Origin of the sequence: Delftia acidovorans NBRC 14950 (assembly GCF_001598795.1) — a bacterium.
Lineage (GTDB): Bacteria > Pseudomonadota > Gammaproteobacteria > Burkholderiales > Burkholderiaceae_C > Comamonas > Comamonas acidovorans.
The window spans coordinates 226,679-282,759 of sequence record NZ_BCZP01000004.1 but is presented as its reverse complement, the minus strand read 5'-3'; the positions used below and the strand labels follow the sequence as shown (position 1 = coordinate 282,759).

Genomic DNA, 56,081 nt, shown 5'->3' with positions numbered 1-56,081 from the left:
CGCATGGCGTTCTCGCCCAGGTAACTGGTGATCCAGGCACCTACGGCACCGGCCAGCGCATGGTTGACCAGCGTGGCTACGAAAATGCCCGCAACGATGGGCCAGGGTTTGCGAAAACGCGCGGCGAGCACCAGCGACAGCAGCTGGGTCTTGTCCCCCATCTCGGCAAGTGCGACGACGGAGGTTGAAATCAGGAAGGCTTCCATGGTGTGGGGATTTATCCGGCCGGATAGAGCACGCATTGACCACGCCCCGACTCCGGCCTTTGGATCGGTGCGCGGTCAATGGTCTCGATCGGTCACACGCAGCATTGCACTGCGCGCCGCATACGCCATAGGCCAGCGAAGGCCCAAGTTTGTTGACGCATGCATCCGGCTACTGAGCCGAACGATCTACTCCCCAAAGACTGAGGCGGCGATCATAGCAGCCCCCCGATCCGCATGCCGACCACCACTGCCGCCACGGCACTTGCTTATGCGCTGCCGCAATTTCAGGGTTACTCCCAGGGGCATTCTGTGGCGGGCACGACGAATTTTTGCGAAACAGTAATAACGTGCGAAAACTTCTGCCACATAATGGGCAGGCTTTCGTTCGGGCTTCGGCTCAATGAGGGCGAGTGCGTTTGCGTCTCTAACGTTGTCATCCCGTGTTGACTCCCTAGGGCTCCATCGCGTTTTCCAGTTTTTTCAGGAGTCCTCCATGGGCAACAAGCTTTACGTCGGCAACCTGCCGTACACCTTCCGTGACAGCGATCTGGAGCAAGCCTTCAGCGAATTCGGCGCCGTCAACAGCGCCAAAGTGATGATGGAGCGCGACACCGGCCGTTCCAAGGGTTTCGGCTTCGTCGAAATGGGCAGCGATGCCGAAGCACAAGCTGCTATCCAAGGCCTGCACGGCCAAAACCGCGGCGGCCGTGACCTGGTGGTCAACGAAGCCCGTCCGATGGAGCCCCGCGCTCCCCGTAGCGGCGGCTTCGGCGGCGGCTTTGGTGGTGGCGGCGGCGGTGGCGGCGGCTTCGGCGGCGGCAACCGTGACGGCGGCTACGGCGGTGGCGGCGGCCGTCGCAACAGCTACTAAGCACTCGCTTAGAGCTTGCGTTAGCAAAAAAATGGGGCCTTCGGGCCCCTTTTTTGTTGCCAAACGTTATCAGCTTGTGTTTTCGAGCATTTATCTTTTTGATTTTTGTGCTTCATAATTTGGTTTCGGGCAGACCCGTTCGAACGCTATGTGTTTAGGAAGGTTGGACAGGCTCTTGTATACAAAGAACCTGATGTCTGTGCGTCCTGAAGCCGAGCGCAAACCAGTGAGCATTGAGGAGTTGAGGAGTTTTTGATGGGCAATAAGCTTTACGTCGGCAACCTTCCCTATGGTGTGCGTGACAACGACTTGGAGCAGGCATTCAGCCAGTTCGGCGCTGTCACCAGCGCCCGGGTCATGATGGAACGCGACACAGGCCGCTCCAAGGGATTCGGGTTTGTCGAAATGGGCAGCGATGCCGAGGCACAGGCAGCCGTTCAAGGCATGAATGGCCAGCCATTGGGCGGGCGCAGCCTCGTGGTGAACGAAGCGCGCCCCATGGAGCCTCGTCCCCCGCGCTCGGGCGGCTTTGGTGGCGGCGGCGGTGGTGGCGGCTATGGCCGTGGTGATGGCGGCGGCGGTGGCTACGGTGGCGGTGGCCGCGGTGATGGCGGAGGCTACGGGCGCAGCGATGGCGGCGGCGGTGGCTATGGCCGTGGTGACGGCGGTGGAGGCGGCGGCTACGGCGGCCGTGGCGATGGTGGTTTCCGCAGCCCCTATGGCTCCGGCCCCCGCAATGGCGGCCGTGGCGGCGGATGGGGAAACAACAATAACAACGGAGAATGAGACCCCGGTCTCCATGTTCTCCCAAACAAGAAAAGGCTCCTTCAGGGAGCCTTTTTTGCGGTTGCAAGTTTATGCATGAACATATTCCCTGAGCACGACGAACTTCAGGGATTTTTCGAATGACGATGTTTGCGCTTTCGTCCTACAAGCAGCCGATCAAACAAGGGGTTTGGCAGAATTTTCATCAAACGGCCAACCCACGCCATTTGCCAGGGGATGATGGCCAGGCTGCGCCCGGCATCAATGGAACGCCAGGCCCTTGCAGCAAACTCATGGGGCTGCAATAGGAATGGCATGCCATAGCGGTTACCGCGTGTGAGGGGTGTATCTACATAACCAGGAAGCAATGTAGTGACTTTTACGCCACTACTGCGCAATTCACCGCGAAGGCTTTCGCAATAGGCAATGACTGCAGCCTTGCTGGCGCAATAAGCACCATGTCCCGGCAGGCCGCGCAGCCCGGCCACACTGGCGATACCGACCAACTGCCCGCTGCCACGCCGCACCATGGGCGCGATAAAGGGATGGAAACTGGCCGCCACGCCCATGGTGTTGACGGCCAGCACCTGCTGCATGGTGTCGATATCCTCGCGCATCGAGGTGTCCACACCCCAGCTGACGCCGGCATTGGCTATCACGACATCGGGCAGGCCCTGCTGCTGCTCACAGCGCCGGGCGGCAGCGATGATGCTGTCGGGCACGGCCACATCGGCCTCGTAGATGGCGAAGCGCGACGCCTCCAGGCCCTGCTGCGCAGCCCATTGCGCCATCACGTCGCCACGCCGTGCAACCAGTGCCAGCGACCAGCCTTGCTGGTAGGCATGCCAGGCCAGGGCTTGGCCTATGCCGCTGGATGCGCCGGTGATGAAGGCCAGGGGTGCCGGGCTGCGCGAGGATGTCGTCATGGCTTGTTCTCCATCGGCAGGCCTGCGCTTGCGCTGGCGCCTTACTTGGTCCTGGACGGCTGCAGGGTGCCGCGCACGCGGCCCTGCAGCTTCATCACCAGATCCAGGTTGCTGTACTGCATGCTGTCGGCCGTGAAACGGTCCTTGTCACGGATCAGCACCACGGGCTGGTTGGAACTCACTCTTTCCTCGTTGGGCCAGGCGTGCAGGAATTCGCCCTGGAATTGCAACTGCGGCTGCGGTTGTTTACCTGCTGTCACAAATGGCTCGCGCGTGACGACGGCATTGCCGAACATCTGCACCTCGGAACCATCCGCATTGCTCAGCGCCCGGTTCGCACTGCCGCGCGTGATGCGGCCTTCGGGCGAGACCGCGAACATGCGCACGTTGTCGATTTCGAGGGTGTCGGTATCCGGATAGTGGCGGCCCACGCTGCCCTCGATCTGGCTCTTGAGCCGCCCCGTGGCGTCGAAGCTCTTGATCGAGAAATCCTTCATGAAGTAGTCGGGCTCATGCGCCACGGCCTTTTCGGTGCCGCTGGCCACGGGCTGCGGTGCATTGCGCACCAGCCACCAGGTGCCCAGCGCCAGCAGGCCCATCAGCAGCACGGGCAGGTACAGGGAAAGCCGGTCACCGACGCGGCGCCAAGCCTGGATCATGATGCGTATTCCGCCAGCAGCCCGGCATAGGCGCCACGCGCGGCCAGCAGCAGATCGCACAGCTGGCGCACCGCCCCTTCGCCACCGCTGCGCGGCGTGATCCAGTCAGCCACGGCCAGCACCTCGTCATGGGCGTTGGCCGGCGCGCAGGCAAAGGCGGAGCGCCGCATCACGGGCAGGTCGGGCCAGTCGTCGCCCATGGCTGCCGCCTGGTGCCACTGCAGGCCCAGCTCGCCCAGAATGGCCTCGGCGGCAGGCACCTTGTCTTCCGTGCCAAAGCGCGCATGCGTGACGCCCAGGTTGCTCAGCCGCAGGCGCAGGGCCGGCGAATCGCGGCCCGTCACCACGGCGGGCGTGATGCCGGCCTTTTGCAGCAGCTTCAGGCCATGGCCGTCCAGCGTGTTGAAGCGCTTGAGCACCTCGCCTTCGCCAGAGAACAGCAGGCCGCCATCGGTGAGCACGCCATCGACATCGAAGAAGGCCACCCGTACATCCTGTGCCAGCAGCAGCAGTTGTGCGTCCCAGTTCTGCACGGGCGTCAAAGGAGCGCGTGCCATCAGATCACCTTGGCGCGCATCAGGTCGCGGATATGGACCACGCCGCGCAGCTGGCGCTGCGCATCGGCCACCAGCACCGCGGTGATGCCGTGCTCCTCCATCATGCTGGCGGCGTCCACGGCCAGCGCGTCTTCGGCGATGGTGCGGGGCCCCTTGTGCATGACATCGCCGGCCTGCAGCGCGCGCAGGTCGGTGCCGGCCTCCACGCGGCGGCGCAGGTCTCCGTCGGTGAAGATGCCCTGCAGCACGCCTGCCGCATCGACGATGGCCGAGCAGCCCAGGCCCTTGGCGCTCATCTCGCGCATCAGCTCGACAAAGCTGGCATCGGCCCCGACCTTCGGCAGCTCATCGCCGCTGCGCATGACATCACGCACATGGGTCAGCAGCTTGCGGCCCAGCGCACCGCCCGGATGGGAGCGCGCAAAGTCCTCGGCGCCAAAGCCGCGCGCATCGAGCAGGGCCACGGCCAGGGCGTCGCCCATGGCCATCTGCGCCGTGGTGCTGGCCGTGGGCGCCAGGTTCAGGGGGCAGGCCTCGCGCTCGACACGGGTGTCCAGCACCCAGTCGGCATGGCGGGCCAGCGTGGATTGCGCGCCGCCTGTCATGGCCACCAGAGCAATGCCCTGGCGCTTGATGGCCGGCAGCAGCGCAGCGAGCTCATCGGCCTCGCCGCTGTTGGACAGCGCCAGCACCAGGTCGATGCCGGTCACCATGCCCAGATCGCCATGGCTGGCCTCGGCCGGATGCACGAAGAACGCAGGCGTGCCCGTGGAAGCCAGGGTGGCGGCCACCTTGCGCCCGACATGGCCGCTCTTGCCCATGCCCATCACGACGACGCGGCCGGACAGCCGCAGGATGCGCTGCACCACTTCGCCGAACACGCCATCAAGGCGCTGCGACATGGCTTGAAGGGCATCGGCCTCGATGCCCAGGGTGTCGCGGGCCAGGCGCAGGGCACGGGGCGTGTCCAGCGCATCCAGGGTGGCAGCATCAGAATTCATCTGGATGATTTTAGGCGGTCTGGCCATCCGGCGGCGGCGGTCGCCATCGGGCGCCTGGGTACACTGGCCCGTCTTCTCCAGCCCCCGATCCAGCGCCATGCATACCACCCCCAGCGTCAACGACTACCTGCGCACGCACATACGCACCGTTCCCGACTGGCCGGCGCCCGGCGTGCAGTTCCGCGACATCACGCCGCTGCTGCAGGACCCGCAGGTCTTTCGCGTGATGACCGACGCCTTCGTGCACCGCTACATGCAGCACTGCATGCGCCCCGATGTGGTGGCCGGGCTCGATGCGCGCGGCTTCATCCTGGGCGCCGTGGTGGCCCACGAATTGGGCGTGGGATTTGTACCCATCCGCAAAAAGGGCAAGCTGCCCTTCACCACGGTGGAGGAAACCTATGAACTCGAATACGGCAGTGCCACCGTGGAGCTGCACACCGACGCCGTCAAGGCGGGCGACCGCGTGCTGCTGATCGACGACCTGATCGCCACCGGCGGCACCATGATGGCCGGCAAGCGGCTGCTGGAAAAACTCGGCGCCACCGTGATCGAGGGCGCGGCCATCGTGGACCTGCCCGAGCTGGGCGGCTCCACCTTGCTGCGCGATAGTGGACTGCCGCTGTTCACGCTGGTGGATTTCGCCGGCCACTGAGCCAGGCCGCAGCCCGGTCAGCGCAGTTCGCCGTACTGGGTGACGCCCAGGTCCAGGTGGTCCAGCGTGCTGTGGGGAAAGTCCGCACCGCGATCGCCTGCGCCCGGCCCGAGCAAGGGGCCCGAGCGGCGCACACCAGCGGGAGCCGCTGCAGCAGAGCCTGCAGAACCCGCTCCCCGCCCGGCTGCGGGCATGGCCGCCACGGCGAGCTTGAAGGCCGCCATTTCCTGATCGTCTATGGGTTCGAAGGGCGCCATGTCCTGCCTGCGGCGCTGGGGCGCTGCCGCCTCCATCGAGGCCGCCACCGGCACGGCCATGGGCGGGGCGGGACGCGGGGCGCGCGTCGCCGCGGAATGCACCTGGGCTTGGGCCTGGGCTGCAGCGTTCTGGTCGCTGACCCGCCAGTACACGGCCGTCACGACCGCGCCCATGCGGGCCTTGGCCGCCTGGGCCAGCATGGCCTCGATCTCGCTGAGCCGCGCGGTTTCGCTGGCATAGGCCCGCGCCAGGTCCATCATCACCACGAAGCGCTGGCCCACGTTGTCCAGCGAGAGCACCTTGAACTTGTAGCTGGCGGACAACACACCGGCACGCACCATGACATCGCGCACCACACCGTAGAGCTGCTCACGGCGCTCGGAACGCTCGCTGCGGCGCCCGCCGGGCCCTGCATCACGACGCGCCACGGCACTGGCCTGGCCATCGTCTCCGGGCGAACCACGGCCCTGCTCCGGCACAGGCTTGCGGGAAAACCAGTTGAACACAGACATGGGGGCTCTCATTGTCACGAATAGTCACAAACTCGCGGCATTGTGCCTGCAACTTTGCGACATTTCGAGCACGGGCGCAGCAAAACCGCTGTATCAATTTGTCGCAGCGCAAAGGCCGGCCTGTCACCGCCCCGCGCCCGCAGAACGCCCCGCCCCAGGTGCTGCCCGGGAGCCTTTCAGGTACTGGCCACCCGGCGGCGGCTGTCCACCGCACGGCGGGCAAGCACCTGGCCGGCCGCCATGACCAGGGCCAGCGCCACACCGGGCTGGCGATTGCTGAGTTCGGCGAAGCGCATGGCCGTCAGGCACCAAAGCCGTCCCGGCGCAGCCGCCTGCACGGTGGCATGGCGCGCACGGTGGGCGAAGAAGGCGCCCTCGCCCAGGATGGAGCCCGGGCCGACGATGGCCAGGCGGATGCGCTCCTTCGCATCCTGGTAGTGCACGCTGAGGCTGCCGGACTCCACGAAGTACAGATTGCGGTCCAGCGAACCTTCGGCAAACAGCAGCTCGCCCGCCGCCAGCGTGACCGGCACCAGGTAGGGCGCCAGCAAATCCCATTGCTCCAAGGTCAGCGCGTTCTGCACACCATCGACAGCCACGGCCGACGACATGGCCTGGGCCAGTGGCCGCAAATCATTGTGGGAGGAAGAAGACATGGCGGATCCGGTTCGAATTGGGCCGCGCACCAGCGCCAGGGCTGCGCCCGGCGGCAGGCAGCGACGAGGGCCGCTGCGGCACGCCGCATGCTAAGCGACGGCAGCGGGCACGCCAATGCCGACAAGCGGGTTTTCGTCGGCAAATTTTGTAGCAAAAGATAAGTATTGCAGCAACTCTACCGGCTGTGCGAATGGGTCGGGGCCATCCGGCAGCCCGGTCACTTGCCGATGCAGAAGCTGGAAAAGATCACGCCCAGCAGATCGTCGGAGCTGAATTCCCCGGTGATGGAGTTCAGCGAGACCTGGGCCAAGCGCAGTTCCTCGGCCAGCAAGTCCAGGTGGGCGGCCTGGGCCGCCAGCTGCAGCTCGGCCTCCTGCAGGTGGGCGGCCACGGCCTGCAGTGCCTCCACATGGCGCGCGCGCGCCAGGTACAGGCCTTCTGGGGCCGACTGCCAGCCGGCCACGTCCAGCAGGCGCCGGCGCAGGGCATCCAGGCCGTCGCCCGTGCGTGCCGACAGTGCCACGCTGTCTTCACGGCCGCCATGCGCCTGCATCTGGGCGGGTTCCGCGCGATCGGTCTTGTTCCAGACATCGATGACGGGCACCTGGCGCGGCAGCTTCTGGGCAAGGATTTCGGCAATGGCGGCGTCGGCCGCCAGGTAGTCGTGCTCGCCCATGCGTGTGAGGTCGTGCAGGAAGAGCACGGCATCGGCCGCGGCGATCTCGTCCCAGGCGCGCGCGATGCCGATGCGCTCGACCTCGTCGCTGCTCTCGCGCAGGCCTGCCGTGTCGATCACATGCAGGGGCACGCCCTCGATCTGGATGGTCTGCTGCACCTTGTCGCGCGTAGTACCGGCAATCGGGGTGACGATGGCCAGTTCCGCACCGGCCAGCGCGTTGAGCAGCGAGCTCTTGCCCGCGTTGGGCTGGCCCGCGATCACGACCTTGATGCCTTCGCGCAACAGCGCACCCTGGTGGGCGCGCGACAGCACCTGGTCCAGCTTGCCACGCAGCCGCGCGAGCTGGCCGCTGGCATCGGCCTTTTGCAGGAAGTCGATCTCTTCCTCGGGAAAGTCCAGCGTGGCCTCGACCAGCATGCGCAGGTGCACCAGCGCGTCGCGCAGGCCATGGATTTCCTCGGAAAAAGCGCCCGACAGCGAACGGCTCGCACTGCGCGCGGCGGCCTCGGTGCTGGCGTCGATCAGGTCGGCAATGGCCTCGGCCTGTGCCAGGTCGATCTTGTCGTTGAGAAAGGCACGCTCGGTGAATTCACCGGGCTGGGCCAGGCGCAGGCCCGGCAGCACGCTGCGATGGCCTTCGCCAGAGGCTTGCGCAGCCTCCAGGCAGCGCGCCAGCAGCAGTTGCAGAACGACGGGGCCGCCGTGGGCCTGAAGCTCCAGCACATCCTCGCCGGTATAGCTGTGCGGCGCCGGGAAGAACAGGGCCAGGCCGTGGTCGATGGGGCCGCCCTGGGCATCGCGAAACGGCAGATAGGTGGCCTCGCGCGGCTTGAGGTCGCGCCCGCACAGCGCCCGCACCAGCGGCGCCACGCCCTTGCCGGACACACGCACGATGCCCACGGCACCCCGCCCCGGGGCGGTGGCGATGGCGGCGATGGGGTCGTTGTGGCGGGGCAGCATGGATGGAGCTTTCTTGGGAGGGATTTCAGGCCGCCGATGATAGGCCGCCCATGAAAAAGCCCGCCGAAGCGGGCTTTGGAGCCAGGGCCTTCGCAGGCTTACTTGGCAGGCGTGGACTTGCCGAATTTGGGCAGGTTGAACTGCGGCGGCACGCCCATGCGGGTGTTGATGATCCACTGCTGGGCGATGGACAGGATGTTGTTCGTCAGCCAGTAAAGCACCAGGCCGGCCGGGAAGAAGAAGAACATCACGCTGAAGACCAGGGGCATGATCCACATCATCTTGGCCTGCATCGGATCCGGCGGAGCGGGGTTCAGCGCGGTCTGCAGCAGCGAGGACAGGGTCATCAGCACGGGCAGGATGAACAGAGGATCCTTGGCCGACAGGTCGGTGATCCAGCCGATCCAGGGCGCGTTGCGGATTTCCACGCTGGACAGCAGCACCCAGTACAGCGCGATGAATACCGGGATCTGGATGATGATGGGCAGGCAGCCGCCCATGGGGTTGACCTTTTCCTCGCGGTAGATGCGCATCATCTCCTGCTGCATCTGCTGGGGCTTGTCCTTGAGGCGCTCACGCATTTCCATGATGCGCGGGTTGATGGCCTTCATCTTGGCCATCGAGGAGTAGGCCTTGGCATTGAGCCAGTAGAAGGCGATCTTCAGCAGCAGCACCAGGGCCACGATGGACCAGCCCCAGTTGCCCAGAAAGCCGTGCAGCTTGTCCAGCAGCCAGTACAGCGGCTTGGCCAGGATGGTCAGCCAGCCATAGTCCTTGACCAGCTCCAGCCCGGGCGCCAGCGATTCCAGGCGCTTTTCGATCTGGGGACCGGCGAACAGGCGCGCTTCCACGCTCTTGCTCTGGCCAGGCTCGATGGTGCCCACCGGCGTGATCATGCCGACGGCGTAGAGGTTGTTGTCCACCTTGCGCAGGAAGTTGTCGCGCTGGATGCCTTCGGCCAGCAGCCAGGCGCTGGCGAAGTAATGCTGGACCATGGCCACGTAGCCGCCCGAGGACGACTTCTCGACGCTGGCCTTGCCGCTCTCGATGTCCTTGAACTCGACCTTCTGGTACTTCTTCTCGTCGGTGTAGACGGCCGGGCCCGTGAAGGTGGAGTACATGGTGGACTGTTCGCCTTCGGGCTTGTTGCCGTCGCGCACCAGTTGCAGGTACAGCTGCGGGCTCACGGCCGCCGTGCCGGTGTTCACCACTTCATGGCGCACGCCGATGTCGTAGGCGCCGCGCTTGAGCGTCCAGATCTTGACCAGCTTCACGCCACCCATGTCGGGCGACTCGAAGCGCAGTTCCATCTGGTCCTCGCCGTCCTTGAGCTCGCGCGCGCCGGGCAGCGCGGTCATGGTCGTCTTGTGCGTGGGGAAACCGCCGCCGATCAGGCCCGACTGGCCCAGGTACACGCGGTGCACGCTCTCGTCGAACAGCACCACTGGCTTGTCCTTGTGCACGGAATCCGCGTACTTGAGCAGCTCGGCATGGCGCAGCGTGCCGCCCTGGCTGTCGAAGGTCAGGCGCAGCACGTCGGTGCTGATGGTGACGTTCTGGCGCGGGGCTGCCTCGGGCGCGGCGGCAGCGCCGCCAGGCACTTCGCCGGCACCGGCCGTTGCCGCAGCAGCCGCCGAGGGCACGCTGGCATCGCCGGGCGCCTTGCCCGTTTCAGGTGCCGGGGCCGTGGCGACGGCAGGCGCGGGGAAAAAAGTGGCCTTCTTGCCGCTGTGCACTTGCCATTTGTCCCATAGCAAGACCAGCGAAAAGCCAAATATCACCCACAGGATGGTGCGGCGAATATCGTTCATGAAGACTTCTTAGGTGAGGAAGGTTGGGTGTTTTCGGGCGCAGCCGTCAGGCTGGTGAACAGCCTGGGCTTTTGCTCTGGCACAGGGTCATGCCCCCCGTCACACCACGGATGACAGCGCGCCAGGCGGCGCAGCGTCAGGTAGGAGCCTACCGCAGCGCCGTGTTGCTCCAACGCTTCAAGGGAATAGGCAGAGCAGGTGGGCGTGAAGCGGCAGGCCGAGCCCAGCCAGGGACTGAGCATCAGCCGATAGCCGCGCACCAGCGCCATCAGCAGCCGCTGCATCATGGCGCAACCCCGATGCTCTCGCCAGCGGCTGCGGCGCGCTCCTGTGCGGGCTGCGGGAGCTCGGGCGCAGGCTGCGACAGGCGTTTCGCCGCATAGGCGAACAACTGCTGCAGCTCGGCGCGCACGGCCTGCCGGAGCACATCAGAAGTGGCGCTCACGAACTGGCGCCGGTCAAAGCCCGAGCGCAGCCGCACCACATGGGCGCCTTGGAGCATCAGGGTCTCATGCTCGCTGCCCACGGCATAGATCTGCCGCTTGATGGTGTGTCGCGTCACCGAGCGGCGCGCCCAGCGCTTGGGCACCATGGCGCCCAGCCAAGCATCCTGGCGCACGGCGCCAACGCCGAACAGGGCCTGCGGGTCTTGCGACCCGGGCCCTGTCGGTGGCGCCATGGCGCCGCCCTGCTCCGTCAGAACGAGACGGTGCAGGGCGAAATGCGCGGTACGCGATACCGTACCGGCAGCCATGGCGGCCTGAAACTGCGGACGTGTTTTCAGCCGTTGCATGCCAGCACCCCGTTCAGGGGTTCAGTGCAGCGAGCAAACCGCCCAGCAATGGCTGGCCTTAGACGGCCAGACGCTTGCGGCCCTTGGCGCGGCGAGCGTTGATCACGGCGCGGCCGCCCTTGGTCTTCATGCGGACCAGAAAGCCGTGGGTGCGGGCGCGACGGGTCTTGGAGGGTTGGTAAGTACGTTTCATGTTGGTTCCTAGAGAAGGTTCAGTTTTGCACCGGTCCCGTATCCGGCACGCTACACGCAGTGCAGCCAGCAGCCGCCACAAAGGCAAACCGCCAGGCCACCTGCCAAAAATCTGCACGATGCACTTGCCATGTGCAGCCCAAGGAGCAACCCCGAGAGGTTTCGCCCAAGGCCGCCAGCGGCAGCATGCAGACCCGATGCAGACGGGCGGGACATATCACCCTGAACACATTCAGGGAAACCCGCGATTATCACAGCGTTGTCCACTTGATGCAATGCCCTTCGAACCCGAAGGATGCCTGCCCATTTTGCGACAAGGCGGAGGACAAGCTCCTGATATTTTGTGGATAACTTCCGCAAAAGCTACAATGGCAGCCTCGCAACAGTTCCTCCTATCCACAACTAGACTTCGACAATGACAGAGGAACCTACGAACGATGCAGGCCAGGGCCTGTGGCAAGTCTGCGTTGAGCAACTGGGGCAGGAAATGCCCGAACAGCAGTTCAACACCTGGATCAAGCCCCTGACCGCGCACGTCGCCGAAGACTTCTCCAAAGTCACCGTCTACGTGGCCAACCGCTTCAAGCTCGACTGGATCCGCGCCCAATATGCAGGCCGCATCTCGGCCATGCTGGAGTCGCTCTATGGCCAGCCGGTGACGCTTGAGTTGGCACTTGCTCAGCGGGAAAGCGTTGTGCGGACTTACGTCCGCCCCTCCTCCAGCGAGCGCTCGGCCCCGCCGGAAACCATCGTCACCTCGGTGCCCACGGTCACCAGCGAAGACGCGGCAGCGCCCGTCTTTCGCACGCGCCTGAACGCCGCGCTGACCTTCGAGACCCTGGTGGAAGGTACGGCCAACCGCATGGCACGCTCGGCCGCCATGCATGTGGCGGGCTCGCCCGGACACCTGTACAACCCGCTGTTCATCTACGGCGGCGTGGGCCTGGGCAAGACCCACCTGGTGCATGCCGTGGGCAACAAGCTGCTGGCCGACAAGCCCGACGCCAAAGTTCTCTACATCCATGCCGAGCAGTTCGTCTCGGATGTGGTCAAGGCCTACCAGCGCCGCACCTTTGACGAATTCAAGGAGCGTTACCACTCGCTGGATCTGCTGCTGATCGACGACGTGCAGTTCTTCGCCAACAAGGACCGCACGCAGGAGGAGTTCTTCAACGCCTTCGAGGCGCTGCTGGCCAAGAAGAGCCACATCGTGATGACCTCGGACACCTATCCCAAGGGTCTGGCGAACATCCACGAGCGGCTGGTATCGCGCTTCGACTCCGGGCTGACGGTGGCCATCGAGCCGCCCGAGCTGGAGATGCGCGTGGCCATCCTGATCAACAAGGCCCGCGCCGAGAACGCCGAGATGCCCGAGGAAGTCGCCTTCTTCGTGGCCAAGAACGTGCGCTCCAACGTGCGCGAGCTCGAAGGCGCGCTGCGCAAGATCCTGGCCTATTCGCGCTTCAACCAGAAGGAAGTCTCCATCCAGCTGGCCCGCGAGGCCCTGCGTGATCTGCTGTCCATCCAGAACCGCCAGATCAGTGTGGAGAACATCCAGAAGACGGTGGCCGATTACTACAAGATCAAGGTGGCCGACATGTACAGCAAGAAGCGCCCGGCCAGCATCGCCCGGCCGCGCCAGATTGCCATGTACCTGGCCAAGGAATTGACCCAGAAGAGCCTGCCCGAGATCGGCGAGCTGTTCGGCGGGCGCGACCACACCACCGTGCTGCACGCGGTGCGCAAGATCGCCGGCGAACGCCAGCAACTGACCGAGCTGAACCAGCAGCTGCACGTGCTGGAGCAAACTCTCAAAGGTTGATGAAAACTCCCCCGTTCTGGTCGTATGTACGCGGCAAAATGGGGGATTCGAGCGGCAAGAGGGGGCTCATTTGTGAGCCGCCGCTCCTACCGAGACCCGCATCCTTAAATCAGAGGTTGACATGATCGTCCTGAAAGCCACACAAGACAAAGTTCTCGCGGTCCTGCAATCGGTGTCCGGCATCGTCGAACGCCGCCACACGCTGCCCATCCTGGCCAACGTGCTGATCAAGAAGACCGGCAACGCATTGCAGCTGACCACCAGCGACCTGGAAATCCAGATCCGCACCACCGCCGAGCTCGGCGGCGACACCGGCGACTTCACCACCACCGTGGGCGCGCGCAAGCTGATCGACATCCTCAAGACCATGCCCGGCGACCAGACCGTGAGCCTGGAGACCCAGCAGGCCAAGATGGTGCTCAAGGGCGGCAAGAGCCGCTTCACGCTGCAGACCCTGCCGGCCGAGGACTTCCCGCTGGTGCAGGAGGCTGCGGCCTTCGGCCCTTCCTTCAGCGTGCCGCAGAAGGTGCTCAAGGACCTGCTGGGCCAGGTCTCCTTCGCCATGGCCGTGCAGGACATCCGCTACTACCTCAACGGCATCCTGTTCGTGGCCGAAGGCAAGCAGCTGTCCCTGGTGGCCACCGACGGCCACCGCCTGGCGTTCGCAAGCAGCCAGCTGGACGTGGAAGTGCCCAAGCAGGAAGTGATCCTGCCGCGCAAGACCGTGCTGGAGCTGCAGCGCCTGCTGTCGGATGCCGGTGGCGAGAACCAGCCCCATATCGAGATGCAGTTCGCCAACAACCAGGCCAAGTTCACCTTTGGCGGCATGGAGTTCGTGACCAAGCTGGTCGAGGGCAAGTTCCCCGACTACAACCGTGTCATCCCGCGCAACCACACCAACAGCGTGACCCTGGGCCGCGCCCCGCTGCTGGCCAGCCTGCAGCGCACGGCCATCATGACCAGCGACAAGTTCAAGGGCGTGCGCCTGACGGTGGAGCCCGGCACCTTGCGCGTGGCGTCCAACAACGCCGAGCAGGAAGAGGCCATGGACGAGCTGGACATCGACTACGGTGGCGACACCATCGAGATCGGCTTCAACGTCACCTACCTGATCGACGCCCTGTCCAACATGAGCCAGGACATGATCAGGATCGACCTGCAGGACGGCAACAGCTCGGCCCTGCTGACCATCCCCGAGAACGACAGCTTCAAGTACGTCGTGATGCCCATGCGCATCTGACCGCGCGCCACACGACACCGATGCCTGACACATTGCGCAACCCCTGCACCCGCCGCCCGGTGGCACAAGCCGGTGCACGGTGCGCAACCACCCTACCCGACTCGTAGCCCGCAGCGCGCGTCCCTACGCACCGCGCCAGCGGCCGAATCGAACATTTTCAAGCGAAGCGACAGCTTCCGACGGAACTACCCCAGGGCCTTCCATGACCGACGAGAACAAGCCAGAAAACCAGACCATTGCCCCCGAAGGCTCAGACTCCAGCGGCTATGGCGAAGGCGCGATCCAGATCCTCGAAGGCCTGGAGGCCGTGCGCAAGCGCCCGGGGATGTACATCGGCGATACCTCCGATGGCACGGGCCTGCACCACCTGGTCTTCGAAGTGGTGGACAACTCCATCGACGAAGCCCTGGCCGGCTACTGCGACGACATCCTGGTCACCATCCATGCCGATGGCTCCCTGTCCGTCATCGACAACGGCCGCGGCATCCCCACGCGCGTGAAGATGGACGACAAGCACGAGCCCAAGCGCTCGGCGGCCGAGATCGCCCTCACCGAACTGCACGCGGGCGGCAAGTTCAACCAGAACAGCTACAAGGTCTCGGGCGGCCTGCACGGCGTGGGCGTGTCCTGCGTGAACGCGCTGTCCATCTGGCTCAAGCTCAACGTGCGCCGCGATGGCGAGGTCTACGAAATCGACTTCTCGCGCGGCCACGTGCAGAACCGCCCGATCGAGATCGTGGACGGCGTCGAGGTCTCGCCCATGCGCGTGGTCGGCAAGAGCGACAAGCGCGGCACCAAGGTCCACTTCCTTCCCGACACGGAAATCTTCACGCAGAACCATGAGTTCCGCTACGAGATCCTGGCCAAGCGCCTGCGCGAACTGTCCTTCCTGAACAACGGCGTGCGCATCCGCCTCAAGGACGAGCGCGACGGCCGCGAGGACGACTTCTCCGGCGCTGGCGGCGTCATGGGCTTCGTGCAGTTCATCAACGCCAACAAGAAGGTGCTGCATCCCACGGCCTTCCACGCCAACGGCACGCGCCCTGCGGAAAGCTACGGCGGCATCCCCGGCACCGAGATCGGCGTCGAAGTCGCCATGCAGTGGAACGACAGCTATGCCGAGCAGGTGCTGTGCTTCACCAACAACATCCCGCAGCGCGACGGCGGCACCCACCTGACGGGCCTGCGCGCCGCCATGACGCGCGTGATCGGCAAGTACATCGAGCAGAACGAACTGGCCAAGAAGGCCAAGGTCGAGGTCAGCGGCGACGACATGCGCGAAGGCCTGTGCTGCGTGCTGTCCGTGAAGGTGCCCGAACCCAAGTTCAGCAGCCAGACCAAGGACAAGCTGGTCTCCAGCGAAGTGCGCGCGCCCGTGGAAGACATCGTCGCCAAGGCGCTGACCGACTACCTGGAAGAAAAGCCCAACGACGCCAAGATCCTGTGCAGCAAGATCGTCGATGCCGCGCGTGCCCGCGAGGCCGCGCGCAAGGCCCGCGAGATGACGCGCCGCAAGGGCGTGCTCGACGGCATGGGCCTGCCCGGCAAGCTGGCCGACTGCCAGGAAAAGGACCCGGCGCTGTGCGAGATCTACATCGTCGAGGGTGACTCCGCCGGCGGCTCGGCCAAGCAAGGTCGCGACCGCAAGTTCCAGGCCATCCTGCCGCTGCGCGGCAAGATCCTGAACGTGGAAAAGGCCCGCTACGAAAAACTGCTGACCAGCAACGAAATCGTCACCCTGATCACGGCCCTGGGCACCGGCATCGGCAAGGCCACGGCCGAATCGGGCAAGAGCGGCAGCGACGACTTCGACCCCAACAAGCTGCGCTACCACCGCATCATCATCATGACCGACGCGGACGTGGACGGCGCCCACATCCGCACCCTGCTGCTGACCTTCTTCTACCGCCAGATGCCGGACCTGGTCGAGCGCGGCCACATCTACATCGCCCAGCCGCCGCTGTACAAGGTCAAGAACGGCAAGGAAGAGCTCTACATCAAGGACGGCCCCGCGCTCAACCAGTACCTGCTGCGCATCGCGCTGATGAACGCCAGCGTCAGCACCGGCGGAGCCAACCCGCGCACGCTGGACGGCGAGGAACTGGCCAAGCTGGCCAACATGCACCTGGCTGCCGAGACCGTCATCGACCGCCTGTCCAACTTCATGGATGCCGAGGCCCTGCGCGCCATCGCCGACGGCGTGCAGATCACGCTGGACAGCATCGAGGCGGCCCAGGCCTGCGCCCCCATCCTGGAGGCCAAGCTGCGCGAGTTGACCACCACGGGCGTGCCCGCCGAGGTCACGGCCGAAATCGATCCGGTCTCCGAAAAGCCCGTGCTGCGCATCAGCCGCCACCACCACGGCAACATCAAGAGCTCCATCCTCACCCAGGAGTTCGTGCGCAGCCACGACTACGCCGCGCTGGCCGACGAAGCCCAGAACTTCAACGGCCTGCTGGGCGAAGGCGCCAAGGTCACGCGTGGCGAGGGCGAAAAAGCCAAGAGCGACAAGGCCGGCGACTTCCGCCAGGCCATGCAATGGCTGCTGCACGAAGCCGAACGCACCACAGCCCGCCAGCGCTACAAGGGCCTGGGCGAAATGAACCCCGAGCAGCTGTGGGAAACCACCATGGACCCCACCGTCCGCAGCCTGCTGCAGGTGCAGATCGGCGACGCCATCGAGGCCGACCGCGTGTTCACCATGCTCATGGGCGATGAAGTGGAGCCACGCCGGGAATTCATCGAGACGAATGCGCTGCGGGCGGGCAATATCGACGTGTGATCCAGCCGAACGGCACACTGCAAAAAGCGCTCTGCAAGGAGCGCTTTTTTCATGGCCGGACCCTGGCCCCCCTGGCCATGCTCACCGCCCGCCAAACTCCTCCCACAGCGCCTGCGTATGCTCGCCCAGCGCGGGCACGGCGCCCATGGCGGCTTCGGCATCCGACAGCGTGGCCGGGGGCAGCAGGGCCTGGATGCTGCCGGCCGGCGTGGCGACTTCGCGCCAGCGTTGGCGCGCCTGCAATTGCGGATGGTTCCAGACCGCGTGCATGTCGTTGAGCGGCGCGTTGGCGATGCCGCCTGCATCCAGGCGCTGCATGGCCTGTTCGCGGCTCAGGTGGGCCAGCACCGATGCGATCACCGCATCGAGTTCCGCACGGTGCGCCACGCGCTGCACGTTGGTGGCAAAGCGCGTGTCCTGCGCCAGCGCGGGCTGCTGCAGCACATGGGTGCAGAAGCTGTGCCATTCGCGGTCGTTCTGCAGGCCGAAGATCAGGCTCTGGCCGTCACCGGCCGTGTACTGGCCATAGGGCGCGATGGAAGGATGGGTCAGCCCGCTGCGCGCAGGCGCCGTGCCGCCGTAATGGGCGAAGTTCAGCGGGTAGGACATCCATTCGGCCAGCGCCTCCAGCATGGACACCTCCACGCGCAGGCCCCGGCCGGTGCGGGCGCGCTGCAGCAGGGCGGACAAAATGCCTGAGTAGGCATACATGCCGGCTGCGATGTCGGCGATGGAAATGCCCACGCGCGCGGGCTGATCAGGCGTGCCCGTGACCGAGATCAGGCCGGCTGCCGCCTGGATCAGCAGGTCATAGGCCTTCCTGTCGCTGAGCGGGCCGCCCTCGCCATAACCCGATATATCGCAGACGATGAGACGCGGATATTTCTCATGCAGGCTGTCGAAATCCATGCCCATTCTCTGCATGGCACCCGGGGCCAGGTTCTGGATCAGGATATCGGCGTTTTCCAGTATTTTCCCGACGATATGCTGCCCTTCGGCGGTCTTGATATCCGCAGCCAGACTTTGCTTTCCCCGATTGGCCCAGATAAAAAAGGATGATTCACCATGGACCTTGTCGTCATAGCCCCGTGCAAAATCCCCATCGGGCAATCGCTCCAGCTTGATGACCCTGGCCCCCAGGTCCGCCAGCTGCCGGCTGGCAAAAGGCCCTGCCACGGCGTGTTCCATGGCCAATACCGTCAAACCATCCAATGGGCGTGTCTGCATTTTCTTGAACGAGGCGAATATTCGATTCGCCGCATTCTAGAAGTGCGACCATCACCCAGCCAGTCGGCATTTTCTAAGCGGAATTTCAAATCTTCTAAGGCAGGGATTCCTGCACGGCGCCTTCCTCGGGCAAAGGCTGGGCCGCCACATAGGCCACGAAATCGCGGGCATAGGCGGGCAGGGTTTCGGGTTCGCGCGTGACCACCTTCTGCTCGCGCTGCGCCCAGGCCTCGTCCAGGCCCACGGCAGCCAGCCTGCGCGCCTGCAGCGCCGGCCGGGCAATGGAGCGTGGCACCAGCGCAATGCCCACGCCTTCCTGCACGCACTGCAGCACGGCCTCGAATGTTGGTGTGTGCACACGTACCCTGGGATTCATTCCCAGCTTGGAAGCCATACCTTGGAGGTAGAGGAAGTTGCTGGTCTTGCGGCCGATCGAGACCAGGTCGTAGGTCAGCGCGGTTTCCAGCGGCACCCTGCTGCTGGCGGCCAAGGGGTGGCCAGCGGGCACCACAAACACCAGTTCATCGTGGCCATAGGTGATGGCATGCAGGCCATGCAGATCGATCTGGCCGGCCACCAGGCCCACATCGGCACTGCCGTCGAGCACGGCGCGCACCGTGTCTTCGCTCAGGCGCTCCTCCAAGTCCACATTGACGTTCGGATAATGGGCCAGATAGCGGCTGAGCACGGGCGCGATTCCCGTCAGCGTGCTGCTGTTGGCAAAGACGCGGATATGGCCCGATATTCCGTTGATGTGTCTTTGCATTTCTCCGTGCAAGCGGTCCACGCTGCCGAAAATGGAATCGGCGTATTTCTTGACCGTCATTCCCGCCGGCGTGAGCACCATGCCTTTGGACGTTCTTTCAAACAGCGATGCACCCATGGCCTGCTCCAGATTCTTGAGCCGGTAGCTGGCAGATGGCGCCGTCAAATGCATTTCAGCCGCGCCTGCGCTGAGGCTTTTGGCCTGGGCAATGGCAAGGAAAACCCTGAGATCCGTCAATTCATATCGCATTCGTTGCATGCCCGCCGGGAGCATTTCCTTGGTGTTAGACGGTTTCTAACCGGCCTATCAATGATTCGACTGGCTGCATTGGCCGCGCATTTCTATAGTCGGCGCCAGGAGACAACGGAGAAAATTATGGACTTCAAGACGGCAAGACGCCAAACCCTTCTCACCGCCCTGCTTCTGGCCGCCGGCGCGGCCGCAGCGCAGGACTATCCGGCGCGCCCCATCAAGCTGGTGATTCCCTATGCGGCAGGCGGCCCCACCGACACCTTTGGCCGCGCCATGGCCGATGTCTGGAGCCAGAAGCTGGGCACGCCCGTGGTGATCGAGAACCGCACGGGTGCCGGCACCCTGGTGGGCACGGAGGCGGTTGCCAAGGCAGCCCCTGACGGCTACACCCTGCTGCTGACCACGGTGGCGCATGCCGTCAATCCCTACATCCACGACAAGCTGGGCTACCGCACGGAGGAAGACTTCGCGCCCGTGGGATTGCTCGCCAGGGCGCCGCTGGTGCTGGTGGTGGACAAGCGGCTGCCCGTGCAGAGCCTGCCGGATTTCCTGGCCTATCTGCGGGCGCGGCCCGGCCAGGTCAGCTATGCCTCGGCGGGCGTGGGCAGCGCACCGCACCTGGGCGCGGAGCTGCTGAACCTGATGGCGGGCACCCGGGCCCAGCATGTGCCCTACCGGGGCAGTGCGCCGGCCATACAGGACCTCATCGGCGGGCACCTGGCCTTCATGCTGGACAGCGCTCCCACGGGCCTGGCCCAGGTCAAGGCGGGCACGGTGCGCCTGCTGGCCACCACCATGGCCCAGCGCCTGCCGCAGACACCCGACACGCCTGCCATTGCCGAGCAGGTGCCCGGCTACGAGGCCTATACCTGGAACGCCGTGTTCGCCCCCGCAGGCACGCCGCCAGCGCTGATTGCCCGCCTGCAGTCCAGCCTGCAGGCCACGGTGGACGATGCCGGGCTGCAGAAAAAGGCCTACGACATGGGCCTGGTGCTGGAAAAGCAGCCGCGCCCCCAGGCGCTGGCCACCTTCCTCAAGCAGGAGCTGGACAAATGGGGCAAGGTCGCCCGGGCCGCCCACATGAGCGCGAACTGAGGAGAGTCGCCATGCCACGCCACCCATCCCTGTGCGCCCAGCGCTACTTTGAAGACTTCGCGCTGGGCGAGGTCTTCGCCCTGCCCTCGCGCACCATGACCGATGCCCTGTTCGCCGCCTTCCAGCTGGCCAGCGGCGACAACCATCCCGTGCACTACGACGTGGAGTACTGCCGTGCGCGCGGCATGCCCCATATGCTGGCCCACGGCTACCAAGTGGCCATACAGACGGCGGCAGGCGCCGGCCTGTTCCCGCACATGGTCGAGGAATCGCTCAAGGGCTTTCTGGAGCAGGGCAGCCGCTTCCTGGCCCCCGTCTATGTGGGCGACACGCTGTACTGCACGCTGACGGTGTCCGAGCTCAAGCCCGGCAACACCACGGGCGTGCTGACCCTGGCCACCGAGGTGCTGAACCAGCGCGACGAGCGGGTGTCGGACGGGTTTCAGAAATACCTGTTGAGGAAGCGGCCGGCCTGAAGGCCAGGGGATGGATGCAGGGGCAGCGTCCCCCAAAGACCCGCCCCCTCGCTTGGCTACGCCGGCGCGGCAACCGCCGCCGGGCTTTCTGGCGAAAAATAGCGGCCCTGCACACGCCCATCCCCCACCATGAGATCCCCCATCAGCATCGTCGACGTCGACCGCCTCGACTCCTGGAGCAAATACAAGCCCGGCATGTGCGACAGCTGTGCGGCCAACTGCTGCACCATGCCGCTGGAGGTGCAGCTGCCCGATCTGGTGCGGCTGGAGCTGGTGGATCCGTTCGAGGTGGACAACGTGGAGCCCAAGCTCATCGCCAAACGGCTGATGAAGATGCGGCTGATCGACCACTACAACCCCAAGCACAACATCTTCACCATGGCGCGGCGCGCCAGCGGGGACTGCAATTTCCTGGATGCCAAGTCGCGGCGCTGCACGGTATACGACAAGCGGCCCGAAACCTGTCGTCTGCACCCCAAGAAGGGGCCCAAGCCCGGCTTTTGCGCCTACGGTCACAAGGACCGCTGAAACGGCTTCAGGCCGTGGGCAACCCGGGCAGCCAGATCCTTGCCTGCAGGCCCGGATGCATGTTTTCGAAGCCCAGCTTGCCGCCGTGCAGCTGCACGATGGCCAACACGCTGGCCAGGCCCAGGCCATAGCCTTCGCGGTCCGATTCGGCTCGGTAAAAGCGGGTGCTCATCTTCTCGCGCGTCTGCGCGTCCACGCCGGGGCCTCGGTCCTGCACGATGATTTCCACGCCCCAGGCGCCGCCGTCCATGCCGTGCTCGTGGGCCACGCCCGCGCGCAGCAGCATGTCGGCGCCGTGGTCGCTGTCGGGCAGTGATCCGTACTTGATGGCGTTGTCCACGAGGTTGGCCACGGCGCTGGCCAGCAGGTCGCCGTCGCCCAGCGCCATGGGCGTGCCCTCGACCTCCAGGCGCAGCACGCCGCCTGCGTCCTCGACCAGCGGTTCGTAGAACTCCACCACGTCGACCAGCAGGGCACGCAGGTCCACGGGCGCGAAGTTCTTGCGGCTGGCGCCGCTTTCCACTTCGGCGATCTGCAGCAGCTTGTCGAAGACCACGCCCAGCTCGGCCACTTCCTGGGCCACCAGCGCCAGCGTCTCGTTCTTTTCCTCGGGCGTGGCCTGCTGAGCATTGCGCAGGCGCAGCAGGATGCGCGTCAGCGGCGTGCGCAGGTTGTGGGCGATGGTGTTGGAGACATGGCGTATGCCGTCCATCAGCAGTTCGAGCCGGTCCAGCATGGTGTTGATGTCGCGGTTGAGCAGCGTGAACTCATCGTCGCGGCGCGTGACCGGAATGCGCTGGCGCAGGTCGCCCGTGGCCACGCGCGCCATGGTGCTGCGGATGTCGGCGGCACGCTCTTCCACCACGCGCCGGAAGGCCCCGGCGCCCAGCACGGCCATGCCCAGGGCCACCAGGCCGGCCAGCAGGCTTGCGCGGCCGAACAGTTCCTCCACATCGCTTTGCACCTGCATGTCGCTGCCCACGGCCAGCAGCTTGCCGTCGGACAGCTGCGCCACGGCCACGCGGCCCGCGATGATGCGGCCGTTGCGCCGCACCTTGAGATCACGCACGCCCATCTCCGTCAGGCGGCGTGCGGGCACCACGTCGGCGTTGCCGATGATGGGATTGCCGTCGCCATCCATGAGGATGAGGATTTCGGTATCGGTGTTGACGCCGTCCAGCAGGGTCTGCTGGATCTCAGCCTCCAGCGCGGGCTCGCCGTACTTGTCGCGGTGCTCGACCAGGCGGCGCATGTGGTTCTCGGCCTGCCGGTCCATGCGCATGCGCAGCACGCCCACGGTCTGCACGTAGAACACCGACAGCACGATGGACATGGTCAGCACCAGCAGCACGCCGTAGGTCAGCGCCAGCCGGAAGGCCGTGGAGCTCCAGGGCTTGGCCAGCGACATCGGATCAGGCCACCTGCGGCAGGTCCTGCGGCCGGTCCGACAGGCTGTAGCCCACGCCGCGCACGGTGTGGATCAGCGCGGGCTCGAAGCCCTTGTCCACCTTGCCGCGCAGGCGGCTGATGTGCACGTCGATGACATTGGTCTGCGGGTCGAACCGGTAGTCCCACACCGACTCCAGCAGCATGGTGCGCGTGACGATCTGGTGCGCGTGCTGCATCAGAAAGGCCAGCAGGCGGAACTCGCGCGGCTGCAGCGCCAGCGGCTGGCCCGCGCGCTCGGCGCTGCGCGTGAGCAGGTTCAGCCGCAGGTCGGCCAGGCGCATCTCGCGCGCAGGGGCCGGGATCTGGGCGCGGCGCACCAGGGCCTCCAGGCGCGCCGAGAGTTCGGAGAAGGCAAAGGGCTTGGTCAGGTAGTCGTCGCAGCCGGCCTTGAGGCCGCGCACGCGCTCGTCCGTGGCCGACAGGGCGCTGAGCACCAGCACCGGCGTCTGCTTGCCCATGGAGCGCAGCGTCTGCAGGATCTGCAGGCCGTCGAAGCCGTTGGGCAGCATGCGGTCGAGGATGATCACATCCCAGCTCTCGCCCACGGCCATGGCGATGCCCTGCACACCATCGCTGCACACCGCCACCTGCGCGCCCTGCTGGCGCAGGCCTTCGGCGATGTAGCGCGCGTTCAGCGCGTCGTCTTCGATGATGAGATAGCGGTACATGCGGGCGGCAGGGCCTGACTCGAAACTGAGGCAGACACTATACGGCGCGCCAGACTCCGCCGAGATCGGTGGGGGTGCCGGCATGTTTACCACCTCTTTTCAGCCTTGGGCTGCGCTGCGCGGCATCGCACCGCATGAAACTGGCGTGATCCTGACCAGGCACACCGGGAGGTGCCACCCAGGGTCCGACCGCCCCTCCCGCACAGCAGGAGGGGAAGGGCGCGAAGCGCCTCAGGGCGCTGCCCACATCGGCAGATCGCCGCTGGCCACGCGCACCTGCCACTCGGCCAGCATCATTTCCTTGACCAGGTCCAGGTGCTCCAGGCGGTGCTCGTTGATGGAGCCCAGCGAATCGATCAGCTCCAGGATGGAGCCCTGGCCCAGCTTGTAGGCGTCCTGGGCCATCTGGTTGAGCGGCGCGATCTGGGCCAGGCCCTGCTTTTCGTAGGCGCGCACGGCATCGCGGCGCAGCTTCAGTTGCTTGATGGCGCGCTGCAGCTCAGTGCGCGCCTCGATCAGCGCGGCGTCGTAGCGCAGCTGGGCCTGTTCGGCCTCCACCTGGGCACGCGCGATAGGGCCTTCGCGGCGATCGAACAGCGGCAGCTCCACCGACACGCCGATCTGGTTGTAGTTGCCGTCAAGGCGGTTGCGCACGCGCGCCACGCTCACGCTGGGCGTGGGCAGGGCTTCGCGACGTTCCAGCTCGACCTTGTGGCGCAGCTGGTCCAGCTCGGCCTGGGCAGCGACCAGGGCCGGCAGGCGCTGGCGCGCGGCCTCCCAGAGCTCCTGCTCGTGCAGCAGCTGGCCCACGGGCACGGCCTGCAGGCTGCCCGTGGCGCGCGGCGCCCATTGGGGCAGGGCGGCCAGGGCGGCGGCGTGCGAGGCGGCGTCCTGCCAGTCCGACTGGGCCTGGCTGACCTGCATGGCCATCTGGGCCTGCTGCAGGCTCAGGCGTGCGCCGTCATAGCGGCTGCGCGCGCCTGCTTCGATCTGGCCGCGCACGATATTGCCTGCGCCGTTCAGCGACTCCTGCGCCTCTTCCCAGACCTTCAGGCGCTGCTGCGTCATCAGCAGGTCGATGAAGGCCGTGGCTGCATCGTTGAGCGTGGTGGCCACGGCCACCTCGACATTGGCACGCGCCGCCGTCTCGCCCTTGCGCGCGTTCTCCATGCGCAAACGCCGCTGGCCGAAGATGGGCAGCGGCTGCTCTATGCCCCACTGCTTCTCGCCCGGCTTGCTGCTGTACGACGCCGTGGGATTGGGAAACGCCGCCGCCGTGCGACTGTCCGCCTGCGCAATCCCGATCTGCAGCCGCTGCGCCGCCAGCTGGGGCTGGTTGCGCACCACCATCTGCAGATACTCCTGCATCCCCACCGGCTGCTGCGGCGCAGCCGCCGGAGCCACCTCGGAGGCAGGCGCCGCAGTGATGGCCGGCACAGCGGGCACAGCCTGCTGCGCAAGCGCAGAACCCGCCCCCCAGCACAGCGCCACAGCCACAAACAGGGCCCGATAAGGTGAACGACCCGCAAAGCCGGCACGGCCCAAACCAGAGACGCCAAGCAAGAGCCGCCTCGCGGCGATGGCGTCGTCCCCCTCCCGCGAAGCGAGAGAGGGCGCCGTGCACACGGGGGAAGCGGCGCAGCCGCTCAGGGGGTGCTTACTCTTTTTCATCGAGTTCTTCCTGCGTCAACATGTTCTTGGGGCCCAGCAGCGCATAGAGCACGGGCAGCAGCACCAGGGCCACCAGGGGCAGCACCACCATGCCGCCCACGATCACGGAGGCGAAGGGCTTTTGCGTCTCGCTGCCCACGCCCGTGGACAGCGCCATGGGCAGCAGGCCCAGCAGCGCCAGCAGCGCCACGAGCACGATGGAGCGCATGCGTTCTGCAGCGCCCTCTACCAGGGCCTGCATCATGGGCATGCCCTGCCGTCGCAATTCCTCCACGGCCGAGATCACCAGCAGGCCGGCCAGCGCCACCTGCCCCAGCAGCGCGATGAAGCCGATGGCCGCGCTGATGGACAGCTCGATGCCCGCAAAGTGCAGGGCCGCGATGCCGCCCACCATGGTGAAGGGCGCGCACAGCAAGATGATGCCGGCGCTGCGCGCCTGGCCCAGCGCGCCGAACAGCAGGGCGTAGACGATGATCAGCGACAGCGGCACCACGATCTTCAGGCGTGCGGCCGCGCGCTGCTGGTTCTCCCACTCGCCGCCCCAGACGGCCTGGTAGCCCTCGGGGATCTTCACGTTCTTCTTGAACGTGGCCAGCGTGTCCTTGACCACGGAGCCGATGTCGCGGCCTTCCACGTTGAACTTGAGCGCCATGTAGCGCGCATTGCCTTCGCGGAAGATGGAGGAGTTGCCGATCTTGATGGCGACCTGGCCCACCGAATGCAGCGGCACCGAGCCGCCGTTGGGCAGGGGGATGGCGATGTTGCGGATGCGCTCCTCATCCATGCGGTCCACATAGGGCAGGCGCACGCGCACGGGCACGGGGTACTCGCCCTCCCACAGCGTGGTGGAGATGTTGCCGGCCAGCGCCGCCTCCAGCGTCTTTTGCGCGGTCTCCATGGCAATGCCCTGGCGCGCCAGCGACTGGCGGTCGAACTCCACGTGGACCTGGGGTGCAGGCGCATCGCGGTACAGGCCCAGATCGACCACGCCGTCGATGTCCTTCACCAAGTCCACGGTCTGCTGCAGGATGGCGCGCAGCTGCGGAATGTCGGGGCCGAAGACCTTGAGCACCACCTGGCCGCGCGCGCCGGACGTCGATTCCTCCACGCTGTCGCGGATGGGCTGAGCGAAGTTGAACGACACGCCCGGAATCTCGCCCAGCGTGGCGCGCATCTGCTCGATGAGCTGGGGCTTGGTCAGGCCCTTGCGCCATTCGCCGTGGCCCTTCAGGCGCACCAGCACCTTGGCCAGGTTCAGCGTCTCGTTGTCGGTGCCCGATTCGGGCCGGCCCTGCTCGGTGGTGACGGTGATCACCTCGGGAAAGGTCTTCAGGCGCAGGCGCACGTCGCGCAGCACTTCCTGGCCCTTCTCAAGCGAGATCGATGCGGGCATCTGCACCAGCACATAGGCATCGCCTTCATCGAGCTCGGGCAGGAATTCCGTGCCCAGCCAGGCCGCCGACAGGCCGGCCGCCACCAGGATGGCGAGCGAGCCGACGATGACGATGACGCGGCGGCGCCCGGCGCCCAGCAGGGTGCCGATCCAGTGCTGGTAGCCGTGGTGCGCGCGGTCGAAGATCTTGGGCTCTTCCACCATCACGTGCTGGGGCTTGAGGAACAGCGCGCACAGCGCCGGCACCAGGCCCATGGCGAAGACCAGGGCGCCCAGCAGCGCGAAGCTGTAGGTCATGGCCAGCGGACGGAAGATGCGGCCCTCGATGCTTTCCAGCGAGAACACGGGGATCAGCGCCGCGATCACGATGGCCATGGCGAACAGCGTGGGCTTGGCCACGGCCACGGCCGAGTCGATGATGATGTGGCGCATGTCCGCCTGCGTCTGCGGCTTGCGCAGGCGGGCGTTGCGGATGATGTTCTCGGCCAGCACCACGGCGCCGTCCACCATGATGCCGAAGTCGATGGCGCCCATGGAGATCAGGTTGGCCGGCATGCCCAGCAGGTGCAGGCCGATGAAGGCCACCAGCAGCGACAGCGGGATCACCGTGGCCACGATCAGCGAGCCGCGCAGGCTGCGCAGGAACAGCCACAGCACGCCCACGATCAGCGTGGCGCCGAACAGCAGGTTGTGCTGCACCGTGCCCAGCGTGTGGCCGACCAGATCGGAGCGGTCGTAGTTGGTCTCCATGTGCATGCCCTCGGGCAGGCCGCCGTCATTGAGCGCGGCCACCTTGGCATGGATCTGGTCCAGCACCACCGAGGGGTTCTCGCCGCGCTTGAGCAGCACGATGCCCTGGACCACGTCGTCGGCATCGTCCATGCCCACCGAGCCCTGGCGCGGCGTGTGCGACTGCACCACGCGCGCCACGTCGCCAATGGTCACGGGCGCGCTGCCGCGCATGGCCACGACCACGCCCTGGATCTCCTGCGGCGTGCGCAGCAGGCCGATGCCGCGGATGATCAGCGACTGCTCGCCGCGGCGCATCAGGCCGCCGCCCACGTTGCGGTTGGACTTGGACAGGGCATCGCTCACGTCTTCCAGCGACAGGCCCAGCGCATACAGCTTCTCGGGATCCACCTCGACGTGGTACTCCTTGACGAAGCCGCCGATGCTGACCACGTCGGCCACGCCCTGCACCTGCTTGAGGGTACGCACCACGCGCCATTCCTGCTCGGTGCGCAGCTGTGCCAGCGTGTGGCGGTCACTCTTCAGGCGGTAGTAGAAGATCTTGCCCAGCGGCGTGTAGTCGGGCGCCATCTCGGGCGTGACGCCGTCGGGCAGATTGGCCTGGGGCAGGCGCTGCGACACCTCGGCGCGCGCATGGAAGCTGTCGGCATCGTCATTGAAGACGAGGTTGATCATAGCCAGGCCGAAGTAGCTCTCCGAGCGCAGCGACACCAGGCCCGGCGTGCCGTTGAGCTCGCGCTCCAGCGGCTGGGTGATCTGGCGCTCCACCTCCTCGGGGGCCAGGCCCGGCGCCTGGGCAATCACGCCGACCTGCACATTGGTCACATCGGGATAGGCCTCGATGGCCGTGTGCAGGTATGAATACACGCCATAGATGGCGATGATCAGGGTGGCACACAGGGCGACGAGCCGCCGGTGCACCACAAACGCTATCAGGGAACGCAGCATTGATGAGTCTCCTGGCCGCGATCAGAGCAGCTGGCTGGCTGCGCCATCGAGCAGCAGGCCACCGCGCACGACGATCTTTTCACCCGACTTCAGGCCCGACACCACGGGCACCATGCCGCGCGAGGGCCGGCCCAGCACCACGGTGCGGGCCTCGAACTGCTGCTCGCCGGTCTGTACGAAGACGATGCTGCGGCTTTCATCCTTGATAAGCACGGCCGTCACGGGGATCAGCATCTCGTGCTCGTTGGAGACCTGCAGGCCCACGCGCGCCTGCATGCCGGAACGCAGCACGGGGTTTTGCGCATCGAGCTGCACGATGACGGAGGCGCGGCGCGACTCCTTGTCCAGCGTGGCGCCCAGGTGGCGCACCGTGCCGGTCAGGGGCTTGGGCAGCTGCGGCACATCGACCTGCACGGCACTGCCCAGGCGGATGCCGGGCAGATCGCTTTCAAAGACATCGGCCACCACGTTCATGGCGGCGGGATCGCCGATCAGGAACAGCTCGCCGCTGGGCTCGACCGAGGCGCCGACCACGGCCTTGCGCTCGGCCACCACGCCGGCGCGCGGCGCACGCAGCACCAGCCGGTCGCCGCCGCCTTGCCCCAGCAGCGCCGACGTGCCCTGGGCACGCGCCAGCTCCTGGGCCGACTCGCGCAGCTTGGCCTGGGCCGCACGCAGATCCACTTCCACGCCCACGCCCTTGTCCACCATGGTCTGCTGGCGCCGCACTTCCACGGTTGCCACGTCATGCGCGCTGCGGGCAGCTTCCACCTCGTAGCGCACGCGCAGCGCCTCGGGGCTGACCAGGGTGGCCAGCTCGTCGCCGGCCTTGACGATGTCACCCACGTGGGCACGAACCGACACCACGCGCGCGGCCAGCGGCACCGAGACGGTGGCCACGCGGTCCTCGGCAAAGGCCACGCGCGCGGGCGCCCAGGCCATTTGCGTGCCCTGCGGATCGGCCACCACGGCGATGTCCAGCATCTTCAGCGACTCGGGCTTGACCCGCACCACGCCGGCCGGCGCGGGCGCCTGCACGGCAGGTTCGTTCTGTGCCGATGCCTTGGATGCATCGCAGCCCGCCACAAGGCAGGCCACGGCGATGACAGCGCATGCCGATGCCGCCGGAAACCGGGCTGCCTTGGGCAGGCCCGCAAATGTCTTGATCATTCTTGCCCCTTCAATCCATGCCTGGAGCGCAGGGACTGCAGCGAGCCGACCCTTGTCTCCTGAGATGAAACAGATGCTAGAAAACGCATCTTCCTGCGTGCGTGAAGCCTTCATTACCGTTTGGTAAGACATTCGCGTACCTGGGCCGGCGCCCGGGGCCGATCCCTGGCAGGGATCGCCTGCGCTTTTTCGAGAACCAGCGCGATCCGCTGCGCCGCCGCGGACCTGCCGCCTGGCGGTGCACCAAGGCCCCAGCCGCAGCAGCTGCAGCGGCCGCAGATCTGTGGATATCCCGGGGAAAAGCGTGCTCTGCAAAGCCAAAGATCTGCACAGGCCCTGTTTTCCACAGTGGTGACAACTTCCACCATCTTCTGGAAATCGCGGGGAACCTGAACCCATGAAAAATCCGTTGCAAATCAACGGTGAATGGCGACAATCACCCAATCAATCCACAAGCATGCCAACAACATGCACACAGGATTGATCACAGGCCGAACGCCCTGGCTGCTGTGGGCAAGACTGTGGATGTGGCCACGCGCATGGCCATCAACGGCCATGGGAACAATCCAGGAACAGCCGGTGGACAGATGTCCATCCCGGTGACCGATACCCACCTGTGCATACATGCGATTGGCGGGTTCAGTGATCCATATGACGGGCAGCTTGTAGGCTGTACGGCATACGAAAAACGCGCTTTGTGCGCTGTATTTCATAAGATTTCGCATCTTATTTAATACATATCACTGTACGAATCTTTATAAACAGATGGACCAAGATGATCCATTTGGTCAAAACACGCCGAAATGCATGAAAAAAAATGGGCTGATCAGGCCCTGAAATCCTTTGATGACGTGGTCGGGGCCATCCCAGGGTTCCGAAATCGTGAGGGGCAGCGAAAAATGGCGGCCCAGATCGCGCAGACCTTCAGCCAGGCCCAGCTGGGAAAAATCGATGAGGGCGCACCGGAGCCCACCCGGTCCATTGCCGTGGTGCAGGCCGGAACGGGGGTGGGCAAATCGCTGGCGTACAGCATTCCCGCCATTTCGATGGCGCTGGCGCGCGGCACTCGGGTGCTGATTTCCACGGCCACCGTCGCCCTGCAGGAACAGCTGGTGAACAAGGATCTGCCCGCGCTGGCCCAGCAACTGGAGCAGCCCTTCAAATTCGCGCTGGCCAAGGGGCGGGGCCGCTTTGTCTGCAAGCTCAAGCTGGAGCGGCTGGCCAGCACCGGCGAGGCCCAGGACGAGGATCTGGACGATCTGTTCGCCGAAGAAAAGGCGCAGGCCCAAAGCCGCGTGGCACGCCCGGCCCAGGAGCTAGAGGCGCGCATGCAGTTCTACAAAAGCATGGCCAACGCGCTGGCGTCCCAGGCCTGGGACGGCGACCGCGACTCTCTGGAGACCCCGCCCGAGGCCGAGGCCTGGAGCCCCGTGGCGGCCGAATCCTCGTCCTGCACCGGCAAGCACTGTCCGGCCTTCAGCAACTGCGTCTACTACGAGCGCCGCAAGGACCTGGTGGCCGCCCAGGTCATCGTGGCCAACCACGATCTGCTGCTGTCCTCCCTGGGCGCGCGGCTGCTGCCCGAGCTGGACAACTGCCTGCTGGTGCTGGACGAAGCCCACCATTTGCCCGCCACGGCGCTGGGCCAATTCGCTGGCGAGATGGACCTGAGCCGCCTGGGCTGGATAGACAAGCTGACCAGCCGCGCCCTGCGCGTGAACACTATGGTCGAGGTCGAAGAGCTGGCAGACCTTCCAGCCCATGCCAGCCAGCTGCGCCAGCAGTTGCTGGAACTGGCGCGCCTGGTGATGGAGCTGTACGGCGACACGCTCAAGTCGCAAAAGGACAGCTGGGGGCCGGCGCGGGTGCGTGCACCGCGCGGCATGCTGCCCGAGCCCTTGCTGGAGCCTCTGGGCAAGGCCGCCCACCATGCCAACAGCTTTCTGGACGCGCTGCGTGCCATCTCCAAGGCACTGCGCGCCGCCATCAAGGACAATCCAGAGGAAGCACGCAGGCTGTCTACAGCTTATGCACAGGTTGGCGCACTGGCACCCCGCCTGGAATCCGTCTATGACACGGCCCAGCTGCTGATGCAGCAACCAGCGCAGGATGACGACAGTAGCCGCGTTCCCAATGCCAAATGGTTCACGTTGGAGACAGATGGCGAGTACATCGTGGTCAAGGCCCATGCCAGCCCCATCCTGCCCGGAGCCACGCTGCGCCACCATCTGTGGTCCCAGGTGCGCGGTGCCGTGCTCACGTCGGCCACCCTGACCAGCTGTGGACAATTCGACTTCTTTTTGCGCGAAGCAGGCCTGCACGACGATGCGGCCGTGACCACGCTGGAAGTGCCTAGCCCCTTCGACTACGCGCGCCAGGGCACCCTGGTGGCGCGCGAAACCGTGGCCGACCCCAAGGAGGCCGCCCGCTTCACCCAGGAGATGGTGGACGCGCTGCTGGGCGACCTGTCCCACGTGCAGGCCGGCGCCCTGGTGCTGTTCACCTCGCGCGAACAGATGCGCCTGGCGGTGGATGCGCTGTCCACGGCCATGCGCTCGCAGGTGCTGGTGCAGACGGCCATGCCCCGCGCCCTGCTGCTGGCCCGCCACCGCGATGCCGTGGAGATGGGCGAGCCCTCCATCATCTTCGGCATGCAGTCCTTCGGCGAGGGCCTGGACCTGCCCGGCGCGCTGTGCGAGTCCCTGTTCATCACCAAGCTGCCCTTTGCCCCGCCCGATGACCCCGTGGGCGAGGCCCGGGCCGAATGGCTGCGCAGCAGCGGCCGCAACCCCTTCAATGAGCTGGTGGTGCCGGCCACGGCGATCCGCCTGGCCCAGTGGGTGGGCCGCGCCATCCGCACCGAGGAAGACCAGGCCCATGTGTATTGCTATGACCGGCGCCTGGTGAACACCAGCTATGGCCAGCAGCTGCTCAAGGGCCTGCCGCCCTTTGCCTTGCAGCGCCGCCCGGCACGCTGAACCGGACCCTGTGGAAAGCATGCGAAAAACAGGCCGCGCCCTGTCGCCACTGCATTCCCTTGCATACGCAAGTGATTGATCACGGCTGATTTTTTCAATCAGCGAGCTTGCCGATTGCCCACAGGCCACTTGCACACAGCCTGTGGGCAACCGTATTTCCCGGCTCCCGCATCTCCCTGCATGCCTGTGCAGCACGGTCCCCGGATCCCGCGGGATACCGCTGGATCTCGCAGACCGTGCCTGCTCCCCGGCCCGGCCATACCCGCCAACATACCTCGCCAACAGGCCTGCAGAACGCCCAGGACGCGCTTGCGCATGCAACCCAGGGCCTGACAGCTGCCAAGCCCCCACGGTCCTCTGCAGGCCGCTGAAGCGCTCGGGCTGATTCACGTCCTCTTGCCCCGGCGCGTCAGCAGCCATCACTTTTCGTGATTGCCCTTGCCTGGACTGGATCGGCTGCTCCTGATCTGGATGCGCAGTGCTCTTGCAGGCCGGCAACAAGGGGTTGAATTTTTTTGAATGACCGAACACTGCCTCTGGCGCATCCGCTTGCGTCCGCCTGGCAGGCCGCGCTTTCCTGAAGTCTTCCACGTCCAGTGCACAGCCCGTTGTGGAAAAGCGCCCGTTCCACAGCGTTCCTGCGAGGCCGCGAAGAAGTCTTGTCTTCGTGCATACGGCCATGGCGCGCGAACCGATCCGGAATTTTTTGAACACAGGCGCGCCAATTTCGCTGGAGCAGTCCCTCGTCTGGACATGCCCAGGCTCCAGACAACCTGGCACGTCTGTTTTTTTGAAAACCCGTTCGGCCTTCGCTTCCCGCGTGACTTCGCCTTCGGTTGTTCTTTGATCTTCTTATAAAGAATAGTCGTAGTAGTAGAGGCATGACATCTCTGTGGATAACTCACTATTCCTCAAAAAAAACAATGTCTTGCCCGATTGAAAAACATGTGATCAAAGCCCTGTTCCCGGTGTCTCCCGAACGGGGATAGTTTGCCTGTTTCGATTTTTTCTGTGGATAACTGTTGAGTTGGTCTTCATCTATCCACAGTTTTGTGCGAGGTGCATTTTTTCCTTTATTGAACTTCAAGTTATTGATCTATAAGGATTTTTCAGTTTATCCAGATAAAAATGAGGCTTGCCGGACATGGATGAGCACATGGTCTGGCAGTGCTGTGACCTGTTGACAGGCCGTTTTTCCTGACGGACCGGCTGCCTTTTTTTATCCAGAACGGTCTTGCCGCTGTGAAAAACCGCCCTTGGCTGTTATTCCTATCTCTCTTATTTTTTAATTAGTAGTAGTAGTAAGTGAAGTGCTTAATTGTTGATAACTGAATTTGTCTTATAAAAATCAACAACTTAAGACACTCCAAACCCTGTGGTGGATGCTGCTCCGCTGCTGCACCCGTTTTGGGCACAACTTTCCATGGCGCATCCTCCTTGTGGATAAGCAGGGATTTACGAGATTTTTATGCCCAGGTTTTTCCACAGGGCGGCTGAGGACAAAAAAAGACCACCTCGAAGGTGGTCTTGCCGGGATCCGCAACCGTGATCAGAAATGGTGGGCGTAGCGCAGCTGCAGGAAGTTTTCGCCGGGGTTGGGTTTCTTGATGCCTGCGTTGGAATGGTGCTCCAGCCGCAGCACCAGCTCATGCTGGCCCTGGCTGCCAAACAGATAGCCCACGCCGATATGGGTGGCGAAGTTGTAGCGCGTGGGGAATTCCTTCTCGTCCGTGATGTAGCGCCGGTTCAGTGCCCAGCTCAGGCCCACGCCGGTTTCTGCAAACCAGGGTGACTGCCCGTTGCTGGGGCGCCAGCGCACGGTGGGATTCACGCCGATGACCCAGGTGCCGCGATCGCGACCCTCCAGCGGCGCCGACCAGCGGGCGCCCCAGATATCCCAGTAGCCGCTGAGCTGGCCGCCCCACAGCGCATGGCGCCAGTTGCGCCAGGGCACAGTAACGCCCAGGGTCCAGCTGTCGGCGCTGTGCTCGGCCGCGCCATATTGCAGGTACATGGAAGGGGAGGATTCCGGCGCCAAGGATTGCGCCTGGGTCGCCATCGGCAGGACAGCGCCTGCGCAGGCCAGCACCACGGTCGCTGCCAGGCGTGCTGGCGGATGGATGCGTGCCTTGGCGAGGCTCTGGTAGCTGGATGGCGTCGTTTGAATGATTTTGAGGGCCATGATCTTCTCCGGGGGCGGCACACGTTGCTGTGCCTGTAACACTCTAGGGAGGCTGGTGAAGATCGGGGAGTCAGCAAAAAAGCCCTTGCACTGTCGGCCGCCTGACAAGGCGTCCGTGCAAGGGCTGGCGCAAGCAATCCGGCTGCCCGCTGGTGGCGGGCAGGCCAGGTGGCTGCTTACTGGGCGGGTGCCGGGGCAGGGCGGGCCTGGCCGCTCTTGTGGTCATGGCGCGGGCCGTGGTCCATGCCGTGGTGGCCGGGGTGGCCCTTGTGCAGCGTGGCGGCATCGAAGGTCTTTTGCTGGCTGGCGTCCAGCTGGGCGTAGAAGGCCTTGGTGGCTTCGCCGCGGCGATCGGCATCGGCCGCGCGCTGGGCGCGCATTTCACGCATCTTGTCGATGCGCTGGGGCGTGGTCAGCTTGGCGAAGTCCTCGCGCTCCATGCGCTGGGGACGCTCGCCGGGCTTGAAGGTGGCCGCATAGGTGTTCCATGCGGTTTCCTGGGCCGGCGTGAGCTTGAGGTCGGCCTTGAGCTTGGCGATGCGCTGCTGCATGTGCTCCATGCGGTCGCCGTGCTTGTGCATGGCGCGATCGGGCTTGGGTGCCGTGGCGGCGGCGGGGGCTGCCGGCGCGGCGGTCTGGGCGTACGAGGGCAGGGCGAACGATGCCAGCAAGGCGGTGGTAGCAGCGGCGCTGGCGAGGGTGCGGCGGAAGGTGGTGGTCATTCCAAAATCCTTTCTGGAGAGGGTGACTGAAGGCCGCCGTCAAGGCACTTGGCGAGCCCTGTGCAGCGGATGATTGAAGTGTGGTCGTCCGATGTATCGGGGCAGTGAGGTTTTGCGCACGGCTTGTAAAGAATTGACAAGCTTGTGCAGCGCCGTCCGGTGCCAGGCATGCACAATGACCGGGCGGGGCGCCAAGGCATGGCGCCCCTGCTGTTTTTTCTGTTTTCTCCCTCTGGATGGAGGCGACGCAGCCCGGTGTTGCACACCCCTGCTGCGGCGCAGCCGCAGTCCGTCCGAGCAAAGGTTCGCTATGTTCAAAAACATGATCGTCTATCGCATTGCCGAGAGCTGGCAGGGCGATTTGCAGCAGCTTGAAGAAGCCCTGGGCAAGAGCCCGTTTGCCGAGTGCGGCGCCACGCAGGAGCGCAGCGCCGGCTGGGTGCCGCCGCGCGGCGAGCCCCATGGCCCGCTGGCCGAGTCCGTGGCCAATCAGTGGGTGATGCGCTTCATGACCGAGGCCAAGATGCTGCCGGCCAGCGTGCTCAACCGCCGCGTCAACGAAAAGGCTGCCCACATCGAGGCCACCGAAGGCCGCAAGCCGGGCAAGAAGGAAAAGAAGGAACTGAAGGACGAGGCCAAGCTGGACCTGCTGCCCATGGCCTTCACCAAGCAGGGCGCCATGTGGGTCTGGCTGGACCCGCAGGCCCGCACCCTGGTGCTGGACACGGGCAGCCAGGCGCGCGCCGACGAGGTGGTCAGCGCGCTGGTGGAGGGCCTCACTGGCTTTGCGCTGGCCCTGGTCGATACGCAGACCAGCGCCCAGGCTGCCATGGCGCACTGGCTGACCACGCAGGAAAGCCCGGCCGGCTTCTCGATTGACCGTGAATGCGAGCTCAAGGCCGCCGACGAATCCAAGGCCGTGGTGCGCTATGCGCGCCATCCGCTGGACATCGACGAGGTGCGCCAGCATATCGAGCACGGCAAGCTGCCCACGCGCCTGGCGCTGACCTGGGATGACCGCGTGAGCTTTGTGCTGACCGAGGGTCTGCAGATCCGCAAGATCGCGCTGCTCGATGCCGTGATGGAAGGCCAGTCGCAGGACGACGGCGGCTTCGATGCCGATGTGGCGATTGCCACGGGCGAGCTGTCCAAGCTCATCCCCGATCTGATCGAGGCGCTGGGTGGGGAAGGGCGCACGGGCCTGGGCCAGGATCTGCCGGCATCGCTGCAGACACCCGCTGCCCAGACTCCCGCAGCGACACCGCGTGCAGCGGCCTCGGGCCGTGGTGCGCTGACGGGGCCGGCCCTGGCTCCCGTGGATACTGCGCCTGAAGAAGCGCCGTTCTAAGCCGGCAGGCGGCTGCGGTGGCGATGTTTCATGTGAAACATCGCCACGCCCAGGCGGCGCTCAGACTCTTTCAAAGATGGCCGAGATCCCTTGGCCGCCACCAATGCACATGGTCACCAGCGCATAGCGGCCGCCCGTGCGCTGCAGCTCGGCGATGGCCTTGGTGGTGATGATGGCGCCCGTTGCGCCGACCGGGTGGCCCAGCGATATGCCCGAGCCGTTGGGGTTGACCTTGGCCGGGTCCATGCCCAGCTGCTGGATCACGGCGCAGGCCTGGGCCGCGAAGGCCTCGTTGGCCTCGATCACGTCCATGTCTGCAATCTTCAGGCCCGTGCGCTGCAGCACCTTCTGCGTGGCCGGCACGGGGCCTATGCCCATGTAGGCGGGGTCCACGCCGGCATGGGCGTAGCCCACCAGGCGCGCCAGGGGCTTCAGGCCCAGGGCGGCCACGCGATCGCCTGCGGCCAGGGCCACGGCGGCGGCGCCGTCGTTGATGCCCGAGGCATTGCCGGCCGTCACGCTGCCGCCTTCCTTGCGGAACGCGGGCTTCATGGTGGACAGCAATTCGATGGTGGTGCTGGCACGCACATGCTCGTCGGTGTCGAAGACCACGACGCCCTTGCGCGTGGTGATTTCCACAGGAACGATCTGCTCCTTGAAGTGGCCTGCCGCAATGGCAGCGGCCGCGCGCTGGTGGCTGGCTGCCGCCAGTTCGTCCTGCATTTCGCGGCTGATGTGGTAGCGCTCGGCCACGTTTTCGGCCGTGATGCCCATGTGCATCTTCTGCCAGGGGTCGTGCAGGATGCCCAGCATGTAGTCGATGCTCTTTGCGTCGCCCATGCGCGCGCCCCAGCGGGCGGCCTGGTCGAAGTAGGGGCCGCGGCTCATGGACTCGCTGCCGCCGCCGATGGCCACGTCGCAGTCGCCCAGCGCAATGGCCTGGGCGGCGGAGACGATGGCCTGCAGGCCGGAGCCGCACAGCCGGTTGACGTTGAAGGCCGGCGTCTCGATGGGGCAGCCCGCATCGATGGCGGCCACGCGCGAGAGGTAGGCGTCCTTGGTATCGGTGGGGATCACATTGCCCATGACCACGTGGCCGACGGCGTCGGGCGCCAGGCCCGCGCGCTCGATGGCCGCCTTGACGGCCGTGGTGGCCAGCTGGGTGTTGGGTACGTCCTTGAGGCTGCCGCCGAAGGTGCCGATGGCGGTGCGCGCAGTGCCGACGACGAAGACGTCGCGTGGGGTCATGGTGAAGCTCCTCGAAGCGATGAACACGGGGGATGGAGTGCATTGTGCCGGGCAGGCGGCAGGCAGCGCAGCCGCCTCGGCGTCAGTTCCGGGCGCAGGTCAACGTCCCTCGAATTGCGGTGCCTGCTTGGCGTGGAACGCCGCAATGCCGCGCGGCAGGTCGGCCGTGCGGGCACAGGCATCGAAGGCGCAGGCCTCGGCGGCCAGCTGGTCGCGCAGGCTGCGGTCCAGGCCCGCGCGCATGAGGCGGCGCATATGGCCCAGCGCCACCGTGGGGCCGGCGGCCAGGCGCTGGGCCAGCTGCAGCACGGCGGCGTCGAGTTCGGCGGGCGGCAGGACGCGGTTGATGAGGCTCAGGCGCTGCGCTTGGGCGCAGTCCAGGGTCTCGCCCAGCATGGCGATCTCCAGCGCGTTGCGCAGGCCCACGATGCGCGGCAGCGCCCAGGAGGCTCCCACGTCGCAGCTGGCGCCCAGGTTGATGTAGGCCAGGTTGAAGCGCGTGCCCTCGGCCGCGTAGACGAAGTCGGCCTGCAGCATCAGCGACAGGCCTGCGCCTGCCGCCGCGCCATGCACCTTGGCGATGACGGGCGCATCGAGCTGGCCCAGCAGCGCCACGGCCTCGTTGAGCGGCGCCAGCAGCTCGGCCGCGCCGCGCACGGGGTCGGCGGCCAGCGTGTCCAGGTCGCCGCCCGCCATGAAGGCGCGGCCTGCACCATTCAGCACCACGCAGCGCAGCGCGCGGTCCTGGGCCAGGGTGCGCACGGCGTCGCGCAGTGCCAGCGCCATGGGCACGTCGATGGCGTTGAGGGCGGCGGGGCGGTGGAAGGTCAGCGTGGCGATGGCGCCTTCGCGGTGCAGCAGCAGCGGGGTGTCTTGCGTGTCGGTCATGGGAGCGGATCAGTGGTACAGGGCGTCGATTTCGGCGGCGTAGGTCTTGTAGATGGACGAGCGGCGCACCTTCATCGTGGCCGTGACTTCGCCATCGTCGTGGTCCAGTTCCTTGGTCAGCAGATGGAAGCGCCGCACATGCGAGACCTGGGCCAGGCGCGCATTGCCCTGCGCGATCTCGGCATCGATCAGCGCGCGCACCTCGGCCATCTCGGCCAGGGAGCGGAAATGCGTGAAGGGGATGCGCCGCGCCTGGGCCCATTGGCCCACGGTCTCGTAGTCGATCTGCACCAGCGCGCCCACGAACTTGCGGCCCTCGGCGACGACGATGCACTCCTTGATGAAGGGGCTGGACTTCATGGTGTTCTCGATCTCCGAGGGCGTGAGGTTCTTGCCGCCGGCGGTGATCATGATGTCCTTGAGGCGGTCCACGATGCGCAGCTGGCCGCCCTGCACGCGCACCACGTCGCCCGTGTGCAGCCAGCCGTCCTGCAGGCTTTGCGCCGTGGCCTCGGGGTTTTTGTAGTAGCCCGCGAAGACCATGTCGCCCCTGATCTGGAGCTCGCCGCTGCCGTCGCCCTCATCGGGGCCGGCATGGGTGGCAATGCGCCATTGCACGCCTTCGGTGGCCACGCCCACGCTGCCCACGGCCACGTCGTCCAGGCGGTGACCGGTAACCATTCCCGTGGATTCGGTCAGCCCGTAGACCTCGATCAGCGGCACGCCCAGCGTGCGGAAAAAGCGCACCACGTCGGGCGGTATGGGCGCGGCGCCGGTGAGCGCCACGCGCGCCTCGCGTAGGCCGATGAAGTTCTGCAGCGCGCGCAGCACGCTCCAGTAGCTGGCCGCCCAGGCCAGGCGCTCGGCCAGGCTCCACTGCCTGCGGGGCTTTTCGGCCAGCGGCGCGCAGGCCGCCATGGCGCGCCGGTAGAGCGCGCGGCGCAGCGGCCCGGTCTCCTGCATCTTGATGCTGATGGCCGCGTGCAGCTTCTCCCAGATGCGCGGCACGCCCAGGAACATGTTGGGCGCGACTTCGCGCAGGTCTTCCTGCACCGTGCGGATGGACTCGCCGAAGTGCACCTGCGAGCCCAGGTAGACCGGCACGAAGCTGGTCAGCATCTGCTCGGCCACGTGGCACAGCGGCAGGTAGGACAGGTGGCGCGTGCCGCCGTCCAGCCCCAGCCGCTCGGCAATGCCGGGCACCACGCCGCGGATGTTGCGGTAGGTGATCATGGCGCCCTTGGGCTTGCCGGTGGAGCCCGAGGTGTAGATCATCAGCCCCACGTCATCCAGGGTCTGGCGTGCCAGCGCCTGTTCGATGGGGGCGCGGCTGGCGGCCTGGGCGCCCAGGCGCTCGACCTCGTCGAAGGTGGCGATCAGGGCGCGGACCTCCGGCGCGAAGCTGCGCAGGCCCTTGGTCTCCATGACGATGATCTTCTTCAGGCGCGGCAGCTGGGGCAGGGCGGCCAGCAGCTTGTCGGTCTGCTCCTGGTCCTCGCAGACCATGATGTCCACATCGGCATGGCCCGCCACATAGGCGACCTCGGGCGTGGGGCTGGTGGGGTACACGCCCACGGTGATGGCGCCGATCAGGCCCGCGCCCATCTGGGCCAGCACCCACTCGATGCGGTTCTCGGAGATCACGCCCATGTGGCCGCCTGGCGCCAGGCCCAGCTGCGCCAGGCCCAGCCCGAAGTGGCTGGCACGCTCGTGGTAGCGTGCCCAGCTGGTGGGCTTCCAGATGCCGAAGTCCTTTTGCCGTATGGCCACGCGCTGGGCATCGCTGCGCGCGCGTTCGGCCAGCATCTGGGGCAGGGTGAGTTCGGGAAGGGCTTGCATGTGCGTTCCCAGGCTAGGACAACCAGCGCTTGCGGCGCTTGTAGTGCTTCAGATCGCGGAAGCTCTTCGCCTCGCCGCTGCCACCCATGCCCAGGTAGAACTCGCGCACGTCGGCATCCTGGGCCAGGCGTTCGGCCGGGCCGTCGATGACGATCTTGCCGTTCTCCATGATGTAGCCGCTGTGCGCCACGGCCAGGGCCACGGTGGCGTTCTGCTCGACCAGCAGCATGGAGGTGCCGCGCTCGGCATTGATGCGCGCGATGATGGTGAAGATGTCCTCCACCAGCTTCGGCGCCAGGCCCAGCGAGGGCTCGTCCAGCAGCATGAGCTGGGGCTCGGCGATCAGCGCGCGGCCAATGGCCAGCATCTGCTGCTCGCCGCCCGACAGGTAGCCGGCCAGGCCTTTGCGTCGCTCATGCAGGCGCGGGAAGTAGCTGTAGACCAGGTCGAAGTCGGGCTTGACTTGATTGCGGCCCGTGAGCGCGTAGGTGGCGGCCACGAGGTTTTCCTCCACCGTGAGGTCCTCGAACACACGCCGGCCCTCCATCACATGCGACAGCCCCAGGCGTACCAGCTGCTGGGGCGCGTACTGCGCGGTGGACTGGCCGTTGTAGCGCACGCTGCCGCTGGCCAGCAGGCCGTCCTCCAGCGCCAGCAGCCCCGAGACGGCCTTGAGCGTGGTGCTCTTGCCCGCGCCGTTGCTGCCCAGCAGCGCCACGATCTGGCCGCGCGGCACGGCCAGCGACAGGCCCCGCAGGGCCTGCACGACCTTGTTGTAGATGACCTCGATGTTGTTGATTTCGAGGACGCTTGCAGTCTCTGCTTTGGTTGGGATTGCCTTCAAAATTTCACTGCGCATGTGGAGCCCGCGACGTTGGTTATGGCGTGCATCAGGCGCGGGGCACCAAGCAAGGGCCGCCCCGCCGCGAGGGTGCCGTCCCCCTTCCCGCAACGCGAAGCGGTGCGAGAGAAGGGGGCAGCGGCGAAGCCGCTCAGGGGGATGCGTTTCGTCAAAGCGCTATCCAGTCAGAGGCGGGCAGCATCTTCTGCGCTTTCATATCCGCCTTGTAGACGCGGCCCACAGGAATCGAATTGCCCTTGATGGTGATGGGCACGCCGATCAGTCCGCCCGTGTCGAAGTCCTTGATGGAGTTGAGCGCGGCCTTGAGGTTGGGGCCGGTGAGCGGCTTGCCAGCGTCCAGGCAGCGCCTGGCCGATTCCACGAACAGCATGGCCGCCAGGAAGCCCTGGATATAGGCCGTGCTCTGGTACTCGGGGCGCAGCGCGCGGATCTTGTCCAGCATGGGCGCCTTGGCCGAGGTGTCGTAGTAGTAGCGGTAGGGCATGACGCCCATGAAGCCGTCGCCGGCCTCGCCCATCTTCATGACGGTGGAGCTGTCCATGGTCCAGAAGGTGCCCATCCATTGGCTGGTCATGCCCATCTGCTTGCCCTGCTGGATGAACTCGGGAATGGGCGCGAGGATGTAGCCGTGGAAGATGGTGTAGTCGGGCGCGGCGCAGCTTGATGACTTCGGTGGACACGTCCACGCTGCCGGGCGGCGTCATCAGCTTGGCCACCACGTTCAGGCCCAGCTTCTTGGCGGCCGCCTCGCTGGCCTCGATGGGGTCGCGGCCGAATTCGGAGTCGGAGTAGACGAAGGCCACCTTGGCGCCCGGCTTCTCCTTGGCGATGTGCTTGAGCAGGATGCCGAACATCTCCGTGTAGTCGGGCCCCACGAGGAACTGGTTCGGGTACTTGGCCGGGTTGTTGAGCTCGGTGGCGAAGGAGGCGCCCGCCATGAGGATGGCGCCGTTGCGGTCCAGCTCCGGGTTGATGGTCTTGGAAAAACCCGTGGAGTCTCCGTAGTAGAGGTTGACCTTGTTCTGGCTGGTGATCTTCTTGAACGCGGCCACCGAGACATCGACCTTGTAGCCCGTGTCCTCGGGCACGTAGCGGATCTTGCGGCCCTTGATGCCGCCTGCCTCGTTGACCATCTTCACGTAGTCGCCCATGCCGGCATTGATGCCCACGCCCGCGAAGGCGAACACGCCCGTCATGGGGATGGAGCCGCCGATCACGATGTCTTCGCCGCCAGCCTGGGCGCGGGCGGCCAGCGGTGCGGCCAGGCTGGCGCCGGCCGCCAGCAGCAGGCTGCGGCGGCGCGAGGAGGTCGGGTGTTGTTGCATTGCTTGTCTCCTTTTGCTTGTCGTGCGCGGCGCCGCCTCAATTGCGGAAGGGCCACAGGTGGAAGAAGCGGCGCAGGCGCCGCCACATTTCTGCGAGCCCCTGCGGCTCGAAGACCAGAAAGACGATGATCAGCAGCCCGAACACCATGGTGCGCACGGGCGACAGGAAGACGGCCAGCTCGGAGCCGCCGGGCAGCAGGTCCACGATGAGCTTGAGCAGCTCCGGGACCATGGTCATGAAGACCGCGCCCAGGATGCCGCCCAGGATGGAGCCCATGCCGCCGACGATGATGGCCGCCAGAAAGAAGATGGACATCAAGAGCGGAAAGCTCTCGGGCGTGACCACGCGAAAGAAGTACGCCCACAGCCCGCCCGCCACGCCTGCGTAGAACGAGGACAGCCCGAACGACAGCAGCTTGTAGCGCAGCAGCGGTATGCCCAGCACCTCGGCCGAGATGTCGCGGTCGCGGATGGCGATGAAGGCGCGGCCTATGCGCGTGCGAAACAGGTTGGCCGCGCCCAGCAGCATCAGCAGCGTGACGGGCACGATCACCCAGTACAGCCGGAACGAGGTGTCCAGCGTCACGCCGAACACCGTGGCCGGCTGCAGCGTCAGGCCCGCCGTGCCGCCCGTGAGCTTGAGGTTGGCGAACAGGAAATGGGCGATGAACGAGGCCGCGATGGTGGCAATCGCCAGGTACAGGCCCTTGACGCGCAGCGAGGGCAGGCCCACCACGATGCCGCCCAGCATGGCCACGAAGCCGCCAGCCAGCAGGTTGAACAGCACGGGCGTGCCCCAGCGCGCCTGCACGATGGCCACCGTGTATGCGCCCAGGCCCATGAAGGCGGCCTGGCCCAGGCTGACCAGGCCCGTGTAGCCGGTGAGGATGTTCAGCCCCGTGGCGCCGGCCACGTTGATGCTGACCAGGCAGGCCAGGTACAGCCAGTAGTCGCTGGCCATGAAGGGAAACAGCACCAGCAGCGCGCCGGCCATGGCCAGCCAGATGCGTTGCGTGCGGGAGTCGAACAGCGCCGCATCGGCGATGTAGCTTTCCTTGAGGGTGCCTATGCGCATGCTGCCGTCTTTCTGAAGCTGTCTAGAGCCGCTCGATCTCGTGCGTGCCGAACAGGCCGTAGGGCCTGAGCATGAGCACCACGACCAGCACGATGAAGGTGGCCAGCAGCTTGTACTCGCCGCCCAGGTAGGCGCCGGCCAGCGCCTCCACCAGGCCGATGAACAGGCCGCCGACCAGGGCGCCCAGCACGCTGTCCAGCCCGCCCACGATGACGACCACCAGCACCGACAGGCCGAACACGCCCATGCTCGACGAGATGCCGCCGATGGAGCCGACGATGATTCCCGACACGGCGGCGATCATGGCCGACACCACCCAGGCCAGCGAGAACACCCGCGGCACGTTGATGCCCACCGAATAGGCCGCTGCCTGGTCGCTGGCCGTGGCGCGCAGGGCCACGCCGCCACGCCAGTAGCGGAACACCAGCAGCACGGCCGCGATGAAGACCACGGCCACGGCTGCGCCCCAGGCCACCTTGGGCGCGAGAAAGGCCTCGCCGATCATCACGGGCTGCGTTGGCATGAACTCGGGCAGGCGGCGCTGGTCGGCCGTCCAGATCAGCTCCACCAGGCCCACCAGCACCGAGGCCAGGCCCACGGTGACCATGAACACCGAGATCGGCGGCTCGCCCAGCAGCGGCCGGATCATCGTGCGCTCGATCAGCGCGCCCAGCAGCCCCGTGCCCAGCACGGCGGCGGGAATGGCCAGCCACAGCGGCAGCGCGAACATGGCCGCAAAGGTGAAGAACAGGTAGGCGCCCACCATCAGCAGCTCGCCGATGGCGATGTTGACCACGCGCGTGGCCTTGTAGACCACCACGAAGGCCAGCGCGGCCAGCGCATACAGGCCGCCTGCGGCCAGGCCCGTGAGGGCGATCTCGAACAGGTAGGCCCAGTCCATCATGCGGCTTCCTGTGCCAGGGCAGGCTGCGGCGTGGCGGGCTCTGGCCGGGCGGACGCGCCGCGCAGCCGGCGCCGCAGCTCGCCCACATCGCCGGCGCCCAGGTAGGCCCGGTTCACCTCGGGATCGGCCTGCACCACGGCGGGCGTGCCCTGGGCGATGACCTGGCCGAAGTTGAGCACCACTACATGGTCGGACAGGTCCATGACCATGCCCATGTCGTGCTCCACCATGAGCACGGTCACGCCCCATTCGGCGCGCACATCGAGGATGAAGCGCGCCATGTCCTCGGTCTCCTCGCGGTTCATGCCGGCCACGGGCTCGTCCAGCATCAGGATGCGCGGCTGCATGGCCAGGGCGCGCGCCATCTCCACGCGCTTTTGCAGCCCGTAGGACAGGGCGGCCACGGGCGCATGGCGGATGTGGTCTATCTCCAGGAAATCGATGATGCGCTCCTCGATGTCGCGGCGCAGCTCGGCCTCTTCGCGGCGAGCGCGGCCCAGGTAGAGGAGGGCGTCGAGCACGTTGGTGCGCAGGTGGGCGTGGCGGCCCAGCTTGATGTTGTCCAGCACCGTCATGCCCCGGAACAGCGCAATGTTCTGGAAGCTGCGCCCCAGGCCCAGCCGCGCGCGGCGCGGCGCCGGCATGCGCGTGATGTCCTCGCCCTGGAAGCGGATGGAGCCGCCCGTGGGCCGGTAAAAGCCCGAGATGGTGTTGAACAGCGACGTCTTGCCCGCGCCGTTGGGGCCGATCACAGCCGTGATCGAGCCGGGCTGCACATCGAAGCCCACGCCCGACAGCGCCTTCACGCCGCCAAAGGCGAGCGTGACGCCGTCCACCTGCAGCAAGGGGGCGGGCGGGCCGCCGTCGGGGTGTGTCTCCATGGCGCTCTCGTGCGTTGGTTCGTCGAGCCGGGCAGGAGCCTACTGATGCGTAGGCTGTTTACTTTGGAGTAGATTCTGGTTGTCGCCCTCCGCATGCAGCATCGGTGATTTCCCCGGTGCACCCGCCGCCATGAAGCCATCGAGCCCTGAAACCAAGATCCGACCCAGCCCCAGCCCCAGCGCCCGCGCCCGCAACGGCCGTGCGGCGCCCGCCGTGGACTCGCCCTGGAGCGGCACGCCCGACCGCGAGCAGCAGCGCGAGGCCAAGCGCCAGGCCGTGCTGCAGGCCGCCGCGCAGCTGTTCAACGAGCGCGGCTTCTCCGCCACCTCGCTGGACGACATCGCCGCGCGGCTGGGCGTGAGCAAGCCCACGCTGTACTACTACGTCAAGAACAAGGACGAGATCCTGCTGCAGTGCGTGAACCAGGGCCTGGCCATGACGCTGGAAGGCATCGAGGCCTCGCGCCGCGCAGGCGGGCAGGCCGTGGACCAGCTGCGCGCCTGCATGCAGGTCTATGCGCGCATCGTCACCATGGACTTCGGCATGTGCCTGATCCGTGTCGGCGACGAACAGGTCCCCCCCGACAGCCGCCGCGAACTGCGCCGCCAGAAGGCCGCCATAGACCAGGCCTTCCGCCGCCTGGTGGCCGCCGGCGTGCAGGAGGGCTCGCTGGCCCCCTGCGACCCTAAGATGACGGCCTTTGTCATCGCCGGCGCGCTCAGCTGGATAGGCCGCTGGTACCAGCCTGGCGGCCAGTACTCGGCCGAGGAAGTGGCGCAGCAGTGCATTGATACCTTGATGGGGGGCGTGCTGCGGCGGGCGGATGTTCTCGATACGCCCAAGTTATCCAAGCCACCCAAGGTGGGCAAGCCTGCAAAGCGTGCGAAGGCGGGCGCCTGAAGCGCCGTTCCCTGCCGTGAGACACGCTACGGCGCCGCACTCTCCTGCGCCGCCAGATCATCCAATATCGGGCAGTCCGGCCGGTCGTCGCCGTGGCAGCAGTGCACCAGGGTCTTGAGCGTGCGCTGCATGGCCTGCATGGCGGCGATGCGCTCGGTCAGTTCGTCGATGTGGCGCTGGGCGATGGCCTTGACCTGGCTGCTGGCGCGGCTCTTGTCCTGCCACAGGCCGAGCAGGGTGGCGATCTCGTCCATGGAAAAACCGAGGTCGCGCCCCCGGCGGATGAAGCGCAGGGCATGCACGTCGGCCTCGGCGTACTGGCGGTAGCCGCCGTCCGTGCGGTGCATGGGCGGCAGCAGGCCCTGGGCTTCGTAGTGGCGCACCATGCGCGCCGAGACACCGGCGCGGCGTGCGGCCTCGCCGATGGAGACGGGCCAGTGCTGTGCGGGGTGGGCGGACATGGTGCGTGCCTTTCGGATGCCTTCGGGTGTCTTTGAGGTGTCTCTCAGGCGACCTTGTAGCCTTCTTCGGCAATGGCGGCGCCCAGTGCCTCGCGGCTGGCGCTGCTGTCGACTTCCACGCGCTGGGTGGCGCGATCGATTTTTACCTGGGCCTGGTCATCCACGCCCTGCACGGCCTGGGTGACGGCGCGTTCGCAGTGGCCGCAGGTCATGCCCTGCACGGTGAAAACATGTTGCATCTCTCGCTCCTGGTTGGGGCGCGCCGAAGTGGCGCAAGCCATGGACGGCATGTTGAACCCTGACACCATGGCAAGGTCAAGCGCCTGGCTGGACAAGGGTTGATTTGGCCCAATTCGATGTGAGCCGGCCGGCTCAATGATCCGCTGCAATGGCCGATAGATCGAAAAGAGCCGTGAATATGCAAAAACCGTCATAGACCATTGGCGATCATCTGACAAACTGCAACAATTTGTATTTACGTTGGCGCTATGCATTTGGAGACCGTGCGTGCGCCCTGACTGACAGAGAGGAAAACGGTCATGAACTTGTTGGGAATGATGCGGGCTTTCACGATCCGCACGCGGATGCTGGGTGCCATCGCCATGGTGCTGGTGCTGCTGGGTCTGCTGGGCGGAGCCGGGATGCTGGGCATGTTCCGCATCCATGGCATGAGTCAGCAGTTCATGCATACCTCGTACGCCAAGATGGGCTACATGGTGGAGTTGCGCGCCGAGCTGGGTGCCGTGCGCGCCCATGAAAAGGACATGATCATCCAGTACGAGCGTGCCGAAGAGGTGCGCAAGGCCCACACCCAGTGGCTGGCCGCCATCGACCGCGTGAAATCCGTGGCCGAGCGCTTTCTGAAGGATGAGGACCCGGCCGACGATGCCATCGTCAGCGGCATCTCCGAGCGCGTGGACCGCTACCGCCAGCAGTTCGAGCACATTGCGCGGCAGCTGGAGGCCGGTGGCTATGACACGGCGACCACAGCCAACCGCATGAGCGGCAAGGCCATGGCCGAGGTGGCCGAGGTCGAAAAGCTCATCGCACAGCTGGACCAGCTGCTGCGCCAGCAGGTCGATGCCATGGCCGCGGAGGAGCAGGGCGTGGCCGAGCAGACGCAGTGGATCTTCGTGGCGGCCGTGGTGCTCACGGTGCTGGTGGTGGTGCCGCTGACGCTGATGAACATGCTGTCCATCTGCCGCCCCCTGGTGCAGGCGCGCCAGACGGCGCTGACCATCGCCCAGGGCGACCTGTCGCAGAGCGTGAAGGTGGAGGGCAAGGACGAGGTGGCCGACCTGCAGCGCGCGCTGGACCAGATGCAGCAGAGCCTGGGCTCCATGGTGACCCAGGTGCGCGACGCCAGCGGCAACATTGCCACGGCCAGCCAGGAGATCGCCACGGGCAACCAGGACCTGTCCTCGCGCACCGAGCAGACGGCCAGCAATGTGCAGGAGACCGTGGCCTCGCTGTCCCAGCTCACGGCCACGGTGCAGCAGACGGCATCGTCCTCGCAACTGGCCAACCAGCTGGCAGCCTCTGCCTCGACCACGGCCACGCGCGGTGGCGACGTGGTGGCCCAGGCCGTGGTGAGCATGCAGGAGATCACGACCTCCAGCCGCAAGATCGGCGACATCATCGGCCTGATCGACTCCATCGCCTTCCAGACCAACATCCTGGCGCTGAACGCCGCCGTGGAAGCGGCACGCGCCGGCGAGCAGGGCCGCGGCTTTGCCGTGGTGGCGGCCGAGGTGCGATCCCTGGCCCAGCGCTCGGCCCAGGCGGCCAGCGAGATCAAGGCGCTGATCCAGACCAGCGTGCAGGCCGTGGACGTGGGCGTGCGCCAGGTGGAGGATGCAGGCAAGACCATGAAGGAAATCGTGGACAGCGTGCAGCGCGTGGGCGACATCATTGGCGAGATCACGGCGGCTTCCAGCGAGCAGTCGGGGGGCATCGGCCAGGTCAACCAGGCCGTGGGTGATATCGACCGCATGACGCAGCAGAACGCAGCCCTGGTCGAGGAATCGGCCGCCGCCGCCGAGTCGCTGCGCGAGCAGGCCGCGCGCCTGGCGCAGGTGGTGGGCCAGTTCCGCATTGCCGGTGCGGCCGTGGCGTCCATGGGCTCGCATGCTTCCTATGGCCGTCCCGGCCAGGGCAAGCCCGGCCTGGCCCCGGCTGCCGGCCGCGCCCCGCTGGCTTCGGCCCGCGAGACCCAGTTGCTGGAACACGCCTGAGAAGGCAGGGGTCGGCGGCCCTGTTTCACGTGACCCTGTGAATCGCCCGAACGAAAAAAGCCCGCAGGCCATGCCTGCGGGCTTTTTGCTTTGCAGCGCCGCAAATCAGGCCTGGCGCGCGAACGGGTAGTCGGTATAGCCCTCTGCGCCGCCGCCGTAGAACAGGCTGGAGTTCCAGGGGTTCAGCGGCAGGTCGTCGCGCAGGCGGTGGACCAGGTCGGGGTTGGAGATGAAGGCCTTGCCGAAGGCCACGATATCGGCGTGGTCGCTTTCCACGGCGCGCAGCGCCATGTCGCGGTCATAGCCGTTGTTGACCATCCAGGCGCCCTGGCCGCCGGCCTCGCGGTAGGCGGATTTGAGCGCCGCGTAGTCGAAGGGCCGGTCGGGCAATTCACGCGGGCCGCCGGTGGAGCCTTCGATGATGTGGATGTAGGCCAGGCCCAGCGGCGCCAGCTGGCGCACCACGTATTCGAACAGCGGCTGGGGGTCGGCATCGGCGATGTCGTTGGCCGGCGTCACGGGCGACAGGCGGATGCCCACGCGGCCGCCGCCCACGGCATCGGCGGCGGCGCGCGTGCATTCGAGCAGCAGGCGGGCGCGGTTCTCGATGCTGCCGCCGTAGTCGTCATCGCGCTGGTTGGCGCCGGTCTTGAGGAACTGGTCCAGCAGATAGCCGTTGGCGCCGTGCAGCTCCACGCCGTCGAAGCCGGCCGTCTCCACGGCATTGCGCGCGGCCACGGCGAAGCTGTGGACGATGGCGGGAAGCTCGTGCTGGGCGAGCGCGCGCGGCGCGGAGGTGGGCACGAACTGGCCCTTGCCCGAGTCCTCGTCGATCACATAGGTCTTGGATTTGGCCGCTACCGGGGACGGCCCCACGGGCGCCTGGCTTTCGGGCTGCAGCGAGGTGTGCGAGACCCGGCCCACATGCCACAGCTGGGTGACGATGCGCCCGCCCGCCTTGTGCACGGCGTCGGTCACGCGCTTCCAGCCGTCGAGCTGCTCGCTGCCGTACAGGCCCGGCACATGGGCATAACCCTGGCCCTGGTGGCTGATGGCCGTGCCTTCGCTGATCAGCAGGCCGGCGCTGGCGCGCTGGGCGTAGTAGGTGACCATGATGTCGTTGGGCAGGGCCTGGGGTGCGCGGTTGCGCGTCAGGGGCGCCATGGCGATGCGGTTGGGCAGGCGCAGCTCGCCGGCCTGTATGGGTTCGAACAGAGAGGTCATGCAACGGGGCTTTCTGTGCGTGAAGCAAAAGCGCCACCCGTGCGGGCGGCGCGGCGTACGGCACAGATTACGCCCATGGAATCAATCGTGCAGGCCAGGGATTTGCGCGCTGTCGTGCAGGCGACGCCCGCATGCCACATGGCCCGGCGGATGCGCGCTGCACCCGCCGAGGTGCAGCCGCGCATCCGCACGCGCCAGGCCTGCGCCGCCCAAGCCCTGAGCCACAGGCACCAAAGACAAGGGGCCGGCCGGTTCCACACCAGCCGGCCCCGTCAGGCCTTGAGCGCAGCAGCGCGGCGCTGCTTACTTGAGCAGGCCTTCGGCCTTCATCGCGGCCTGCACGGCAGGGCGGGCCAGCACGCGCTCGCGGTAGGCCAGGAGGTTGGTCAGCTCGGAGATGTCCACGCCCACGAACTGGGCCCAGCCCGTCACGGTGAACAGGTAGGCGTCGGCCACGGTGAACTGCTCGCCCATCAGGTAGTCGCGGCCATTGAGCTCGCCGTCCACCCACTTGAGGCGGTCCAGCACGCGCTGGCGCACCACGGGCTTGTAGTCGTCGGGCGTGGCGGGGTTGAACAGGGGACCGAAGCCCTTGTGCAGCTCGGTGCCGATGAAGTTCAGCCACTCCTGAAGGTGGTAGCGGGCCATGGTGCCGTTGGCAGGCGCCAGCTTCTTCTCGGGGACCAGATCGGCCAGGTACTGGACGATGGCCGGGCCTTCATGCAGCGTGTCGCCGTCGTCGAGCACGAGGAAGGGAACATAGCCCAGCGGGTTGATGCCGTAGTAGTCCGTGCCGTCCTGCAGCTTGTGCGTCTTGGTGCTGGCCAGGACCGGCTCGTAGGCCAGGCCTGCCTCGTGCAGGACGATGTGGGGAGACAGAGAGCAGGCGCCAGGGCTGTAGTAGAGCTTCATGGTGGATGGCTTCCGATCAGGGTAAGAAAGACAAGCGCCCATGCTAACCCCATGTGCAGGGGCTGCGCATGATGGGACCGCGCTGGCGGCAGGGTTCAGGCCGACAGGCGCTGTGCAGCCCAGAGCACCTGTTCCAGCACGGCCTTCATGCCCTGCTGGTCCTGGGGGCGCTGCAGGCGGCCGGCGTCGTCGAATGCCTGGCCTGCCTGGCCCACGGCGTGGCTCACGGGTGCCAGCCAGCACTGCAGGTTCAGCAGCAGCGGCGCCAGGTGCGACTGGGCGCGCAGGCCCCCCAGGCCGCCGGGCGAGGCGCTGGCCATGCCCACGACCTTGCCGCGAAAGGGCAGGGTGCCATCGGACCAGACCGGATCACCGGCCACGGGGCTGGAAGCCCAGTCGATGGCGTTCTTGAGCAGGGCAGGGTAGCTGCCGTTGTACTCGGGCGAGCAGATCAGCCAGGCCGGGTGGCTGTGCAGCGCGGCCTTGAAGCGCAGCACGTCGGGCGGCGTGCCGCTGGCCTCCAGGTCGGCGTTGTACATGGGGATGTCGAAATCCGACAGCTCCAGCAGCGTGGGCTGGGCGCCCAGTTCGCGCGCCATGTCGGCGGCGGCGGCGGCCAGGCGCCGGTTGTGCGATTGTTGGCGGGTACTGCCCGCGAAGATGAGGATCTGCATGGCCGCCATTGCATCACAGGCCCTGCACATGTTTCTTGCAAGCGGGCCGCCCTGCGGGTGGCGGCGCGCAGCATCCTGCGGTGTACACGCTGGTCCGCCGCACTGTTTCACGTGGAACACCGGCGCAGTGCCGGCCCGGTGGCGGGGCCGGCCGACCCCTTGCAAGGCACTGGTGCGGCAAAGGTGGGAAAATCGCGGGTTCCCCGCTGGGTTCCCCTCGCTACATGAACGAGGGCCACCTGCCATGAGCGCCGGAGCGTGAGTGCTCCGTGTCGGGGGCTTGGGCCGGGCAGGCCCCCGGAGTGATAAGCATGTTGTACCCACAGGAATTTGATGTGATCGTGGTCGGTGGCGGCCACGCCGGCACCGAGGCCGCGCTGGCCGCTGCGCGCATGGGCTGCAGGACGCTGCTGCTGAGCCACAACATCGAGACCCTGGGCCAGATGAGCTGCAATCCCAGCATCGGCGGGATCGGCAAGGGCCATCTGGTCAAGGAAGTGGATGCGCTGGGCGGCGCCATGGCGCTGGCCACCGATATCGGCGGCATACAGTTCCGCATCCTCAACAGCTCCAAGGGCCCGGCCGTGCGTGCCACGCGCGCCCAGGCCGACCGCATTCTCTACAAGGCCGCCATCCGCGACATGCTGGAGAACCAGCCCAACCTGTGGCTGTTCCAGCAGGCGGTGGATGACCTCATGGTCGAGGGCGACCGCGTGGTGGGCGCCGTCACCCAGGTCGGCGTGCGCTTTCGCAGCCGCACCGTGGTGCTCACGGCGGGCACCTTCCTGGACGGCAAGATCCACGTGGGCCTGAACAACTACGCGGCAGGCCGCGCGGGCGACCCGCCGGCCGTCAGCCTGTCGTCGCGGCTCAAGGAGCTGCAACTGCCCCAGGGCCGCCTGAAGACCGGCACGCCGCCGCGCCTGGATGGCCGCAGCATCGATTTCTCGCAGTGCGAGGAGCAGCCCGGCGACGGCATGCCCGGTGGTGTCAACGAAGGCGTGCTGCCCGTGTTCAGCTTCATCGGCAATGCGGCCATGCACCCGCGCCAGATGCCTTGCTGGATCACCCACACCAACGAGCGCACGCACGACATCATCCGCAGCGGATTTGACCGCAGCCCCATGTTCACGGGCAAGATCGAGGGCGTGGGCCCGCGCTATTGCCCCAGCGTCGAGGACAAGATCAACCGCTTTGCCGACAAGGAAAGCCACCAGATCTTCCTGGAGCCCGAAGGCCTGACCACCAACGAGTTCTATCCCAACGGCATCTCCACCAGCCTGCCCTTCGACATCCAGTACGAACTGGTGCGCAGCATGAAGGGGCTGGAGAACGCGCACATCCTGCGCCCCGGCTACGCCATCGAGTACGACTACTTCGATCCGCGCTCGCTCAAGAGCAGCTTCGAGACGCGCCAGATCCAGGGCCTGTTCTTCGCGGGCCAGATCAACGGCACGACCGGCTACGAGGAAGCGGCGGCCCAGGGCCTGTTCGCCGGCCTCAACGCCGCGCTGCAGTGCCGTGGCCAGGAAGCCTGGCTGCCGCGCCGCGACGAGGCCTATCTGGGCGTGCTGGTCGATGACCTGATCACCAAGGGCGTGACCGAGCCGTACCGCATGTTCACCAGCCGCGCCGAGTTCCGGCTGCAGCTGCGCGAGGACAACGCCGACATGCGCCTGACCGAAGCGGGCCGCGCCATGGGCCTGGTGGACGATGCGCGCTGGGATGCCTTCAGCCGTAAGCGCGATGCTGTTTCACGTGAAACAGAGCGCCTGAAGTCCACCTGGGTCAATCCGCGCATCGTCACGCCCGAGGAATCGGAGCGGGTGCTGGGCAAGTCCATCGAGCGCGAGTACAACCTGTTCGACCTGCTGCGCCGGCCCGACGTGGGCTACGGCAAGCTGATGAGCCTGAACGAGGGCCGCTATGCCTCGGCCGATGTCCAGCCCGAGGTGCTGGGCGATCTCAGCGGCTCCGTGGTCGAGCAGGTGGAAATCGCGGCCAAGTACGCGGGCTACATCGACCGCCAGAAGGACGAGGTGCAGCGCGCCGCCCACTTCGAGAACCTGCGCCTGCCGGCCGAGCTGGACTACATGCAGGTGCCGGCCCTGTCCTTCGAGGTGCGCCAGTCGCTGCAAAAGCACAGGCCCGAGACGCTGGGCCAGGCATCGCGCATGTCGGGCGTGACGCCGGCGGCGATCTCGCTGCTGATGGTGCACCTGAAGAAGGGGGGCTTTCGGGGCTTTGCACCGGATGCGACTGACGCGAAGGGCGAGGAGGCATCCGCATGAGCCAGGAACTGCGCGCTCCGCTCGAAGCCGGCCTGCAGGCGCTGGGGCTGGACCTCACCCCCGCCCAGATCGATACGCTGATGGAATTCCAGGCCCTGCTGGGCAGATGGAACAAGGTCTACAACCTCACGGCCGTGCGTGATCCGCAGGAGATGCTGACCCATCACCTGCTCGACAGCCTGGCTGCCGTGCCGGCGCTGCAGCGCCATCTGGCACAGATGCCTGCGCGCGAAGGCCGTACCGCCATGCTGGACGTGGGCTCGGGCGGCGGCCTGCCCGGCGTGGTCTTTGCCATCTGCTGCCCGCAGATCGACGTGCACTGCGTGGACACGGTGGGCAAGAAGGCCGCCTTCATCCAGCAGGCGGCGGCCACGCTGCGCCTGCCCAACCTGCGCGGCATCCACAGCCGCGTGGAGCAGCTGACCACGCGCTATCCGCTGATCAGCTGCCGTGCGTTTGCCTCGCTGGCGGACTTCACCAGCTGGTCGCGCCAGGCGCTGGAGGAGGGCGGCACCTGGCTGGCCATGAAGGGCAAGCACCCCGACGATGAAATCGCCGCGCTGCCCACCGACGTGCAAGTGTTTCACGTGGAACCATTGAAGGTGCCGGGCCTGGATGCCGAGCGCTGCATCCTCTGGCTGCGCGTTTGCGCCTGATTTTTTTACCGAATGGCACACTGCCGCGTTGCGGCGGGGCCATGTTCCACATGCGCTGGCCATGGCCCTCGCATAAACTCCCAGCTTTCATCGCTCAGGGGTCAGCATGTTCGGCATCTCCGATTTCAGCGCATTCGTTGTTGCCATTCTTCTGTTTTTGCTGATTCCGGGGCCGGGCAATCTGGCGCTGATCACCTCCACCGGCAAGGGCGGCATACGTGCCGGAATGGCGGCCTGTGCCGGCGTGCTGGCGGCCGACCAGGTGCTGATCTGGATGGCCGTGGCGGGCGTGGCCGCGCTGCTGGCCTCCTATCCCACGGCCTTCCATGCCGTGCAGTGGCTGGGCGCCGCCTACCTGGGCTGGCTGGGTTTCAGGATGCTCACTGCCAAGCCCGGCGACAAGCCCGTGCTGCACATCGAGCCGCGCCACTACTTTCGCCAGGCCGGCCTGATCACCCTGATGAACCCCAAGTCCATCGTGTTCTACATGGCCTTCTTCCCGCTGTTCGTGGATCCCGCAAGCCACCAGGGCCTGCTCACGTTCGCGGTGATGGCGGCCACGGTGGCCGCGCTGACCTTTCTCTATTGCCTGATCGTGGTGCTGCTGACCGCGCATCTGGCCGAGCGCATGCGCGCCAATCCTGCGGTTTCCCGGGTTCTCGAAAAGACTGCGGGCGTGTTCCTGATCGGTTTTGGCCTCAAGCTGGCCATCGCCAAATAAGCGTGTAAATACCATG

At 66.2% G+C, this 56,081-nt stretch carries 51 protein-coding genes and 1 pseudogene (2 of these 52 running past the window's edge); 17 read left to right on the top strand and 35 right to left on the bottom strand.

The genetic code is table 11. The annotated features are described in order from the left end of the window. Positions 1-206 carry the start of a TMEM165/GDT1 family protein gene (locus DA1_RS07370; protein ID WP_034397481.1) on the bottom strand. The gene continues 373 nt to the left of window position 1, outside the view, so only the first 206 of its 579 coding nucleotides appear in the window; the start codon lies at positions 204-206; its stop codon lies beyond the left edge, outside the window. A gap of 493 nt (positions 207-699) precedes the next feature. On the opposite strand from DA1_RS07370, the gene rbp (DA1_RS07365) reads away from it, so the two are divergent. Together rbp (DA1_RS07365) and rbp (DA1_RS07360) are read left to right on the top strand one after the other, a co-directional pair. Next, on the top strand, positions 700-1,077 hold the full coding sequence (gene rbp, locus DA1_RS07365; protein ID WP_034397483.1) for an RNA-binding regulator: 378 nt from the start codon (positions 700-702) through the stop codon (positions 1,075-1,077). A 255-nt stretch (positions 1,078-1,332) separates the two neighbouring features. Further along, positions 1,333-1,863, top strand: coding sequence for an RNA-binding regulator (gene rbp / locus DA1_RS07360; RefSeq protein ID WP_062794109.1), 531 nt, complete (start codon positions 1,333-1,335; stop codon positions 1,861-1,863). A gap of 104 nt (positions 1,864-1,967) precedes the next feature. Here rbp (DA1_RS07360) and DA1_RS07355 read toward each other — a convergent pair whose 3' ends face one another. From DA1_RS07355 to DA1_RS07340, 4 genes are read right to left on the bottom strand one after another with little or no spacing between them, the layout of a single operon-like run. Next, positions 1,968-2,768, bottom strand: a complete 801-nt coding sequence (locus tag DA1_RS07355) for an SDR family oxidoreductase (protein ID WP_013804805.1) — start codon at positions 2,766-2,768, stop codon at positions 1,968-1,970. A gap of 41 nt (positions 2,769-2,809) precedes the next feature. Beyond that, entirely contained in the window at positions 2,810-3,427 is a 618-nt protein-coding gene (gene lptC / locus DA1_RS07350; protein WP_034397488.1) for an LPS export ABC transporter periplasmic protein LptC, read from the bottom strand. Continuing rightward, positions 3,424-3,984 carry a KdsC family phosphatase gene (locus DA1_RS07345; protein ID WP_012207847.1) on the bottom strand — a complete coding sequence of 187 codons (561 nt, stop codon included), beginning with the start codon at positions 3,982-3,984 and terminating at the stop codon, positions 3,424-3,426. The genes lptC and DA1_RS07345 overlap by 4 nt, the downstream gene beginning before the upstream one ends. Beyond that, positions 3,984-4,985 carry a KpsF/GutQ family sugar-phosphate isomerase gene (locus DA1_RS07340; protein ID WP_034397490.1) on the bottom strand — a complete coding sequence of 334 codons (1,002 nt, stop codon included), beginning with the start codon at positions 4,983-4,985 and terminating at the stop codon, positions 3,984-3,986. Before DA1_RS07340 ends, DA1_RS07345 begins: the two co-directional genes overlap by 1 nt. A gap of 97 nt (positions 4,986-5,082) precedes the next feature. Here DA1_RS07340 and DA1_RS07335 point away from each other — a divergent pair, with 97 nt between their 5' ends. Next, positions 5,083-5,640 (top strand): adenine phosphoribosyltransferase, encoded by a 558-nt coding sequence (locus tag DA1_RS07335; RefSeq protein WP_034397492.1) that lies wholly within the window; start codon positions 5,083-5,085, stop codon positions 5,638-5,640. Positions 5,641-5,657: 17 nt separating this feature from the next. On the opposite strand, the gene DA1_RS07330 is transcribed toward DA1_RS07335, so the two are convergent. From DA1_RS07330 to rpmH, 7 genes are all read right to left on the bottom strand, one after another. Next, positions 5,658-6,410 (bottom strand): hypothetical protein, encoded by a 753-nt coding sequence (locus tag DA1_RS07330; protein ID WP_034397495.1) that lies wholly within the window; start codon positions 6,408-6,410, stop codon positions 5,658-5,660. Positions 6,411-6,586: 176 nt separating this feature from the next. After that, positions 6,587-7,066, bottom strand: coding sequence for a Crp/Fnr family transcriptional regulator (locus DA1_RS07325; protein WP_012207851.1), 480 nt, complete (start codon positions 7,064-7,066; stop codon positions 6,587-6,589). A 218-nt stretch (positions 7,067-7,284) separates the two neighbouring features. Then, complete coding sequence (gene mnmE, locus DA1_RS07320) at positions 7,285-8,706, bottom strand: tRNA uridine-5-carboxymethylaminomethyl(34) synthesis GTPase MnmE (protein ID WP_034397497.1); 1,422 nt, start codon at positions 8,704-8,706, stop codon at positions 7,285-7,287. Positions 8,707-8,804: 98 nt separating this feature from the next. Then, complete coding sequence (gene yidC / locus DA1_RS07315) at positions 8,805-10,517, bottom strand: membrane protein insertase YidC (RefSeq protein WP_012207853.1); 1,713 nt, start codon at positions 10,515-10,517, stop codon at positions 8,805-8,807. Further along, the gene (yidD, locus tag DA1_RS07310; RefSeq protein WP_012207854.1) at positions 10,514-10,804 is read right to left on the bottom strand and encodes a membrane protein insertion efficiency factor YidD; all 291 of its coding nucleotides are present in this window, start codon (positions 10,802-10,804) and stop codon (positions 10,514-10,516) included. The genes yidC and yidD overlap by 4 nt, the downstream gene beginning before the upstream one ends. After that, positions 10,801-11,310 carry a ribonuclease P protein component gene (locus tag DA1_RS07305; RefSeq protein ID WP_012207855.1) on the bottom strand — a complete coding sequence of 170 codons (510 nt, stop codon included), beginning with the start codon at positions 11,308-11,310 and terminating at the stop codon, positions 10,801-10,803. The genes yidD and DA1_RS07305 overlap by 4 nt, the downstream gene beginning before the upstream one ends. A 58-nt stretch (positions 11,311-11,368) precedes the next feature. Continuing rightward, the gene (gene rpmH / locus DA1_RS07300; RefSeq protein WP_012207856.1) at positions 11,369-11,503 is read right to left on the bottom strand and encodes a 50S ribosomal protein L34; all 135 of its coding nucleotides are present in this window, start codon (positions 11,501-11,503) and stop codon (positions 11,369-11,371) included. Between the two features lie 414 nt (positions 11,504-11,917). Between rpmH and dnaA the strand changes: the two genes are divergently transcribed. The 3 genes from dnaA to gyrB all read left to right on the top strand — a co-directional run bounded on the left by dnaA (position 11,918) and on the right by gyrB (position 17,346). Next, on the top strand, positions 11,918-13,324 hold the full coding sequence (dnaA, locus tag DA1_RS07295) for a chromosomal replication initiator protein DnaA (RefSeq protein WP_012201941.1): 1,407 nt from the start codon (positions 11,918-11,920) through the stop codon (positions 13,322-13,324). A 121-nt stretch (positions 13,325-13,445) separates the two neighbouring features. Then, the gene (dnaN, locus tag DA1_RS07290; protein ID WP_012201942.1) at positions 13,446-14,564 is read left to right on the top strand and encodes a DNA polymerase III subunit beta; all 1,119 of its coding nucleotides are present in this window, start codon (positions 13,446-13,448) and stop codon (positions 14,562-14,564) included. A gap of 202 nt (positions 14,565-14,766) precedes the next feature. Further along, a complete protein-coding gene (gene gyrB / locus DA1_RS07285) occupies positions 14,767-17,346 on the top strand; it encodes a DNA topoisomerase (ATP-hydrolyzing) subunit B (RefSeq protein WP_012201943.1) in 2,580 nt (859 codons plus the stop codon). 81 nt (positions 17,347-17,427) lie between these two features. Here the strand turns inward: gyrB and DA1_RS07280 are convergent, their stop codons facing one another. Next, positions 17,428-18,573: a CaiB/BaiF CoA transferase family protein gene (locus DA1_RS07280; protein WP_080736979.1), complete on the bottom strand. Its 1,146-nt coding sequence runs from the start codon at positions 18,571-18,573 to the stop codon at positions 17,428-17,430. Between the two features lie 94 nt (positions 18,574-18,667). After that, positions 18,668-19,588, bottom strand: coding sequence for a LysR family transcriptional regulator (locus DA1_RS07275; protein ID WP_034397502.1), 921 nt, complete (start codon positions 19,586-19,588; stop codon positions 18,668-18,670). Between the two features lie 126 nt (positions 19,589-19,714). Here DA1_RS07275 and DA1_RS07270 point away from each other — a divergent pair, with 126 nt between their 5' ends. From DA1_RS07270 to DA1_RS07260, 3 genes are all read left to right on the top strand, one after another. Then, positions 19,715-20,686: a tripartite tricarboxylate transporter substrate binding protein gene (locus DA1_RS07270; protein WP_034397503.1), complete on the top strand. Its 972-nt coding sequence runs from the start codon at positions 19,715-19,717 to the stop codon at positions 20,684-20,686. A gap of 11 nt (positions 20,687-20,697) precedes the next feature. Next, on the top strand, positions 20,698-21,162 hold the full coding sequence (locus DA1_RS07265) for a MaoC family dehydratase (RefSeq protein WP_012201953.1): 465 nt from the start codon (positions 20,698-20,700) through the stop codon (positions 21,160-21,162). A 129-nt stretch (positions 21,163-21,291) separates the two neighbouring features. Further along, positions 21,292-21,690, top strand: coding sequence for a YkgJ family cysteine cluster protein (locus tag DA1_RS07260; RefSeq protein ID WP_013799932.1), 399 nt, complete (start codon positions 21,292-21,294; stop codon positions 21,688-21,690). Between the two features lie 7 nt (positions 21,691-21,697). On the opposite strand, the gene DA1_RS07255 is transcribed toward DA1_RS07260, so the two are convergent. The 6 genes from DA1_RS07255 to DA1_RS30275 form a co-directional block, all read right to left on the bottom strand. Further along, positions 21,698-23,098: a sensor histidine kinase gene (locus tag DA1_RS07255; RefSeq protein WP_013799933.1), complete on the bottom strand. Its 1,401-nt coding sequence runs from the start codon at positions 23,096-23,098 to the stop codon at positions 21,698-21,700. A gap of 4 nt (positions 23,099-23,102) precedes the next feature. Beyond that, positions 23,103-23,807, bottom strand: a complete 705-nt coding sequence (locus DA1_RS07250; RefSeq protein WP_017407046.1) for a response regulator transcription factor — start codon at positions 23,805-23,807, stop codon at positions 23,103-23,105. Between the two features lie 231 nt (positions 23,808-24,038). Continuing rightward, the gene (locus DA1_RS07245) at positions 24,039-25,253 is read right to left on the bottom strand and encodes a TolC family protein (RefSeq protein WP_230590948.1); all 1,215 of its coding nucleotides are present in this window, start codon (positions 25,251-25,253) and stop codon (positions 24,039-24,041) included. A 211-nt stretch (positions 25,254-25,464) separates the two neighbouring features. After that, on the bottom strand, positions 25,465-28,569 hold the full coding sequence (locus tag DA1_RS07240) for an efflux RND transporter permease subunit (protein WP_034397505.1): 3,105 nt from the start codon (positions 28,567-28,569) through the stop codon (positions 25,465-25,467). A gap of 21 nt (positions 28,570-28,590) precedes the next feature. Beyond that, a complete protein-coding gene (locus DA1_RS07235) occupies positions 28,591-29,739 on the bottom strand; it encodes an efflux RND transporter periplasmic adaptor subunit (RefSeq protein ID WP_013799937.1) in 1,149 nt (382 codons plus the stop codon). Positions 29,740-30,155: 416 nt separating this feature from the next. Next, a complete protein-coding gene (locus DA1_RS30275) occupies positions 30,156-30,452 on the bottom strand; it encodes a hypothetical protein (protein ID WP_155294333.1) in 297 nt (98 codons plus the stop codon). A gap of 90 nt (positions 30,453-30,542) precedes the next feature. Here DA1_RS30275 and dinG point away from each other — a divergent pair, with 90 nt between their 5' ends. Beyond that, on the top strand, positions 30,543-32,717 hold the full coding sequence (dinG, locus tag DA1_RS07230) for an ATP-dependent DNA helicase DinG (RefSeq protein WP_080736981.1): 2,175 nt from the start codon (positions 30,543-30,545) through the stop codon (positions 32,715-32,717). Positions 32,718-34,266: 1,549 nt separating this feature from the next. Here the strand turns inward: dinG and DA1_RS07225 are convergent. Together DA1_RS07225 and DA1_RS07220 are read right to left on the bottom strand one after the other, a co-directional pair. After that, positions 34,267-34,899: an acyloxyacyl hydrolase gene (locus DA1_RS07225; protein ID WP_034399026.1), complete on the bottom strand. Its 633-nt coding sequence runs from the start codon at positions 34,897-34,899 to the stop codon at positions 34,267-34,269. 176 nt (positions 34,900-35,075) lie between these two features. After that, positions 35,076-35,621, bottom strand: a complete 546-nt coding sequence (locus tag DA1_RS07220) for a Spy/CpxP family protein refolding chaperone (RefSeq protein ID WP_034397507.1) — start codon at positions 35,619-35,621, stop codon at positions 35,076-35,078. Positions 35,622-35,931: 310 nt separating this feature from the next. On the opposite strand from DA1_RS07220, the gene DA1_RS07215 reads away from it, so the two are divergent. Then, positions 35,932-36,969 (top strand): recombination-associated protein RdgC, encoded by a 1,038-nt coding sequence (locus DA1_RS07215; RefSeq protein ID WP_034397509.1) that lies wholly within the window; start codon positions 35,932-35,934, stop codon positions 36,967-36,969. 60 nt (positions 36,970-37,029) lie between these two features. Here the strand turns inward: DA1_RS07215 and DA1_RS07210 are convergent, their stop codons facing one another. The 8 genes and pseudogenes from DA1_RS07210 to DA1_RS07175 form a co-directional block, all read right to left on the bottom strand. Further along, positions 37,030-38,217, bottom strand: coding sequence for an acetyl-CoA C-acyltransferase family protein (locus DA1_RS07210; protein ID WP_034397511.1), 1,188 nt, complete (start codon positions 38,215-38,217; stop codon positions 37,030-37,032). Positions 38,218-38,316: 99 nt separating this feature from the next. Continuing rightward, positions 38,317-39,105, bottom strand: a complete 789-nt coding sequence (locus DA1_RS07205) for an enoyl-CoA hydratase/isomerase family protein (protein ID WP_034397513.1) — start codon at positions 39,103-39,105, stop codon at positions 38,317-38,319. 9 nt (positions 39,106-39,114) lie between these two features. Beyond that, positions 39,115-40,944, bottom strand: coding sequence for an AMP-dependent synthetase/ligase (locus DA1_RS07200; RefSeq protein ID WP_034397515.1), 1,830 nt, complete (start codon positions 40,942-40,944; stop codon positions 39,115-39,117). Between the two features lie 13 nt (positions 40,945-40,957). Beyond that, entirely contained in the window at positions 40,958-41,779 is an 822-nt protein-coding gene (locus DA1_RS07195) for an ABC transporter ATP-binding protein (protein WP_230590982.1), read from the bottom strand. A gap of 175 nt (positions 41,780-41,954) precedes the next feature. Then, positions 41,955-43,131 (bottom strand): annotated as a pseudogene (locus DA1_RS07190) (ABC transporter substrate-binding protein). Between the two features lie 37 nt (positions 43,132-43,168). Further along, positions 43,169-44,206, bottom strand: coding sequence for a branched-chain amino acid ABC transporter permease (locus tag DA1_RS07185; protein ID WP_034397517.1), 1,038 nt, complete (start codon positions 44,204-44,206; stop codon positions 43,169-43,171). Between the two features lie 22 nt (positions 44,207-44,228). Continuing rightward, positions 44,229-45,110: a branched-chain amino acid ABC transporter permease gene (locus tag DA1_RS07180; protein WP_013799949.1), complete on the bottom strand. Its 882-nt coding sequence runs from the start codon at positions 45,108-45,110 to the stop codon at positions 44,229-44,231. Next, positions 45,107-45,991 carry an ABC transporter ATP-binding protein gene (locus tag DA1_RS07175; RefSeq protein ID WP_034397519.1) on the bottom strand — a complete coding sequence of 295 codons (885 nt, stop codon included), beginning with the start codon at positions 45,989-45,991 and terminating at the stop codon, positions 45,107-45,109. Before DA1_RS07175 ends, DA1_RS07180 begins: the two co-directional genes overlap by 4 nt. 130 nt (positions 45,992-46,121) lie before the next feature. Between DA1_RS07175 and DA1_RS07170 the strand changes: the two genes are divergently transcribed. Further along, positions 46,122-46,892: a TetR/AcrR family transcriptional regulator gene (locus tag DA1_RS07170; protein WP_034397520.1), complete on the top strand. Its 771-nt coding sequence runs from the start codon at positions 46,122-46,124 to the stop codon at positions 46,890-46,892. A gap of 26 nt (positions 46,893-46,918) precedes the next feature. Here the strand turns inward: DA1_RS07170 and cueR are convergent, their stop codons facing one another. Both cueR and DA1_RS07160 read right to left on the bottom strand, forming a co-directional pair. After that, positions 46,919-47,353 (bottom strand): Cu(I)-responsive transcriptional regulator, encoded by a 435-nt coding sequence (cueR, locus tag DA1_RS07165; protein WP_012201974.1) that lies wholly within the window; start codon positions 47,351-47,353, stop codon positions 46,919-46,921. A 44-nt stretch (positions 47,354-47,397) separates the two neighbouring features. Then, the gene (locus DA1_RS07160) at positions 47,398-47,592 is read right to left on the bottom strand and encodes a heavy-metal-associated domain-containing protein (protein WP_034399027.1); all 195 of its coding nucleotides are present in this window, start codon (positions 47,590-47,592) and stop codon (positions 47,398-47,400) included. A gap of 300 nt (positions 47,593-47,892) precedes the next feature. Between DA1_RS07160 and DA1_RS07155 the strand changes: the two genes are divergently transcribed. Next, a complete protein-coding gene (locus tag DA1_RS07155; protein WP_034397522.1) occupies positions 47,893-49,587 on the top strand; it encodes a methyl-accepting chemotaxis protein in 1,695 nt (564 codons plus the stop codon). A 105-nt stretch (positions 49,588-49,692) separates the two neighbouring features. Here DA1_RS07155 and DA1_RS07150 read toward each other — a convergent pair whose 3' ends face one another. The 3 genes from DA1_RS07150 to DA1_RS07140 all read right to left on the bottom strand — a co-directional run bounded on the left by DA1_RS07150 (position 49,693) and on the right by DA1_RS07140 (position 52,406). Beyond that, positions 49,693-50,811, bottom strand: a complete 1,119-nt coding sequence (locus DA1_RS07150) for an alkene reductase (RefSeq protein ID WP_034397523.1) — start codon at positions 50,809-50,811, stop codon at positions 49,693-49,695. A 303-nt stretch (positions 50,812-51,114) separates the two neighbouring features. Further along, on the bottom strand, positions 51,115-51,723 hold the full coding sequence (gene gstA, locus DA1_RS07145; RefSeq protein WP_013799958.1) for a glutathione transferase GstA: 609 nt from the start codon (positions 51,721-51,723) through the stop codon (positions 51,115-51,117). Positions 51,724-51,818: 95 nt separating this feature from the next. Next, on the bottom strand, positions 51,819-52,406 hold the full coding sequence (locus DA1_RS07140) for an NADPH-dependent FMN reductase (protein WP_016447287.1): 588 nt from the start codon (positions 52,404-52,406) through the stop codon (positions 51,819-51,821). 302 nt (positions 52,407-52,708) lie between these two features. On the opposite strand from DA1_RS07140, the gene mnmG reads away from it, so the two are divergent. From mnmG to DA1_RS07120, 4 genes are all read left to right on the top strand, one after another. After that, positions 52,709-54,688: a tRNA uridine-5-carboxymethylaminomethyl(34) synthesis enzyme MnmG gene (gene mnmG, locus DA1_RS07135; protein WP_034397524.1), complete on the top strand. Its 1,980-nt coding sequence runs from the start codon at positions 52,709-52,711 to the stop codon at positions 54,686-54,688. Continuing rightward, complete coding sequence (gene rsmG / locus DA1_RS07130) at positions 54,685-55,344, top strand: 16S rRNA (guanine(527)-N(7))-methyltransferase RsmG (RefSeq protein ID WP_034397526.1); 660 nt, start codon at positions 54,685-54,687, stop codon at positions 55,342-55,344. Before mnmG ends, rsmG begins: the two co-directional genes overlap by 4 nt. Before the next feature lie 106 nt (positions 55,345-55,450). Beyond that, the gene (locus DA1_RS07125; protein WP_012201988.1) at positions 55,451-56,065 is read left to right on the top strand and encodes a LysE family transporter; all 615 of its coding nucleotides are present in this window, start codon (positions 55,451-55,453) and stop codon (positions 56,063-56,065) included. Between the two features lie 13 nt (positions 56,066-56,078). After that, positions 56,079-56,081: the beginning of a ParA family protein gene (locus DA1_RS07120; protein ID WP_034397528.1), read on the top strand. Its footprint extends 768 nt past the window's final position; 3 of the gene's 771 nt are visible here — the first part of the coding sequence; the start codon lies at positions 56,079-56,081; its stop codon lies off the right edge, out of view.

What these genes read in the sequence shown, in the direction of transcription:
- dinG (WP_080736981.1), top strand. Translation starts at nt 30,543, where the DNA reads ATGCATGAAAAAAAATGGGCTGATCAGGCCCTGAAATCCTTTGATGAC.
- DA1_RS07225 (WP_034399026.1), bottom strand. Translation starts at nt 34,899, where the DNA reads ATGGCCCTCAAAATCATTCAAACGACGCCATCCAGCTACCAGAGCCTC.
- DA1_RS07185 (WP_034397517.1), bottom strand. Translation starts at nt 44,206, where the DNA reads ATGCGCATAGGCACCCTCAAGGAAAGCTACATCGCCGATGCGGCGCTG.
- DA1_RS07275 (WP_034397502.1), bottom strand. Translation starts at nt 19,588, where the DNA reads ATGCGATATGAATTGACGGATCTCAGGGTTTTCCTTGCCATTGCCCAG.
- DA1_RS30275 (WP_155294333.1), bottom strand. Translation starts at nt 30,452, where the DNA reads ATGAAATACAGCGCACAAAGCGCGTTTTTCGTATGCCGTACAGCCTAC.
- DA1_RS07200 (WP_034397515.1), bottom strand. Translation starts at nt 40,944, where the DNA reads ATGCAAGCCCTTCCCGAACTCACCCTGCCCCAGATGCTGGCCGAACGC.
- DA1_RS07240 (WP_034397505.1), bottom strand. Translation starts at nt 28,569, where the DNA reads ATGCTGCGTTCCCTGATAGCGTTTGTGGTGCACCGGCGGCTCGTCGCC.
- DA1_RS07235 (WP_013799937.1), bottom strand. Translation starts at nt 29,739, where the DNA reads ATGATCAAGACATTTGCGGGCCTGCCCAAGGCAGCCCGGTTTCCGGCG.
- DA1_RS07175 (WP_034397519.1), bottom strand. Translation starts at nt 45,991, where the DNA reads ATGGAGACACACCCCGACGGCGGCCCGCCCGCCCCCTTGCTGCAGGTG.
- DA1_RS07160 (WP_034399027.1), bottom strand. Translation starts at nt 47,592, where the DNA reads ATGCAACATGTTTTCACCGTGCAGGGCATGACCTGCGGCCACTGCGAA.
- DA1_RS07280 (WP_080736979.1), bottom strand. Translation starts at nt 18,573, where the DNA reads ATGCAGACACGCCCATTGGATGGTTTGACGGTATTGGCCATGGAACAC.
- DA1_RS07250 (WP_017407046.1), bottom strand. Translation starts at nt 23,807, where the DNA reads ATGTACCGCTATCTCATCATCGAAGACGACGCGCTGAACGCGCGCTAC.
- DA1_RS07170 (WP_034397520.1), top strand. Translation starts at nt 46,122, where the DNA reads ATGAAGCCATCGAGCCCTGAAACCAAGATCCGACCCAGCCCCAGCCCC.
- rpmH (WP_012207856.1), bottom strand. Translation starts at nt 11,503, where the DNA reads ATGAAACGTACTTACCAACCCTCCAAGACCCGTCGCGCCCGCACCCAC.
- DA1_RS07150 (WP_034397523.1), bottom strand. Translation starts at nt 50,811, where the DNA reads ATGACCTCTCTGTTCGAACCCATACAGGCCGGCGAGCTGCGCCTGCCC.
- DA1_RS07260 (WP_013799932.1), top strand. Translation starts at nt 21,292, where the DNA reads ATGAGATCCCCCATCAGCATCGTCGACGTCGACCGCCTCGACTCCTGG.
- rbp (WP_034397483.1), top strand. Translation starts at nt 700, where the DNA reads ATGGGCAACAAGCTTTACGTCGGCAACCTGCCGTACACCTTCCGTGAC.
- rsmG (WP_034397526.1), top strand. Translation starts at nt 54,685, where the DNA reads ATGAGCCAGGAACTGCGCGCTCCGCTCGAAGCCGGCCTGCAGGCGCTG.
- DA1_RS07305 (WP_012207855.1), bottom strand. Translation starts at nt 11,310, where the DNA reads ATGCAACGGCTGAAAACACGTCCGCAGTTTCAGGCCGCCATGGCTGCC.
- DA1_RS07330 (WP_034397495.1), bottom strand. Translation starts at nt 6,410, where the DNA reads ATGTCTGTGTTCAACTGGTTTTCCCGCAAGCCTGTGCCGGAGCAGGGC.
- DA1_RS07155 (WP_034397522.1), top strand. Translation starts at nt 47,893, where the DNA reads ATGAACTTGTTGGGAATGATGCGGGCTTTCACGATCCGCACGCGGATG.
- yidD (WP_012207854.1), bottom strand. Translation starts at nt 10,804, where the DNA reads ATGATGCAGCGGCTGCTGATGGCGCTGGTGCGCGGCTATCGGCTGATG.
- DA1_RS07265 (WP_012201953.1), top strand. Translation starts at nt 20,698, where the DNA reads ATGCCACGCCACCCATCCCTGTGCGCCCAGCGCTACTTTGAAGACTTC.
- gyrB (WP_012201943.1), top strand. Translation starts at nt 14,767, where the DNA reads ATGACCGACGAGAACAAGCCAGAAAACCAGACCATTGCCCCCGAAGGC.
- DA1_RS07340 (WP_034397490.1), bottom strand. Translation starts at nt 4,985, where the DNA reads ATGAATTCTGATGCTGCCACCCTGGATGCGCTGGACACGCCCCGTGCC.
- yidC (WP_012207853.1), bottom strand. Translation starts at nt 10,517, where the DNA reads ATGAACGATATTCGCCGCACCATCCTGTGGGTGATATTTGGCTTTTCG.
- DA1_RS07345 (WP_012207847.1), bottom strand. Translation starts at nt 3,984, where the DNA reads ATGGCACGCGCTCCTTTGACGCCCGTGCAGAACTGGGACGCACAACTG.
- dnaA (WP_012201941.1), top strand. Translation starts at nt 11,918, where the DNA reads ATGACAGAGGAACCTACGAACGATGCAGGCCAGGGCCTGTGGCAAGTC.
- DA1_RS07205 (WP_034397513.1), bottom strand. Translation starts at nt 39,105, where the DNA reads ATGACCGACACGCAAGACACCCCGCTGCTGCTGCACCGCGAAGGCGCC.
- mnmG (WP_034397524.1), top strand. Translation starts at nt 52,709, where the DNA reads ATGTTGTACCCACAGGAATTTGATGTGATCGTGGTCGGTGGCGGCCAC.
- DA1_RS07255 (WP_013799933.1), bottom strand. Translation starts at nt 23,098, where the DNA reads ATGTCGCTGGCCAAGCCCTGGAGCTCCACGGCCTTCCGGCTGGCGCTG.
- dnaN (WP_012201942.1), top strand. Translation starts at nt 13,446, where the DNA reads ATGATCGTCCTGAAAGCCACACAAGACAAAGTTCTCGCGGTCCTGCAA.
- DA1_RS07215 (WP_034397509.1), top strand. Translation starts at nt 35,932, where the DNA reads ATGTTCAAAAACATGATCGTCTATCGCATTGCCGAGAGCTGGCAGGGC.
- DA1_RS07140 (WP_016447287.1), bottom strand. Translation starts at nt 52,406, where the DNA reads ATGGCGGCCATGCAGATCCTCATCTTCGCGGGCAGTACCCGCCAACAA.
- DA1_RS07355 (WP_013804805.1), bottom strand. Translation starts at nt 2,768, where the DNA reads ATGACGACATCCTCGCGCAGCCCGGCACCCCTGGCCTTCATCACCGGC.
- lptC (WP_034397488.1), bottom strand. Translation starts at nt 3,427, where the DNA reads ATGATCCAGGCTTGGCGCCGCGTCGGTGACCGGCTTTCCCTGTACCTG.
- gstA (WP_013799958.1), bottom strand. Translation starts at nt 51,723, where the DNA reads ATGAAGCTCTACTACAGCCCTGGCGCCTGCTCTCTGTCTCCCCACATC.
- cueR (WP_012201974.1), bottom strand. Translation starts at nt 47,353, where the DNA reads ATGTCCGCCCACCCCGCACAGCACTGGCCCGTCTCCATCGGCGAGGCC.
- DA1_RS07125 (WP_012201988.1), top strand. Translation starts at nt 55,451, where the DNA reads ATGTTCGGCATCTCCGATTTCAGCGCATTCGTTGTTGCCATTCTTCTG.
- rbp (WP_062794109.1), top strand. Translation starts at nt 1,333, where the DNA reads ATGGGCAATAAGCTTTACGTCGGCAACCTTCCCTATGGTGTGCGTGAC.
- DA1_RS07325 (WP_012207851.1), bottom strand. Translation starts at nt 7,066, where the DNA reads ATGTCTTCTTCCTCCCACAATGATTTGCGGCCACTGGCCCAGGCCATG.
- DA1_RS07180 (WP_013799949.1), bottom strand. Translation starts at nt 45,110, where the DNA reads ATGATGGACTGGGCCTACCTGTTCGAGATCGCCCTCACGGGCCTGGCC.
- DA1_RS07335 (WP_034397492.1), top strand. Translation starts at nt 5,083, where the DNA reads ATGCATACCACCCCCAGCGTCAACGACTACCTGCGCACGCACATACGC.
- DA1_RS07220 (WP_034397507.1), bottom strand. Translation starts at nt 35,621, where the DNA reads ATGACCACCACCTTCCGCCGCACCCTCGCCAGCGCCGCTGCTACCACC.
- DA1_RS07210 (WP_034397511.1), bottom strand. Translation starts at nt 38,217, where the DNA reads ATGACCCCACGCGACGTCTTCGTCGTCGGCACTGCGCGCACCGCCATC.
- DA1_RS07270 (WP_034397503.1), top strand. Translation starts at nt 19,715, where the DNA reads ATGGACTTCAAGACGGCAAGACGCCAAACCCTTCTCACCGCCCTGCTT.
- mnmE (WP_034397497.1), bottom strand. Translation starts at nt 8,706, where the DNA reads ATGCTGCCCCGCCACAACGACCCCATCGCCGCCATCGCCACCGCCCCG.